45 protein-coding genes (1 of these 45 only partly in view) are annotated in these 55781 nt (G+C 37.8%); 12 read left to right on the top strand and 33 right to left on the bottom strand.

The genetic code is table 11. From position 1 onward, the window contains the following. A protein-coding gene (gene prfA, locus ACFIJ9_RS04940) for a peptide chain release factor 1 (RefSeq protein ID WP_375636002.1) crosses the window boundary here: on the top strand, positions 1 to 857 show its 3' portion. The gene continues 220 nt to the left of window position 1, outside the view; only the last 857 of its 1077 coding nucleotides appear in the window; the start codon falls outside the window, past its left edge; its stop codon occupies positions 855 to 857. Next, positions 854 to 1720, top strand: a complete 867-nt coding sequence (prmC, locus tag ACFIJ9_RS04945; RefSeq protein ID WP_375636003.1) for a peptide chain release factor N(5)-glutamine methyltransferase — start codon at positions 854 to 856, stop codon at positions 1718 to 1720. Before prfA ends, prmC begins: the two co-directional genes overlap by 4 nt. Here prmC and nrdF read toward each other — a convergent pair. From nrdF to nrdH, 4 genes are read right to left on the bottom strand one after another with little or no spacing between them, the layout of a single operon-like run. After that, the gene (gene nrdF, locus ACFIJ9_RS04950) at positions 1717 to 2691 is read right to left on the bottom strand and encodes a class 1b ribonucleoside-diphosphate reductase subunit beta (RefSeq protein WP_012754609.1); all 975 of its coding nucleotides are present in this window, start codon (positions 2689 to 2691) and stop codon (positions 1717 to 1719) included. The two genes, prmC and nrdF, sit on opposite strands and share 4 nt — an antisense overlap. 11 nt (positions 2692 to 2702) lie before the next feature. Further along, on the bottom strand, positions 2703 to 4853 hold the full coding sequence (gene nrdE, locus ACFIJ9_RS04955; RefSeq protein ID WP_375636004.1) for a class 1b ribonucleoside-diphosphate reductase subunit alpha: 2151 nt from the start codon (positions 4851 to 4853) through the stop codon (positions 2703 to 2705). After that, positions 4835 to 5233 (bottom strand): class Ib ribonucleoside-diphosphate reductase assembly flavoprotein NrdI, encoded by a 399-nt coding sequence (gene nrdI, locus ACFIJ9_RS04960; RefSeq protein ID WP_375636005.1) that lies wholly within the window; start codon positions 5231 to 5233, stop codon positions 4835 to 4837. The genes nrdE and nrdI overlap by 19 nt, the downstream gene beginning before the upstream one ends. Then, positions 5233 to 5457 carry a glutaredoxin-like protein NrdH gene (gene nrdH, locus ACFIJ9_RS04965; protein ID WP_375636006.1) on the bottom strand — a complete coding sequence of 75 codons (225 nt, stop codon included), beginning with the start codon at positions 5455 to 5457 and terminating at the stop codon, positions 5233 to 5235. The genes nrdI and nrdH overlap by 1 nt, the downstream gene beginning before the upstream one ends. A gap of 679 nt (positions 5458 to 6136) precedes the next feature. Here nrdH and ACFIJ9_RS04970 point away from each other — a divergent pair. The 3 genes from ACFIJ9_RS04970 to ACFIJ9_RS04980 are packed head-to-tail and all read left to right on the top strand — an operon-like array spanning position 6137 to position 8689. Continuing rightward, complete coding sequence (locus ACFIJ9_RS04970; RefSeq protein ID WP_375636007.1) at positions 6137 to 6889, top strand: ABC transporter ATP-binding protein; 753 nt, start codon at positions 6137 to 6139, stop codon at positions 6887 to 6889. Positions 6890 to 6892: 3 nt separating this feature from the next. After that, positions 6893 to 7762: a metal ABC transporter permease gene (locus ACFIJ9_RS04975; protein WP_375636008.1), complete on the top strand. Its 870-nt coding sequence runs from the start codon at positions 6893 to 6895 to the stop codon at positions 7760 to 7762. A gap of 9 nt (positions 7763 to 7771) precedes the next feature. Continuing rightward, positions 7772 to 8689: a metal ABC transporter solute-binding protein, Zn/Mn family gene (locus ACFIJ9_RS04980; protein ID WP_375636009.1), complete on the top strand. Its 918-nt coding sequence runs from the start codon at positions 7772 to 7774 to the stop codon at positions 8687 to 8689. A gap of 911 nt (positions 8690 to 9600) precedes the next feature. Here ACFIJ9_RS04980 and ACFIJ9_RS04985 read toward each other — a convergent pair. The 7 genes from ACFIJ9_RS04985 to ACFIJ9_RS05015 form a co-directional block, all read right to left on the bottom strand. Then, positions 9601 to 10647, bottom strand: coding sequence for a sn-glycerol-3-phosphate import ATP-binding protein UgpC (locus tag ACFIJ9_RS04985; protein WP_375636010.1), 1047 nt, complete (start codon positions 10645 to 10647; stop codon positions 9601 to 9603). Positions 10648 to 10649: 2 nt separating this feature from the next. Continuing rightward, positions 10650 to 11501 carry a sn-glycerol-3-phosphate ABC transporter permease UgpE gene (ugpE, locus tag ACFIJ9_RS04990; RefSeq protein ID WP_375636011.1) on the bottom strand — a complete coding sequence of 284 codons (852 nt, stop codon included), beginning with the start codon at positions 11499 to 11501 and terminating at the stop codon, positions 10650 to 10652. A 10-nt stretch (positions 11502 to 11511) separates the two neighbouring features. Further along, complete coding sequence (gene ugpA, locus ACFIJ9_RS04995; RefSeq protein WP_012754601.1) at positions 11512 to 12396, bottom strand: sn-glycerol-3-phosphate ABC transporter permease UgpA; 885 nt, start codon at positions 12394 to 12396, stop codon at positions 11512 to 11514. 95 nt (positions 12397 to 12491) lie between these two features. Further along, positions 12492 to 13826, bottom strand: a complete 1335-nt coding sequence (gene ugpB / locus ACFIJ9_RS05000; RefSeq protein WP_375636012.1) for a sn-glycerol-3-phosphate ABC transporter substrate-binding protein UgpB — start codon at positions 13824 to 13826, stop codon at positions 12492 to 12494. A gap of 928 nt (positions 13827 to 14754) precedes the next feature. Beyond that, positions 14755 to 15477, bottom strand: coding sequence for a glycerophosphodiester phosphodiesterase (locus ACFIJ9_RS05005; protein WP_375636013.1), 723 nt, complete (start codon positions 15475 to 15477; stop codon positions 14755 to 14757). Positions 15478 to 15553: 76 nt separating this feature from the next. Next, a complete protein-coding gene (gene guaA / locus ACFIJ9_RS05010; protein WP_208438601.1) occupies positions 15554 to 17110 on the bottom strand; it encodes a glutamine-hydrolyzing GMP synthase in 1557 nt (518 codons plus the stop codon). Between the two features lie 132 nt (positions 17111 to 17242). After that, positions 17243 to 18529 carry an RsmB/NOP family class I SAM-dependent RNA methyltransferase gene (locus ACFIJ9_RS05015; RefSeq protein WP_375636014.1) on the bottom strand — a complete coding sequence of 429 codons (1287 nt, stop codon included), beginning with the start codon at positions 18527 to 18529 and terminating at the stop codon, positions 17243 to 17245. A gap of 495 nt (positions 18530 to 19024) precedes the next feature. On the opposite strand from ACFIJ9_RS05015, the gene ACFIJ9_RS05020 reads away from it, so the two are divergent. Beyond that, positions 19025 to 19171, top strand: coding sequence for a hypothetical protein (locus ACFIJ9_RS05020; RefSeq protein WP_273722522.1), 147 nt, complete (start codon positions 19025 to 19027; stop codon positions 19169 to 19171). 189 nt (positions 19172 to 19360) lie between these two features. On the opposite strand, the gene guaB is transcribed toward ACFIJ9_RS05020, so the two are convergent. From guaB to ACFIJ9_RS05035, 3 genes are all read right to left on the bottom strand, one after another. After that, positions 19361 to 20860: an IMP dehydrogenase gene (gene guaB, locus ACFIJ9_RS05025; protein ID WP_375636015.1), complete on the bottom strand. Its 1500-nt coding sequence runs from the start codon at positions 20858 to 20860 to the stop codon at positions 19361 to 19363. Positions 20861 to 21004: 144 nt separating this feature from the next. After that, complete coding sequence (locus ACFIJ9_RS05030; protein WP_375636016.1) at positions 21005 to 22576, bottom strand: phospholipase D family protein; 1572 nt, start codon at positions 22574 to 22576, stop codon at positions 21005 to 21007. A gap of 402 nt (positions 22577 to 22978) precedes the next feature. After that, a complete protein-coding gene (locus tag ACFIJ9_RS05035) occupies positions 22979 to 24364 on the bottom strand; it encodes a sigma-54-dependent transcriptional regulator (protein WP_375636017.1) in 1386 nt (461 codons plus the stop codon). A gap of 253 nt (positions 24365 to 24617) precedes the next feature. On the opposite strand from ACFIJ9_RS05035, the gene ACFIJ9_RS05040 reads away from it, so the two are divergent. After that, a complete protein-coding gene (locus tag ACFIJ9_RS05040) occupies positions 24618 to 24977 on the top strand; it encodes a hypothetical protein (RefSeq protein WP_375636018.1) in 360 nt (119 codons plus the stop codon). A 268-nt stretch (positions 24978 to 25245) separates the two neighbouring features. Here the strand turns inward: ACFIJ9_RS05040 and ACFIJ9_RS05045 are convergent, their stop codons facing one another. Both ACFIJ9_RS05045 and ACFIJ9_RS05050 read right to left on the bottom strand, forming a co-directional pair. Next, positions 25246 to 26238 carry an SIS domain-containing protein gene (locus ACFIJ9_RS05045; RefSeq protein WP_375636019.1) on the bottom strand — a complete coding sequence of 331 codons (993 nt, stop codon included), beginning with the start codon at positions 26236 to 26238 and terminating at the stop codon, positions 25246 to 25248. Between the two features lie 39 nt (positions 26239 to 26277). Beyond that, positions 26278 to 27168, bottom strand: coding sequence for a UTP--glucose-1-phosphate uridylyltransferase (locus ACFIJ9_RS05050; protein WP_375636020.1), 891 nt, complete (start codon positions 27166 to 27168; stop codon positions 26278 to 26280). A gap of 265 nt (positions 27169 to 27433) precedes the next feature. Here ACFIJ9_RS05050 and ACFIJ9_RS05055 point away from each other — a divergent pair, with 265 nt between their 5' ends. Both ACFIJ9_RS05055 and ACFIJ9_RS05060 read left to right on the top strand, forming a co-directional pair. After that, on the top strand, positions 27434 to 28690 hold the full coding sequence (locus ACFIJ9_RS05055; protein WP_375636021.1) for a lytic murein transglycosylase: 1257 nt from the start codon (positions 27434 to 27436) through the stop codon (positions 28688 to 28690). A gap of 14 nt (positions 28691 to 28704) precedes the next feature. Beyond that, entirely contained in the window at positions 28705 to 29781 is a 1077-nt protein-coding gene (locus ACFIJ9_RS05060; protein ID WP_375636022.1) for an SGNH family hydrolase, read from the top strand. A 162-nt stretch (positions 29782 to 29943) separates the two neighbouring features. On the opposite strand, the gene ACFIJ9_RS05065 is transcribed toward ACFIJ9_RS05060, so the two are convergent. After that, complete coding sequence (locus tag ACFIJ9_RS05065) at positions 29944 to 31968, bottom strand: M3 family metallopeptidase (RefSeq protein ID WP_375636023.1); 2025 nt, start codon at positions 31966 to 31968, stop codon at positions 29944 to 29946. A 542-nt stretch (positions 31969 to 32510) separates the two neighbouring features. On the opposite strand from ACFIJ9_RS05065, the gene mgtE reads away from it, so the two are divergent. From mgtE to ppa, 3 genes are all read left to right on the top strand, one after another. Further along, entirely contained in the window at positions 32511 to 33887 is a 1377-nt protein-coding gene (mgtE, locus tag ACFIJ9_RS05070; protein ID WP_375636024.1) for a magnesium transporter, read from the top strand. 1266 nt (positions 33888 to 35153) lie between these two features. Further along, positions 35154 to 36980 carry a translational GTPase TypA gene (typA, locus tag ACFIJ9_RS05075; RefSeq protein ID WP_375636025.1) on the top strand — a complete coding sequence of 609 codons (1827 nt, stop codon included), beginning with the start codon at positions 35154 to 35156 and terminating at the stop codon, positions 36978 to 36980. A 68-nt stretch (positions 36981 to 37048) separates the two neighbouring features. Then, the gene (gene ppa / locus ACFIJ9_RS05080) at positions 37049 to 37579 is read left to right on the top strand and encodes an inorganic diphosphatase (RefSeq protein WP_012754585.1); all 531 of its coding nucleotides are present in this window, start codon (positions 37049 to 37051) and stop codon (positions 37577 to 37579) included. A gap of 70 nt (positions 37580 to 37649) precedes the next feature. Here ppa and ACFIJ9_RS05085 read toward each other — a convergent pair whose 3' ends face one another. The 16 genes from ACFIJ9_RS05085 to ACFIJ9_RS05160 all read right to left on the bottom strand — a co-directional run. Next, positions 37650 to 37964 carry a DUF167 domain-containing protein gene (locus ACFIJ9_RS05085; RefSeq protein ID WP_012754584.1) on the bottom strand — a complete coding sequence of 105 codons (315 nt, stop codon included), beginning with the start codon at positions 37962 to 37964 and terminating at the stop codon, positions 37650 to 37652. A gap of 22 nt (positions 37965 to 37986) precedes the next feature. After that, on the bottom strand, positions 37987 to 38280 hold the full coding sequence (locus ACFIJ9_RS05090) for a YggT family protein (protein WP_375636026.1): 294 nt from the start codon (positions 38278 to 38280) through the stop codon (positions 37987 to 37989). A 333-nt stretch (positions 38281 to 38613) separates the two neighbouring features. Continuing rightward, on the bottom strand, positions 38614 to 39174 hold the full coding sequence (locus ACFIJ9_RS05095; protein WP_012754582.1) for an invasion associated locus B family protein: 561 nt from the start codon (positions 39172 to 39174) through the stop codon (positions 38614 to 38616). A 99-nt stretch (positions 39175 to 39273) separates the two neighbouring features. Beyond that, entirely contained in the window at positions 39274 to 39795 is a 522-nt protein-coding gene (locus ACFIJ9_RS05100) for an RNA pyrophosphohydrolase (RefSeq protein ID WP_375636027.1), read from the bottom strand. 39 nt (positions 39796 to 39834) lie between these two features. Continuing rightward, complete coding sequence (locus ACFIJ9_RS05105) at positions 39835 to 41145, bottom strand: S41 family peptidase (protein WP_375636028.1); 1311 nt, start codon at positions 41143 to 41145, stop codon at positions 39835 to 39837. Then, positions 41135 to 42415 carry a murein hydrolase activator EnvC family protein gene (locus ACFIJ9_RS05110; protein WP_375636029.1) on the bottom strand — a complete coding sequence of 427 codons (1281 nt, stop codon included), beginning with the start codon at positions 42413 to 42415 and terminating at the stop codon, positions 41135 to 41137. Before ACFIJ9_RS05110 ends, ACFIJ9_RS05105 begins: the two co-directional genes overlap by 11 nt. Positions 42416 to 42511: 96 nt before the next feature. After that, complete coding sequence (gene rlmH / locus ACFIJ9_RS05115; RefSeq protein ID WP_375636030.1) at positions 42512 to 42994, bottom strand: 23S rRNA (pseudouridine(1915)-N(3))-methyltransferase RlmH; 483 nt, start codon at positions 42992 to 42994, stop codon at positions 42512 to 42514. A gap of 1 nt (position 42995) precedes the next feature. After that, a complete protein-coding gene (rsfS, locus tag ACFIJ9_RS05120) occupies positions 42996 to 43439 on the bottom strand; it encodes a ribosome silencing factor (protein ID WP_375636031.1) in 444 nt (147 codons plus the stop codon). A 53-nt stretch (positions 43440 to 43492) separates the two neighbouring features. Next, complete coding sequence (locus ACFIJ9_RS05125; protein ID WP_012754576.1) at positions 43493 to 44086, bottom strand: nicotinate-nucleotide adenylyltransferase; 594 nt, start codon at positions 44084 to 44086, stop codon at positions 43493 to 43495. A 29-nt stretch (positions 44087 to 44115) separates the two neighbouring features. Beyond that, positions 44116 to 45372, bottom strand: coding sequence for a glutamate-5-semialdehyde dehydrogenase (locus ACFIJ9_RS05130; protein ID WP_375636032.1), 1257 nt, complete (start codon positions 45370 to 45372; stop codon positions 44116 to 44118). Between the two features lie 45 nt (positions 45373 to 45417). Beyond that, complete coding sequence (gene proB, locus ACFIJ9_RS05135; protein WP_375636033.1) at positions 45418 to 46557, bottom strand: glutamate 5-kinase; 1140 nt, start codon at positions 46555 to 46557, stop codon at positions 45418 to 45420. A 1-nt stretch (position 46558) separates the two neighbouring features. Beyond that, the gene (gene obgE, locus ACFIJ9_RS05140; RefSeq protein ID WP_375636034.1) at positions 46559 to 47584 is read right to left on the bottom strand and encodes a GTPase ObgE; all 1026 of its coding nucleotides are present in this window, start codon (positions 47582 to 47584) and stop codon (positions 46559 to 46561) included. A gap of 172 nt (positions 47585 to 47756) precedes the next feature. Then, positions 47757 to 48485, bottom strand: a complete 729-nt coding sequence (locus ACFIJ9_RS05145) for an RlmE family RNA methyltransferase (RefSeq protein ID WP_273790641.1) — start codon at positions 48483 to 48485, stop codon at positions 47757 to 47759. 29 nt (positions 48486 to 48514) lie between these two features. Further along, complete coding sequence (locus ACFIJ9_RS05150) at positions 48515 to 49825, bottom strand: Ppx/GppA phosphatase family protein (RefSeq protein ID WP_375636035.1); 1311 nt, start codon at positions 49823 to 49825, stop codon at positions 48515 to 48517. Positions 49826 to 50772: 947 nt separating this feature from the next. Next, positions 50773 to 51375, bottom strand: coding sequence for an invasion associated locus B family protein (locus ACFIJ9_RS05155; RefSeq protein ID WP_375636036.1), 603 nt, complete (start codon positions 51373 to 51375; stop codon positions 50773 to 50775). Next, positions 51372 to 55781: YadA-like family protein (locus ACFIJ9_RS05160; RefSeq protein WP_375636037.1), on the bottom strand; the 4410-nt coding region annotated here is incomplete at its 5' end. The genes ACFIJ9_RS05160 and ACFIJ9_RS05155, both read right to left, overlap by 4 nt.

Here is a 55781-nt window from a genome sequence, read left to right on the forward strand (position 1 = left end):
AGATGCGTAATCTTGCCCAAGAAGAGCTACCATTGTTATATAAAAAAGTAGAGCAATTTGAAAAAGAACTCCAGATTCTGCTTTTGCCTAAAGATGTTGCTGATGAAAAAAACGCTATTGTTGAAATTCGAGCAGGAACGGGTGGATCAGAAGCAGCACTTTTTTCCGGTGATCTTTTCCGTATGTATGAACGTTATGCCCATGCTCACCATTGGACAGTAGAAGTTATTTCACTCAGTGAGGGAGAAGTTGGCGGATATAAAGAGATTATTGCTACTATCTCAGGAAAAGGTGTCTTTTCTAAATTGAAATATGAATCAGGGGTTCACCGTGTGCAACGCATCCCCGAAACAGAAACCGGTGGACGTATCCATACATCTGCTGCTACCGTTGCAGTCCTTCCGGAGGCTGAAGAAATTGATATTGATATTCGCCCTGAAGATATTCGTATTGACACAATGCGTGCATCTGGAGCAGGAGGACAGCATGTTAATACAACGGATTCAGCTGTTCGTATCACGCATATTCCAACAGGAATTATGGTCGTACAAGCAGAAAAATCACAACATCAAAACCGAGCACGAGCCCTTCAAATTTTACGGGCACGCTTATTCGATATCGAACGACAAAAAGCGGAAAGTGAACGTTCAGCTTCTCGTAAAAGCCAAGTTGGTTCTGGTGATCGTTCAGAACGTATTCGTACCTATAATTTTCCACAAGGACGTGTCACGGATCATCGTATTAATCTAACCTTGTATAAGCTTGATCGCATTCTAGAGGGAGATCTTGATGAGCTTCTTCATGCACTCATCTCAGATCATCAAACAACACTGCTTATGGAAATGGATAATAATTGAGCGAATATTCTTTCAAGAATGTCATCCAACGAATGCAAGAAAAATTGCGCACGAAAGGAATTGCTGAAGCCGATCTCGATGCGAAAATACTCGTTGAATGGATAACAGGAATAAATGCTGCTGAAAGAATTTCTAAACCAGATATGCATCTGTCTTCTGAGCATATTATACAAATAGAACAGGCTCTACAACGGCGTATTGCAGGAGAACCTGTCTACCGTATTATAGGAGCACGAGAATTTTATGGTATATCTTTTGCATTGTCTCAAGAGACGTTAGAACCTCGTCCTGATACAGAAACGCTAATAGATCTTGTTCTCCCTTTTCTCCAAAAACAGGTCGAAAATTCGAGAAGAACAAGATTCCTTGATATGGGAACAGGAAGTGGCGCCATTGCCATTACACTCCTTAAACAAATTCCCCAATCCTATGCGGTGGCAGTCGATATTTCTGAAGATGCCCTTAAAACAGCGAAAAAAAATGCAAAAAACGCTGAAGTAGCACACCGCTTCACACCTCTTCTTAGCGACTGGTTTGATGCGGTCGCAGATCGCTTTGATTTCATTGTTTCCAATCCACCTTATATTCCCGCACAAGATATCGAAAAACTTGCAAAAGAAGTGCGCTTACATGACCCATTACGCGCCCTGATAGGAGGGGAAGATGGACTTGATTTTTATCGAAAACTCGCCCATGAAGCAGCCAACTACTTAAAAGAAAACGGCTATGTCGCTGTTGAAATTGGTTACTCTCAAGAAAATGAAGTCTGTAATTTATTTGAAAAAAATGGTTTTCAATGTTTAGAAGTGCGTAAAGATCTAAGTGGAATACCCCGCGCACTTCTATTTGCATGCAAACATTAAAATTCCCAATCATCATCCGTGGTAGCAACCGCCTTGCCAATGACATAAGAAGAACCTGCCCCTGAAAAAAAGTCATGATTTTCATCAGAGTTTGGTGATAAAGCTGCCAAAATAGCGGGATTAACACGACAAACCTCAGGGGGAAAAAGAGCTTCAAAACCTAAATTCATTAAAGCCTTGTTAGCATTATAATGAAGAAAAATTTTAACATCTTCTGTCAATCCAAGTGCATCATAAAGATCTTCAGTATATTTGCACTCGATATTATAAAGATCAAAGAGCAGGTTAAAAGCAAAATCTTTAATTTCTTTCTTTTTGGCTTCATCAAGCTTTGCAAAGCCCAATTGGAATTTATAACCTATATAATAACCATGGACTGCTTCATCACGAATGATTAATCGAATGAGATCTGCTGTATTGGTCAACTTAGCGCGACTGGCCCAATACATGGGCAAATAAAAACCAGAATAAAATAAAAAGCTTTCCAGCAAAGTCGAAGCAATTTTTTTCTTAAGTGGATCATTTGCTTCATAACGCTCAAGTACTAATCTAGCCTTTTTCTGCAAATGAATATTTTCTTCTGACCATCTAAACGCATCATCAACTTCTACCGTCGAACAAAGGGTTGAAAAAATAGAGGAATAAGAACGTGCATGAACCGCTTCCATGAAAGCAATATTCGTCAACACTGCCTCCTCATGCTCTGTTATTGCATCAGCCAGAAGCGAAATGGCTCCAACAGTATTTTGAATTGTATCTAAAAGCGTTAGTCCTGTAAAAACACGAATTGTTAATTTACGTTCTTCATCTGTTAAGCTTGACCATGAGGGAATATCATTGGAAAGTGGAACCTTCTCAGGTAACCAAAAGTTCCCAGTTAAGCGGTTCCATACTTCAAGATCTTTCTCATCATGTAATCTATTCCAATTAACAGCGCACACAACAGGATTTTTGGTTGTAATCTTTGTCATATGATGATCTCCTATAAACTGCACGAAACACAGCCATCAACTTCTGTTCCACTTAATGCTACTTGCCGTAATCGTACATAGTAAATACTCTTTATACCCTTTTTCCAGGCATAAATTTGTGCGCGGTTAATATCACGTGTGGTAGCGGTATCAGGAAAAAATAATGTCAATGAAAGACCTTGATCAACATGCTGTGTTGCTGCAGCATAGGTATCTATAATTTTTTCAGGACCAATCTCATAAGCATCTTGGTAAAAATTCAAATTCGTATTATCCATATAAGGAGCGGGATAATAAACGCGTCCAATTTTTCCTTCTTTGCGAATTTCAATTTTTGAAGCAATTGGATGAATAGAAGAAGTGGCATGATTAATATAGGAAATAGATCCCGTAGGTGGAACTGCCTGCAAATTACGGTTATAAAGCCCATACTCAATGACTAATTTTTTGAGTTCCTGCCAATCCTTTTGATCTGGGATAACAATATTGTTCCGTGCAAAAAGCTCTTGCACAAGCGCAAATTGCGGTTTCCATTCTTTTTCAATATATTTTTCGAAAAAACGTCCATCTGCATAAGCTGATTTTTCAAACCCTGCAAACATTTCTTGACGTTCACGTGCAATCAAATTGGAAGCCCGTATGGCGTGATATGTCACAATATAAAAATAGATATTGGTAAAATCTATCGCTTCTGGAGATCCATAATAGATCTGTTCACGCGCTAGAAACCCGTGCAAATTCATTTGTCCCAAACCAATCGCATGACTTTCAGCATTGCCTTTCGCAATGGAAGGCACACAGGCAATATTGCTCATATCCGAAACCGCAGTAAGGGCACGAACAGCAGATTCCACGGTCTGTCCGAAATCAGGACTTTCCATTGCTTTGGCAATATTCATGGATCCAAGATTACAGGATATATCACTTCCAATCGTGCGATAAGTTAAATCTGTCTCCAGTTCACTTGCCTCACTCACCTGCAAAATTTCTGAACATAAATTGCTCATACTTATGCGCCCAGCTATTGGGTTCGATCGATTAGCAGTATCCTCAAATAAAATATAGGGATAACCCGACTCAAATTGAATTTCCGCTAATGTCTGGAAAAAAACGCGTGCACTTATTTTCTTTTTACGAATCTTTGCATTATCAACAAAAGAACGATAATGCTCCGTTAAAGAAATATCGCTAAAGGGCTTACCTGTCACACGCTCGATATCATAAGATGAGAAGAGATACATATCCTCATTATTCCGTGCAAGCTCAAAAGTAATATCAGGAATAACGACACCAAGCGAAAGCGTTTTGATTCTAACTTTTTCATCAGCATTTTCACGCTTTGTATCCAAAAACTTCATAATATCTAAATGGTGAGCATGCAAATAAACAGCTCCAGCCCCCTGTCTTGCCCCAAGCTGATTGGCGTAAGAAAAAGAATCTTCCAAGAGTTTCATCACCGGTAAGACTCCTGAGGACTGATTTTCTATTTGCTTAATTGGTGCCCCAGCTTCCCGCAAATTCGTTAAACAAAGCGCCACACCTCCACCACGTTTTGAAAGCTGCAAAGCCGAATTAACCGAACGACCTATCGATTCCATATTATCTTCAACACGTAGCAAAAAACACGAAACCAATTCACCACGTTGTTTTTTCCCAGCATTTAAAAATGTCGGTGTTGCCGGCTGAAAACGTCCTGTAATAATTTCATCCACAAAACTTTCAGCAAGAGCTTTATTCCCTTGTGCCAAATATAAAGCTACAAGACAAACACGATCTTCATAACGTTCAAGATAACGTTTCCCATCAAAAGTCTTTAATGTATAGCTGGTATAGTACTTAAATGCGCCTAAAAAGGTAGGAAAACGAAACTTAAATGCATAAGCACGTTTAAAAAGCTTTTTAATAAAAGAAAAATCATAAAGCCCAAATAAAGCTTTTTCATAATAACCTTCTTCTATTAAGTAGTCTATTTTTTCCTTCAGGTTATGAAAAAAAACTGTATTTTGATTAACATGCTGAAGAAAATATTGCCGTGCGGCAAGCCTATCCATATCAAATTGAATATGACCATTTTCATCATAAAGATTAAGCATTGCATTCAGCGCATGATAATCAGTAATCTGATCCGATTTCTGCGATTGCCCTATACCAATTGTTTCCAAAATCTTTCCAATCCCTTTTTTACATAAATAACGTCTTCATCAGTTCCACGCAGCTCAAAACGATAAAGGCAAGGTACACAACATTTTTCAGCAATGATTTTACTTGCTAAATTATAATAACAACCAAAATTACGATTCCCACCACCAATGACACCACGAATTAATTTTCGGTTCTCAGCTTCATTAAGAAAATGGATAACGGCTTTCGGCACTGCTCCTCTTCCTTCACCATCTGCATATGTAGGAACAACCAGTACATAAGGTTCACCAACCAATGCAGAAGGCTTTCTTTTATCAATTTTGAAGAGTCGTTGACCAAGTTGCGAGACAAAATGTTCTGTATTACCCGTTGCACTCGAATAATAAACAATAAGCCCCATTAAGCACAAAGACCTCTAATCATATCTGGTCTAAAACCAGACCAATGATTTTCACCACAAACAACGACAGGAACCTGACGATACCCCAGAGATTGAACAAAATTGTATGCTTGTTCATCACAAGAAATATCAACAACACGATAATGAATGCCTTTTGCATCAAAAGCGCGGCGTGTAGCATCACATTGGACACAAGATGGTTTGCTATAAATAGTGATCGACATTTTCTTCAACTTTCACAATTCCAAACAATCAACCCTAAAAGGTCAATCTAATAATTTTATAAGTACTCAAGAATAACAAAAAACAGAAATTGTACGCAAAACATGTGGTTACTTTCAAATAGTACACAGCTTCTTGAACATAACAGAATTCCTCATCAAATAACTTCAAAGACTATGATGAGAATAAGCGATTATTCTATAACTTAAATGGCAAAGCCCCCCAGTTATAAAACAATCTTTTGCTTGCATTACAATTCCCTCCTGCTGTCTAAAAACTAACGTTCTAAACTACCGTTTTTCAAGAGCTCTGTTTTACTCTTTTACGGCAAAAATCAATTACAAAAACGAAAGGAATCCTTCCAAAAGAGATCCTTCAGCAAAAACACTGCTATGCCCTTGGTCAATAAACTCTTTACAATAATGGAAATAACTTAGATACCAAACGAAACACACTAACACCCTCTCTTGTGCTTATTTAGAATCACCAATCATTTTGATACTATATATAGTATATACTCTCTCTCTTTCGTCAAGGTGAATTCAATTATTATTTTTAATTTTCCACGATCTTCACACTAAAATTTTCAGTCCTCAAAACTATGTAATAATATAACATTTTATTGACAAACGTTATATTATTACATAGTTTTCAAAATAATAAGCAACGATGGTAAAAAATATGGATCTGCACTTCAATAAGACAACATTAGGCTATGGAAATAGAATAGCAATAAAGAACTTTTCAGCAAAGTTAAAAGCTGGTTCATTGGTCGCAATAACAGGCGATAATGGCGCTGGAAAATCGACACTGCTAAAAGCCATCGCCGGATTGATTAAACCTCTTAAGGGAAAAATTACAAAACCAAAAAAAAGCCGTATTGCTTATCTTTCTCAGCAATGTGATGTAGATCAAACATTTCCAATTGATGTGAAAACGCTTGTAAAAACAGGACTGTGGTCTTTTTGTGGATTATGGAAAAGCCAGCGCCTTTATGATTCTAAGATTCAAAATGCGCTTGAAACGGTTGGGCTTACAGAACTAGCACCCCGTTCGCTTGAAACATTATCAGGCGGGCAATTACAACGCGCTCTTTTTGCACGTATCATTGTGCAAGATGCCAATATTATTTTGCTTGATGAACCTTTCAATGGTGTAGATCATAATACCCAAAAAGACCTTCTTACACTGATCACATACTGGCAACAGCAAGGACGCACAGTTCTCGCAGCACTCCATAACCCTCTCATCGTGCAAGAATTTTTCCCCCAAATGATTCAAATTAATCAACAAAACGCCTTTTATGGAAAAACAACACAGTTTTTTAACAACACTATTCATCACGTTATGCCACCTCTCACATCCAATTCTTTTCCTATTAGCGCACAAAAACAAAATCTTCCCATCAATGATCCTCTCTTTCTTAGGTTATAAGACGTGTATGCATTTTTTCTTGCCCCCTTTGTTGATTTCCAATTTATGCAAAACGCCCTTATCGGTTCTATTTTCCTGTCTATTAGCGCTTGTCCTGTTGGTGTATTTTTGATGCTCCGTGGAATGAGCTTGATAGGAGATGCTATCTCTCATGCCATTCTTCCTGGTGTTGCAACTGCTTTTCTGATTTGTGGCTTTTCCCTCATATCTATGACACTTGGTGGCATCTTCGCTGGTATTATTGTTGCTTTAGCAACCATTTTAATTTCACGAAATAGCTTTCAGAAAGAAGATGCATCCATGACCGTCTTTTATCTTATTGCACTCGCGGCAGGTGTCATTATTATCTCACTAAAAGACTCAACAATTGAGCTGCTTCATCTCTTATTCGGATCGGTTCTTGCACTTGATGCACAAGCCCTTTGGTTAATCACTATTATAATGCTGATTACACTATGCAGCCTTTGTATTTTTTGGCGTGCACTTGTTTTAGAAAGCTTTGACCCCCTCTTTTTTAAATCACTCTCTCCGTTGAGTAAATATATTCATATTTCATTGCTTGGACTTGTGGTGTTGAATCTGGTTGGAGGCTTTCAATCACTAGGAACATTACTTTCCGTTGGCATTATGATGATTCCAGCTATTACAGCCCGTTTTTGGTTTTCACGGCTAGGCCCTATTTGCGCGCTTTCCACTCTTTTTGGAATCATTTCTAGCGTATGTGGTCTCCTGCTTTCTTTTCATCTTTCTCTTCCCTCCGGCCCTGCTATCATCATTGCCGCAGGATTTATTTATCTTTTTTCCTGCTTGATAAGTCCACGTGGCTTTATTGTAACATGGTTTCCCCACCTCTTTTATACCTCCTCACTTTAAGGAAAAAATGTGCCTAAGTTTACTCAAAAATTTGTTCTTCTTGGAGCTTTATTGCTTTCCCTTTCTCCATTTTCTGCTTCTGCAAACAATAAAATCAAAGTTGTTGCGAGCTTTTCTATTCTCGCAGATCTCGTAAAAAATGTAGGAGACAACCATATCTCTATGACCACTTTTGTAGGTCCCAATGCGAATACCCACACTTATGAACCTACCCCCCATGATGCTCAAGCTCTTAGAAATGCTCAAATTATTTTCATCAACGGACTTCATTTAGAAGGATTCATTGATCGCCTCATTACAGCAAGCGGTACAAAAGCACTTCTTGTCAAAGTTAGCGCTAACATTCCCTCCCTCAAAATGAAAAATCAAGAACATAATGCCCATCACCACCATAGCGTTATTGATCCACACGCTTGGCAAACAATTCCCAATGTCAAAATCTATGTGAAGAATATCGCTGCTGCTTTTTGTAAAATCGATCCACAATCCTGCACCAGCTACAAAAAAAATGCCGAAACCTACATCCAAAAACTTAAAATAGCACAAGATACCCTGAAAACAAAAATTGCTACCATCCCTAAAGATAAACGTATCATTATCACATCTCATAACGCCTTTGGCTATTTTGCCAAAGAATATGGTTTTACTATCCTTGCTCCCCAAAATGCTTCAACAGAAGCTGAAGCAACCGCAGCCGATGTTGCTAAACTTATCAAACAAATTAAGGCGAATAAAGCAGCTGCACTATTCGTTGAAAATATCTCTAATCCTCGGCTCATAAAACAGATTGCAAAAGAAACAGGTTTAAAAATTGGTGGGACTCTTTATTCTGATGCATTGTCAAATAAAAATGGCCCTGCAGCAACTTATCTCGATATGATGGAACATAATGTGAATACCATCATTGATGCCATCACAAAACATTAAGATTTTCTACAAAAGAGATAAAAAAGCGTTCATAAAATCGTAAGTCTATGATTATATTACTAATGATACCCAACATCTATAATTGATAATATTGATATAAAATAAAGTTACTTTTACAGAGAAATTTATACTCAATAGATGCTAAGATAGATAAAGTAAGTGGATTTATTGCCTCATGATGCCCAGATCGTCAGCGGCATCATTCTATTTTCCAACGCTTCTTTTACAATAACTCTCGACACTTGAAACGATTCATAAGAAGCATTTGGGGTCTCTTTCTTAAAGTATTTTTATCTACCCAACTCCATTTATAACATACAAGTAGAATGAGTGTATGAATAAAAACCACTTGAAGAAAAAATGCCTCTTATAGGATCTCTGAAACCATTTAAGATCATATAGTCAGCAGTAAAATAGAATATGCCTATTCTCGTACAGACTATTTAGAACAGCGTCGTATTTTTTGGATCAAATAGACTTCTTATGTTAGGGATCAAAGCTACGATATGGGGCGCATCCCCTCTCATCTGTGAATTATTGTTTCCCTCTATTTCTCTCATTTACTTTTTATAAGTTACATAAATTATTACATCAAGAAACACATGATAATATATTGTTTTTTATGAGCAAAATATGGTTAATCAATGGTTATTTTATATTGATATTTTTTTATAGTGAAAATGATTTTATTATGTTTGAGATTTGAAAATAATATTCTTCTCACAGACCGTGAAAATGCATATTTTCTTCATATAAATGTTTTGACATTCTCAGCGCCATGGGACAATGGATCATTACCAAAACTTTTAAAATTTTGTTTTTAATCCCATCGGTTACAACCTGATTTTGTAAATGCAATCGAGAAAATCGAAACGCAACATAAAAGAAAGTCGTGTCACATCAATTAATGCTTACTTACTATTTGTACGCTTTCCAGTGTTTTTGTTAAAAGTATGAAAATTCTGATGAGCGACAGTGAAACTTAGTTTTTGCCCATAGTCGTGTGTCAAGCGTTCTTTTATTTCAATCGTAAAGATGATATTATTCCAACGCGTTAAAACATGGCAACCTGTTCCGATAGGCTTGATAAGCTCAATTTTTGTGTGAAAGACAGGTCCTTTATCTGGATGTTCGCCCAATAAGATTATTTCAGGTCTGAATGCTAAAAGATCAGTTTCTTCGCCATAAGAAAATGAATGCCCTAAATGTTGTTCTAAGACATGGCGATCAAGAAAATTCATAGGAGGAGAACCAATAAAATCAGCAACAAATGTTGTTGCTGGAGTGTCGTAAATTTCCATTGGTGTTCCAATTTGCTCGATAGCTCCTTTATTCAAAACGACTATTCTATCAGCTAATGTCATAGCTTCTAGTTGATCATGGGTAACATAGAGGCTGGTCGTTCCTAATGAACGCTGTAGTGTTTTTATTTCAATACACATTTGCGCCCGCAATTTTGCATCAAGATTTGAAAGAGGTTCATCAAAGAGAAAAACACGGGGTTGACGTACAATCACACGCCCCATTGCAACACGCTGACGTTGTCCTCCTGATAATTGTCGTGGCTTACGATCAAGAAATGATTCTATCTCCAAAAGTTTTGCAGCATGTGCGATGCGTTTTTTAATTTCTTCTTTAGGAGTTTTACGATTTTTAAGACCATATTCTAAGTTTCCACGAACTGTCATATGGGGATAAAGAGCATAATTTTGAAAAACCATAGCAATATCACGATCAGCTGGTTCACGATCATTGATACGTTCGTTATCAATACATAATTCACCTGAGGTAACTTGTTCAAGTCCTGCTATAATACGCAATAAGGTTGATTTTCCGCACCCTGAAGGACCGACAAGAACAAGAAGTTCTTTATCAGCAACAGTTAAGTTTAAATCATCAATGACCAGAATGCCGTTGTCATACCGTTTTTTTATATTTGATAACTGGATTATGGCCATAATTACTTCTCCGTTTCAATAAGGCCTTTGATAAAAAGCCGTTGCATGAAGATAACAACAAGAACAGGGGGAACCATGGCAACAACCGATACTGCCATGAGTATATTCCATTGAGGATCATGTTGAAGTGATTCGACAATAAGCTGTTTTAAAATAATAAGGATCGTTTGATGATTTTGATCCGTTGTGATGATAAGAGGCCAAAGATATTGTATCCATCCATAAATAAACATAATGATAAATAAAGCAGCGATATTGCTTTTACTAAGAGGAAGAAGAATATCCTTAAAAAATTTAACTGGACCTGCACCATCAACACGTGCCGCCTCTAAGAGTTCATCTGGAATAGTCAAAAAAAACTGGCGAAATAAAAATGTAGCGGTTGCAGATGCAATAAGTGGAATAATCATTCCACTATAGGTGTCGATCATCCCCAATTTCGCAACAACCTCATAGGTTGGAAGAATACGAACTTCGACAGGGAGCATCAATGTAACAAAAATAAGAACAAAAGCAGTTTTTCGGAAAGGAAAACGCATATAAACAATTGCATAAGCAGATAAAAGTGAAATAATAATTTTTCCAATACTAATCCCTAGAGCCATAATGAGTGAATTCATTAAGAGTGGCCAGAGGTTGGGAAGACCGAGTTGTGCAAGGCCATCACCAAAGATTGTTTTATAATTTTCCAAAGCATATTTCCCAGGTAAAAGAGGAAGTGTTCCCGAGTTGAATGCTGCTGAACTATGGGTTGATGCAATGATAGCAACGTAAACTGGAAAGCAAATAATGATAATGCCAATAATGAGAGTAATATGGGTTAGAAATTTCAAAATAGGGCGATTTTCAACCATAATTTACTTCCTAATATTGTACACGACGCTCAATCCAGCGAAACTGAATAAAGGTTAAGACAATAACCATCAACATCAATATTGTTGACTGTGCTGCTGATGCACCGATTATTTGATTTCTAAAGCCATCGTCATATACTTTATAGACGAGGATGCTCGTTGCACGCGCAGGACCTCCAGAAGTTGTATTATCAATAATACCAAAGGTATCAAACATAACATAATTGACATTGACAATAAGAAGGAAAAACGTCGTTGGTGAAATTTGCGGGAAGACTACAGTCCAAAATCGTTTAAAGGGACCAGCACCATCAATGGCGGCTGCTTCTATTTGAGAACGCGGAACAGACTGAAGACCTGTAAGAAAAAAGAGAAAATTGTAAGAAATTTGTTTCCAACTAGCCGCTATGACAATAAGAATCATTGCTTGAGTGCCATTAATACGATAATTCCATAGCACCCCTATTTTCTCGAGAAGAAAAGGGATAATTCCGATGGTGGGATGAAAGATAAACAGCCATAATATACCTGCCAATACTGGAGCAACAGCATAGGGCCAGAGCAAAAGCATTGTATAAGCCTTTTTTGCACGGATGACACGATCAACACAGACAGCTAAGAGAAGTGATATTGTCATTGAAGCGACAGTAACTGAGATGGAAAATACTGCGGTTGTAAGAAGTGATTGCAGATAAGTAGGATCAGAAAGAACGGTTAGATAATTTTCAAAACCAATAAAGGTTGTTGTAAAGCCAAAAGGGTCTTCACGCTCAAAAGATGATTTTATTGCTTGAGCAGCAGGCCAAAAGAAAAACAAAAAAGTCACAAGAAGCTGAGGGAAAAGCAGTCCGTAAGAAAGTAGACTATTTTTAAAATATGCATGTTTTTCTTGCATTCGTAGGGCTCTTTAAATGTAGAGACTTTAAAAAGATAAACAAAAAGAACTCAACTGTTTTTGTTGAGTCTTTAATGTTTAACAATAAAACGAGATTAATGATTAGATTTTTCAAATTCACGCAAGAGTTTATTTCCACGTTCAACGGTCTCATCTAAACCATCTTTCGGTGTTTTTGAACCACTAAGAACAGCTTCCAACTCTTGATCAAGAATGGCACGGATTTGTGGTAAATTACCAAATCTTATCCCTTTCGAGTTAACTGTTGGTGGATTAAGATTAATCTGTTTGATAGCTATATCCGCACCTGGCGTTTTTTCATAGAAATGTTGTTTTTTGCTCAATTCATAAGTCGCTTTTGTGGTTGGAAGATAACCTGTTTCCTGATGCCATTTTGCTTGGTTTTCTGTTTTTGAAAGAAATTTAAGAAAAGCGGCTGCCCCTGCATATTCCTTTGGGGTATGTCCCTTAAACGCCCAAATAGAAGCTCCCCCAATAACTGAATTTTGTGGTGTTCCTTCTGCATCCTTATAATACGGTAGCATACCAACTCCCACATCAAACTGAGCTTCCGAAACAATTCCAGCACGTGATCCTGAAGATTGCATAAAAATTGCACAATTTTGTGCCATAAACATTGGTGTTGAATCTAATGCACCTGCTGGACCACCATAACGGAAAATACCTTGATCAGACCACTTTTTCAGGTCAGTCCACATACGCACTTGTAAAGGTCCATTAAATGTAAGTTCTGAATCAAGTCCTTTAAAGCCATTTTCCTTCGTTCCAAAAGGAACATTATGCAACGCTGAAAAATTTTCTATACCAATCCATTGAGCAGCATAAGCCATCGTAAAACCGCAAGTTGCCGCTTTAGTCTCAAGAATTTTTTTGGAAAAGTCTTCTATATCTTGCCACGTTTTAGGAGGCTGTTCCGGATCAAGCCCTGCTTTTTTAAAGATATCTTTGTTATAATAAAGAATGGGAGTTGAAATATTAAATGGCATAGAGATGATACGTCCCTGTTCATCGGAGTAATAACCACTAATAGCAGGGAAATAATCTGTAGGATCAAATTCTTGTTTTGTATCAGCCATAAGTTGATAAAATGGATAGATTGCGCCTTTTGCAGCCATCATAGTTCCAGTACCAACGTCATAAATTTGGGCAAGCACTGGTTGTTTCTTTCCACGAAATGCTGCAATGAGTGAAATCAACCCCTCTTCATATTCGCCGCGAAATGAAGGAACAACTTTATACTCTGATTGACTTGCATTAAAATCGTTAATGAGACTTTCAGTTTGCTTTCCTAATTCACCACTCATAGAATGCCAAAAGCTGATTTTTGTCTGCGCAAAACTTGCTGTTATTCCCGCTGTAGACATTATGATAGCAACCGTGGCCGCTATGGAAAGATAAAAACGACTCATGGCTCACCCTTTCTGAAGTGATGGAATACAAACTACCCCTAAATTTATAGTATTACACATGAACATGCTATGACAGTTTTATTTCAGAAATATATTCTCTCATTTAAACAGGAACCACCAAAAGGTCAAATGAATTTGTTTAAATTTATTCGTTTTCTTTTATAAGCTTTCTTATGTATTAACGAGATACGCGTTTGTAACTATCTGAAAAAAGTGAGATGGCTTAAATAAGCAAAGTCAATTGGTAAAAAGATATAGATCGTAAATGTCATTCAATGACTATTCTAATATCTGGATTTACTTTTTTTAAAAAGAATTATTTATTCTTTTGCTATTTGTCTTATAACTTTCGGCTTATAACTTTAACACGATGTTGCTACTGAATTTAACGAAGAGACAAATAGAATTTTTCTTAAAACTACGAAAATCATTTTGAAACGCTTAATAGTTCCTTTCCTGTAGTGAGATCACGCTCCTCACGCAAAACAAAATGACATTGTATTACCAATTTCCATGCTGTTAAAAAATCTTTCAATACATCTACATTTCATGATAGCTCCTATAAAATAAGCCATAAAGCCTCTCCACTAAATTATATAAGACTTTTTGTATGCCATCATATGAGCCCCTAATGCTTCAACAAGTCTTGCATTTGAAATACGTTAAATAAATATTTTTATTCTTTTCTCAATAATTTTTTATCCACACACCAACCCTGCTTGTAATGTGTAAACGAATGATTTTGATTGATTCATTGTAAAAAGATTTGAAATAAGAAAATCTTACGTATTAAGATCTCTTATTCATATGAATAAACCATTAATTATCATTATAAATCAATGTATTATTGTTATATATTAGATAATTTTTCTTCTTTCATTACGCTAGCTTTATGAGGATATATAGTTCCCTTTGTATTGATGTATTTTTACCTTTGTGCACGCAATTGCAATGCGAGATCGGGTTGATCTGTCGTAATATAATGTACAGGCATGTCAAGCCAATGTGATAACCGAGCTTTTCCATTAATTGTCCATACCCCTACAGTAAAACCAGCCTCAAGAGCTGATTCAATAAAGTCCTGTGAAACAATGGAGCCATCTAAACTTAGATCAGAATAACCTAATTGCTTCCATACAGAAAAATGACGGTACATATCACCTTCAAGATTATCAACACATGGACCAGATGGTATTCCTGCTTCAATAAAAGGACGAAGGATCAAAGGATCAAAACTAATTGCAGAAACCCGTTCTGATAAATTTCGGCTTTTTATTAGCGCAAGCGCTTTTTGGGATAATATTGTTTCACGCTCCACTTCACCACATGTCTTGATTTCAAGATGCAATGCAATATTCGTTGGTGCTAAAAGATCAAGCACCTCTTCTAATAAGGGAGGTGCTTCTTGGCTTCCTTTTACGCAGAGTTGTTTGCGTGTTTCATTATCAATGTCGTGAATATACCCCTTTTTTCCAACCAATTGGTCTAGACGGAAGTCGTGAAAGACAACCACTTCACCGCTTTTCAGCAAATGAACGTCGCATTCAACTTCATCAACACCTAACGCTATAGCATTATTAAATGCCGAAAGAGTATTTTCAGGATAAAGATGAGCTCCGCCACGGTGTGCAACAATTTTTTTCTCAGACATGCAAAATTCCACACTTCTCAATTTTAAACGATATTAGCGTACAGATTGCCAGATAAAGGCTTATCCTTCATTTTAATTATTCCCATTCAATAGTACTAGGAGGCTTTGAGGTTACATCATATACAACACGATTAATCCCTCTAACTTCGTTAATAATACGTGCTGCCGTCTTACCTAAAAACGCCATATCATAGGGATAAAAATCAGCAGTCATTCCATCTACAGATGTGACGGCACGAAGAGCACAAACAAATTCATAAGTGCGACCATCCCCCATCACGCCAACAGTTTGAACAGGAAGAAGAACAGCAAAAGCTTGCCAAATTTCGTCATAAAGACCGGCTTTACGGATTTCCTCAAGATAAATAGCATCTGCTTCACGTAAAATTTCTAATTTTTCACGGGTCACAGTACCTGGACAGCGAATTGCAAGACCTGGACCTGGAAAAGGATGGCGACCAATAAACTGCTCTGGTAATCCTAACTCTCGCCCTAGCAAGCGAACCTCATCCTTAAAGAGCTCACGCAACGGTTCTACAAGTTGCATATTCATCTGTTCTGGCAGCCCACCCACATTATGATGGCTTTTAATGGTTACCGTTTTACCAATAGCAGACACACTCTCAATAACATCTGGATAAAGTGTTCCTTGTGCTAAGAACTCTGCACCTCCTATTTTTTTAGTTTCTTCTTCAAAAACTTCAATAAAAAGGCGACCAATCGTTTTGCGCTTTTTTTCTGGATCTGTCTCACCCTCTAAAGCATTAAGAAATATATCGGCAGCATTAACGTGAATAAGCTCTATATTATAATGATCACGAAAGAGCGTGAGAACTTCTTCAGCTTCATTCTTGCGCATCAGCCCATGGTCTACCAAAATGCATGTCAGTTGATCTCCTATGGCTTCATGAAGGAGTACCGCTACAACAGATGAATCCACCCCCCCTGAAAGACCACAAATCACACGACTTTTCCCAACTTTTTGTCGTATCGTAGCAATTGCCTGCTCACGATAAGAAGCCATTGACCAACCACCTTTAATAGCAGAGATTTTATGAATAAAGTTTTGCAAAAGTTTTGTACCATCTGGTGTATGGATAACTTCAGGATGAAACTGTACTGCATAAAAATGTCTTTTTTCATCAGCAATAGCCGCATAGGGAGCTCCGTTTGAGGTCCCTATGACACGAAAACCTTCTGGTAAAGCTGCCACACGGTCACCATGGCTCATCCATACTTGATAACGAGAACCTTTTTCCCACACTCCATCAAAAAGAGCACTCTCTTCTTGCACTTCCAAAAAAGCACGCCCAAATTCACGCTCATGTCCAGCTTCAACCTTTCCTCCAAGCTGAACACACATGACTTGTTCACCATAGCAAATACCCAGAATCGGAATACCCGCCTCAAAAATTTCCATTGGAGCACGCGGAGAGCCCTCATCAATAACGGAATAAGGACTCCCTGATAAAATAATAGCTTTAGGATTTATGCGGCGCACAGCTTCTAAAGCCAATTGAAAAGGAGCAATTTCACAATATACCCCCATTGCTCGTACCCGTCGTGCAATAAGTTGTGTAACTTGTGAACCAAAGTCAATAATAAGAACCGTGTCTGGATGTGATATGCTCATAGAAAACCAATCAACAATTGTAAAAGAAAACTCATGCGAGTTATGATTCAATCTTTCTTTTTTCACAAGCCTATTTTCTTAAGAAAAAGATTATTCTCGTAAAATTTATGATAAAAAATGCAAAAATATGGATCAATGTTTTTTTTGCAACACAGATAAAAAGAACCCATCTGTTTGTGTTGTGGCCGTCGACAAAGTAAGTCCATAATTTGAAAAAACTGGTTGCACAGGAGAAAAACTAAAATGTTTCTGCCAAAGCGCTGGCATATCTATTGGAGCAAAATGAGAATGTTGTTGAAGGAAACGGGAAATTTGTTCCTCATTTTCATCTGTAAAGAGAGAACAGGTAATATAGACTAGGCGCCCATTTGGCTTAAGATAAGCTATCGCTTCATTCAAAATAGATCTCTGTTCTGTTTGGCGTTGTTTCACCTGTTCTAATGTTAAACGCCATTTCGCATCTGGACGACGACGCCATGTTCCTGTCCCACTACATGGTGCATCTAGTAGAACTCTATCCATCTGACCTGTTAATGGTTTTAATTCTTCTCTTTGCACTCGTATTTGTACATTACGAACACCAGCGCGTCGAAGACGATCAAAAATAGGAGCCAAACGAGCTTTGTCTGAATCATAAGCATAAATTTGCCCACGATTGTTCATATCGGAAGCTAAAGCTAATGTTTTACCCCCAGCACCTGCGCAATAATCTAATACCTGCATGCTTTCTCGCGCTTCCACAAGGTGAGCAACAATTTGAGATCCTAAATCCTGTATTTCAAAGTGTCCTTTTTGAAAAGCTGGTTCCACTTGAACATTAGGATGACGGTTAAACTTTTCAATCGGTGCAATTCTCAAAGCTTGCTCAAACCATGGCAAAGATTTAAGTTTGGTTTTTGCTAATTCTTTCAACACCTTTTCTGGTGTTGCCTTTAAGTTATTTACCCGTAGGTCTAAAGAAGGACGCGTTGCTAACGCAGCCGCTTCAGTGATCCAATTATCACCAAATAAAGGACGCAGATGCGCTTGACACCATTGCGGAATATCACCACGAATATAGTCTGGAGCATCCACTAATTGCTGACCTTGCCACGATTTACGCTGTTTAGCTCCTAATAACTGCGGCGCAAACCGATCTTCTGCTAACTCACCGTCAATTTGCTCCAGCGTCATTTTTCCAGAATCTAATAAGGCACCAAAAACGATATCTCGGATATCATCACTCTCCATACGCCATTGTAAAGAATAGCGTCGTCTTAAAACATCATAAACGATTGTGCCAATAGCTGCGCGATCACCTGCTCCAGCAAAGCGATGAGAAAGCCCCCAATCCTTTAAAGCTTCTCCTACTGGGCGATGCTTCATTTCTATCTCTTTGAGAACATCTATTGCTGCTTGCAAACGCCCACCTAATCGCATTCATTTCTCCCATTAAAATAATAAAATCTTAAATCATCTAAAAAAATAATATTATCTTCTTCTTGCCAATAAAACCTTCTCAAAACCATTAAAATGATCTGATCATACTTTTTATAAGATCCAATATTAGAGTATCTAGATTTTTCCTTTCATCTTCTGCCCATTCACTTTTTATCCCTCTACCTCTTATACTAAAAGATACGCAGCCATCCATAAAGAACTTATTTCCGCCATGCATTACGAAAAAACAAACTCCTTAATTATTGCGTAAAATAAAATTTACGAGGATTATCTGAATAACAGAAAAAATCAAATATCTCCCATCTTTTTAGGGCTATCCATCTGAAAAAATAGAAAAAATCTTCTCATAAAATTAAACACGTCCATCTTACGTTCACCAAAAAATTAACTTTTTAGAAAATGCTTGGAACCACTATTTGGCATGACCGTTTTTACTCTACTGGCAACTGCCAGACAATTTAAAAGGAGAAAATAATGACTTATAATAATGGAAAAACAACTTCATCTAAAAGCCGTCATAACACAATGCCCTCAAACAACGGAAAGAAATCCGTCCAAAGTGATCAGACAAACACTCGCCAACGTGCGTCAAAGACAGGACGGAAGACTACAAAAAGTTAATTCTAATTTTATATAACTTATTTCATATAGTCTTAACAGAAAGAATTAGAGTTTTGACCTCTAATTCTTTCCTTTTTGGGATTATTACACCAAATCACAAACAGAAAAAAGCGCAGTCTCTCTTTCTTGTTCTCGGAAGATTTTATATTTATGCGATATGACATTATGCTCTTATATCTTTAAATATCTTTAAACTGGCCCACGATAGTTTGGACTCTCCCGTGTGATAGAAACATCATGCGTATGACTTTCATGGAGTCCCGCATTCGTAATACGTACAAACATTGCTTTTTCACGAAACTCTACGAGATCTTTTGCTCCAACATACCCCATTGAAGCACGAAGTCCACCAGCAAGCTGATGTAGAACTGATGCTATAGGCCCTTTATAAGCCACCTGCCCCTCCACACCTTCAGGAACCAACTTAAGTTCATCACGAACATCATCTTGAAAATAGCGATCTGCCGATCCTCGTGCCATAGCACCAACAGATCCCATACCACGATAGGCTTTAAAAGATCGACCTTGATAAAGATAAACTTCACCAGGACTTTCTTCTGTACCTGCTAAAAGAGATCCAATCATCGCTGCACAAGCCCCACCAGCTAAAGCTTTAGCAAAATCACCTGATGCTTTGATTCCACCATCTGCAATAATGGGAATGCCCGCTTTTTCAGCAACTTCTGCGGCATTCATAATGGCTGCAAGTTGAGGAACACCGACACCAGCAACTATACGCGTTGTGCAAATAGAGCCAGGACCAATACCAACTTTTACCGCATCTGCACCACTGTCAATCAATGCCTGCGTTGCTTGAGCGGTTGCTACGTTCCCAGCAATAACAGCTGGAGAGGAAGCCATCTTTTTAATTCGTTCAACAGTTTCTAGCACATGTTGAGAATGTCCATGCGCTGTATCAATGACCAACACATCAACACCCGCGTCTATGAGGCGTTCAGCACGCTCAATCCCTCCATTCCCAACACTACTGGCCGCTGCAGCACGCAAGCGCCCTTGAGAATCTTTAGCAGCATTTGGATTTAATTTTGCTTTTTCAATATCCTTAACTGTTATCAGTCCGACACAACGATTTTGTTCATCCACAACTAATAATTTTTCAATACGATGATGATGTAAAAGATATTTTGCTTCATTAAGTTGGACATTTTCACGCACTGTGATCAAATTTTCATGCGTCATTAATTCATAAATTTTTTGTTTTGGATCTGATGCGAAACGGACATCTCTATTGGTCAAAATGCCAACAAGTCGTCCCGCTGTCTCACCTTTAACACTATTTTCAACAACCGGAATACCTGAAATGCCATGAGAGCGCATCAAAGATTTCGCTTCTTCAAGTGTTGCATCTGGTCCAATTGTGACTGGATTAACAACCATACCAGATTCAAACTTTTTTACTTGGCGGACTTCTTCTGCCTGTTCTGCAGGAGACATATTACGATGAATAACCCCAAGACCTCCAGCTTGAGCCATAGCAATTGCCAAACGCGATTCTGTTACCGTATCCATTGCAGCAGAAAGCAATGGCAAATTGAGCTTAATATCCGCTGCAATGCGCGTACTGAGATCCACTTGACTAGGCATAACAAGAGAATGACCGGGCTGTAAAAGTACATCATCAAAAGTCAGTGCCAATGCACCTGTCCCCGTTTCAACAATCTTTGCCATAGCAAAATTCCTTTTATAATAAAACACCGCAAGGAGCTTTAAAATACAACTGCGGTTCTCATACATGGTAGATTGGCAAAAAATTATGCCATGCTACAAACAAAATGAAAAGAAAAATAAATATTTTTTTTGGTTTATAAAAATTTACAATTGTGATTCAATAGGTAACCAACTTATTATTTTTGCAAATGCGCGACGCCAAAAACTGCTTTCTGGCTCATGGTCAATGCTATATTTTTTTTCATTTTCAATAAAATCCCAATAAATACGATTATTATTACCAAGACGCAGATGATAGCTCATTTCCCCTGTGGTTTCTTCAGAAAACAACAAATCTAATCTTGCTGTAATGGGAGCACATTCAAAAAGAATGCCCATTTCTGTATTTAATGATGCTGATCTTGGATCAAAATTTAAAGATCCAATAAAAGCTGTTTTACGATCAATTAAAAAAGCTTTGGCATGTAAACTTGCCTTACTCGATCGAAACAACCGTAACCCATGGGTGTTGCCCTCCGCTTTTAATTCATAAAGCTTAACACCACTTTTCAACAACGCCTTACGATACGATACATAACCACCATGCACCAATGCTACATCAGTAGCTGCTAAAGAATTCGTCAGAATTTTGACATCAACACCCTTTGAAACCAAATTACTAAAATTCTGCGTTCCAACCTTACCAGGAACAAAATAAGGTGACGTAATCTGAACCGTTTTTTGGGCATTTCCAATAACCTTTGAAAGTGCCTTCATAAGCCAATTGCTTGCTTTTTTACGCAATGCTTTTTCTGGAGGGTCAGAAAGAACAACAACTTTGTCTGCTAAAAATAACCGCCTTCCTGTTTGAATAAAACAATCAAAATTAATGTGCTCTTTGACATAATCTAAATAAACCTTTGCAACCTTGGAATCCCGAAATTTTTGTAATTTATCCTTCCAATAGCTAAGATCACTTGCGCTTTTAGGAACAACCAAAGTATGAATTGGCAAAACAACAGCACTATTCCAAAAATCATCAAAAATACTTTCCACCTTTTTAACAGAAGGTCCGATTAACATCAAATCTAAATCTCGAAAATGGGATTCTTCACCAGCATCAAAATAAGAATCTGCAAGATTACGTCCTCCTACAAAAGCGATTCTACCATCAACAATAAAAGCTTTATTATGCATTCTACGTGTAACAGTAATCGCCCGTAATATAATCTCTAAACCACGACGTAATCCACCTTTACGCGATCGTCCTGGATTAAACACTCTCACCTCGATATGAGGATGTTTATCTAGCGCAATATAAGCTGGATCACGTGCTTGAGCATTAATATCATCCAAAAGAAGCCGTACCCGAACACCCCGATCCGCTGCCTTAACTATTTCACTTAATAATAGACGCCCTGTTAAATCATCATCCCAAATATAATACATCAGATCAAGGCTACGCCCAGCCTCTGCAGCTCCTATTGCACGAACACAAAACGCATCCAAATTGCTGATAATGAGGGAAAGGGCATCTTTATCAATCCCCAATCCATTTTCTTCCTCAGCTAATTGACTAATGATACGATCAAGCTTAGTTTCATCTTTCTGAATAGGTAGCGCATAAGAACATTGCCCCCTAGCATTTTTCATAAAACGCCCATAGGTGTAGATTGCCAACATAGATGCAATAAAAAAAAAGAGGACAAAACCAATAACAATATGTAAAAGAGTCAAAGAGGACAAACTTTCTATTTTAAGCTATCGCATCATCAGTAATGCAAACGATAATACTAATCACTTTATCTTAACCGTGTAGCAGATAAAATGCCACCTCTTGCTTAAGAGAGTATAAATTTAATATTAATGATACAAAAATTTTAGCGGTAGTATTTAAAAGTTTTTAAAAATGCTTCTCTGCTTTAATAAATGTAAACTCAACTAAAATTGTATAAACTGAAACAGACGATTAAAATAGTCACATAAAATTTATATTTGATTTAAATCTACAAAATCATCCTCTATAGATAAATTTTACAATAAATGATTGTTTTCTTAAGCCCCCCCACGGACTTTATCAAAATCCACTCTATTTTTTTGAAACTCATACTTGTCATGAAGAGAGATTTGTTATGAATTTTACTTTCTTTCTTGATTTCTTATTGCTCGCAATTCTTCCATTTTTCTATAAAGTGTAGAGCGACCAATATGAAGGCGGCGCGCAATCTCACTCATATGTCCTTTATAATGTTTAACCGCTTTCTCGATAATATCATGTTCCATCTCTGCAAAAGTACGCACATGCCCATCAGTATTCAAAAATTTTATAGATTCTTGTTCATTATCTTCTTGCATATTATCCTCAATGATATTGGGAACATTCATTAATGGATTTCCCATTAATTGCGGAAAATCTCGAACAGTTAATAACGGTCCTTCACTGAGTAAAATCGCACGAAATAAAAAGTTTTCAAGCTCATTTTTATTACCAGGCCAATCATACTGCATAAGCAAGGAAAGAGCAGATCCTGCTAAACCATGGACATGTGACCGCCCTGTTTCGGTGATAATACGATCAATCAAACGTTGTGTGATCTCTGGAAAATCATCCCTTAATTCTCGTAAAGCAGGGACGCTAATAGACAAGTGAGAAAATTGTTCAAACAAACTATGCAAAAAAAAGTTCTCTTTAACCAAATCCTTTAAACGCGATGTTGAAATCGCAATGATCCGAAAAGGGAAAAAATCTCCTTTTGTATCCCTTTCCCTTTCTTTAAGGTAATGAGCAAACCGTTTTTGCTGTATGGGCTCAAGTCGATCAATATCACAAAGGCAAAGTGTCCCTTTTTCAAGAGAAGAAACCAATGGTAGGAATTCTTTAAACCACTGCTGATTTTCTTCTTCTGGATCAACGATGGCTGAACATTGAAAGCGAATAAAAACACCTTCCGAGAATAATCCCTCATGATGAATAATCCGAGCTAATGTCTCACGTCCTGTTCCAACTTCCCCCTCTATCAAAAGATTCTGTAAAGAAGTTGCTGCTTGTCTCGATTGTTCTAACACTACCTGCATAGCTCTACTTTTTATGCAAAGATCAGAAAACCGTAAATGATTCTCTTTTTTTCGCCGAATATCTCGAACTTCATGCTCCAAGGCAGAAATAAGAGCAAGAATATCCAAAGTAACCCTTACGCGTAATAATGTTACTGGGTGGATCCAATAATCAATAGCTCCAGCTGTTAAAGCCTTCTGGAGTAAATTCTGATTCTCTTGTTGTGCTATAACGACAATAGGAACAGAAACACCAGCAACTCTAATCATTTTAATCAAATCGCTCACACTCAAATCACTCATAACGACATCAAGGAGTGCAAGCACAATGTTTTTACGCCTGTGTAAAAGATCAATCGTACGGAGACCATTTTCTGCTTCAATGACACGATAACCAAAACCTCGCAGCATAGCAGAAAGTTCTATACGTCTTCCATAATCTTCACTCGCAACAAGAATGGGACCAACCATAATGTCAATAATCTCCTTTGAGACTACTCAGCAGCTTAATATAAAAATTGTTGTAAACCATAAGAAATATTTCACCTCTTGTGTTTCACTTACGAACTTCATCAAGCTATTAATTAAATACAACATTAAGGCATTTTTTTCCATTTTTTTGCTTTTTCATTGATTTTCATCAAATTTTTCATATTGACTCATGGAGTAATTTAATAATGTTATAAAAACTAGAGAGCAAAATAATCTAAATAGAGTGCAATAAATGAAACATACCTATCATATTTTATGTCTTACAACTACCACCTTGCTGTTAAGTGCCTGTAGCTTTTCGCAATATTATAACTCAAATATGCCAACTGGAATTGATGGAAAATGGGTTGATGAGAATGGTATTATTTCTTCTTTCCACAATGGTGTTTTTGAAACGCGTGCAGCAGATACAGAAGAAAAACTATCAGAAGGGGCATATAATTATCTCAATGCCCAAAATATAGAAATTGAAATACGCTCTATTCTCCGTGGAACAATTTCTAGAGTCAATTGTACAATGTCATATGACGCCACACAACTTCTCTGCACCTCACATACAGGAGCACAGTTTTTCCTTAAGCGGAAATCTTAAACAACGTACAAGGGAAGCCTCTCTTAAGAACAGAGGGGGCACATACATTAAGCAGGAGGCGATCCTTTCTCCTCCTGATAGAAAATCCTCTCTAAAATACGCAAAGAGACTAATATAATCTTTATCCTGAAAATTTTCTAAACAGCGTAAAATAACCATTTTCTTCCACAGAATATCAGTAAAGTCACCTCACAATAAAACTGTGACTTTGTATCATTCAATCTATTTTAACCTAAAATAACATTTTATTTGATAGGGAAACTTTAATCTAGGCAGCGCCAATGCGCAAAAGATCATGAAAATGAACAATTCCTATCGGTTTTTTATCTTCAACCACGAAAAATGCACCAATATGATGATCATTAATGAAAGCTGTTGCTGCACCAACAAGTGTATTTGGTTTTACAACTTTAGGAGCCTTGGTCATCACCTCGTCAACATTAAATTTTGATAAATTAAAATGCATGTTACGTGCAAGATCGCCATCGGTTACAATTCCGATTAGTTCGCCTTCTTGATTCACAACACCAACACAACCAAAATGCTTTTCCACCAAAACATTCATCGCTTCAATCATAGATGTTCCCTGCATAACCAAAGGAATATTATCACCCTCGTGCATAATATCACACACGTATTTAAGGCTTGCACCAAGAGAACCACCAGGATGATATATTTTGAAATCCGTTGCGGTAAAACCACGCATTTCTAAAAGAGAAACCGCTAATGCATCTCCCATTGCCAATTGCATAATTGTTGAAGTGGTAGGAGCAAGCCCATGGGGGCAAGCCTCTTCTATCTTTGGTAACAATAAAACAATATCAGCTTGTCGTCCTAATACAGAGCACTCACTTGATGTCATCGCAAGAAGGGGGATACGAAAACGCGCCGCATAACTGATAATACCACTTAACTCTTGAGTTTCACCAGACCATGATAAAGCAAGAATAACATCATCAGATCCAATCATACCAAGATCACCATGATTGGCTTCTGCAGCGTGAACAAAAAAGGCAGGCGTTCCAGTTGAGGCTAGGGTTGCTGCAATTTTTGTCCCTATATGACCACTTTTCCCAAGACCAGTAATTACCACATGTCCACGAGCATTTCTAATAGTTTGAACAGCCGCTTCAAAAGAAGAAGAAAGACTTCCCAGAAGAGCTTTTTCAAGGACTTCAAGCCCCTGCTTTTCACTGGCAAGTGTTTTAAGCGCTGATGCAACAGCACCTTGCAAAGCCATATGAGGAGACGGTGTTATCATAATCAAATTCGATCAATAAAATTAAATGAGAGATCTATATTATTTTTCAACATTAATGGTTTCCAGTAAATTTTTCAATGAGGCAGAAACATGGCTGTGCATATCAGCGCGTGCCAAAGAAAATGCAACGTTGGCTTCAATAAAACCAGCTTTAGAACCGCAATCAAAAGTGCGCCCTTCTACTTGCAACCCCCAAAAATCTTGTTCATTTGAAAGCCGTATCATAGCATCTGTTAATTGAATTTCATTTCCTGTTCCTCGTTCTTGAGTGGAAAGAATATTAAAAATTTCTGGCTGCAAAATATAACGTCCATTGATGTACAAATTTGATGGTGCCGTTCCTAGCACTGGTTTTTCTACCATTTTTGTGATTTTAAAACCATTGGCAATCTGTTTACCTTTGCCAACTATACCGTATTTATGTGCTTCCTCAAGATCGCATTCCTGAACTGCAATAATATTTCCCCCCCCCACCTTTTCATAAAGACGAATCATCTCAGAAAGACATCCCTTTTTGGCTTGAATCAGCATATCGGGTAATAACAAAGCAAAAGGTTCCCCTGCAACTAATTCACGCGCACACCAAAGAGCATGCCCTAATCCCAAAGGTTGCTGTTGCCGAGTGAAAGAAGTTGACCCTGGTAATGGCTGTAAACGGTATAAATGTGCAAGATCTTCTTTCTTTCCACATTCAGCAAGTGTCGTGTATAATTCAACTTGCGCATCAAAATAATCCTCAATGACTGCTTTGTTACGTCCAGTCACAAAAATAAAATGCTCAATACCAGCCTCCCTCGCCTCATCCACAACATATTGAATAACAGGTTTATCAACAACTGTTAGCATTTCTTTAGGAATTGTTTTTGTCGCAGGAAGAAAACGCGTACCAAGACCTGCTACTGGAAATACAGCTTTCCGGATTTTACGCACACTCATCCTCCTCAATGAATTCATATATTTTTTGTTTTATTTAACATATGTTTTTACGAAATGGTAAAAAAGATATCTTATTGTTTTGATTATCATTATAATGGACAATCAAAAATGTAAAAGAGAATATGAGAATTTATTGCAAAGATTAAAATGAATTATTTATTTTAGTTTTCTCCTCTTCTTGATCATATTATCGATTCAACTAAATACAAGATAAAGTTATTGCACATCTAATAAATTGAATATTAATGGGGATTTCAAAATGCAAAAAACAGAATTGAAGACTTTCTCTTTTTTAGAGAAGTCAATAACTTGGAGAACTCTTCTCACTGGCTCTGCCGTTATTTTTTCTGCTTTTTTAATGTTTTTTGTATCCCTTTCATATGCTGATAGCGGATTTAAACAATGGATTAAAGAATTTAAAAAAATAGCTATTTCTCACAATATTACCCCTTCTACGTTTCATATGGCATTTAAAGGTGTTAATGCCATTGATCCAGAAGTTCTAAAAAGCGCCGCATACCAACCAGAATTTGTTGCTCCTTCATGGAACTATTTCGATAATCGTATCCATGATATTGCAATTGTAGAAGGACGGCGCCAAACTCAAAAATGGAACAAATGGCTTCTTCAAATTGAAAAACGTTTTGGTGTTGACCGCAATATTCTGCTTGCTATTTGGTCAATGGAAAGCAACTATGGGAAAGTTTTAGCCAATAAAAGTGTAATGCGTGATACCATTCGCTCTCTTGCAACTCTAGCCTATGCTGATAAAAAACGTGCAAAATATGCACATACACAGCTGATTGCTGCTATGAAAATTTTACAAAGTGGCGAAATTAAACGCTCTCAACTCACTGGATCTTGGGCCGGTGCATTGGGGCATACACAATTTATTCCAAGCAGTTATCTCGCCTATGCAGTTGATATGGACCAGGATGGACGGCGTGATATCTGGAACTCTGTTCCAGATGCTCTGGCTACTGCTGCTAACCTTCTCCACAAAAATGGCTGGCAACCTAATCTTATTTGGGGAGTAGAGGTAAAAGTGCCGCAGGGGAAAAACCTTCCTGAAGGGTGGTATTCCTTTGAGCAATGGAAAAAATTAGGTGTAAAACACGCAAATGGGCATCCTCTTCCTACATTAGCTGAACAAGCAATATTAAAATATCCAGATGGAGCAAAAGGACCTATATTTTTAGTCACAAAAAATTTCTTTGTTCTGAAACATTATAATAATGCAGATCGTTATGCGTTTGCTGTTGCTCTTCTTGCTGATCGCATCGCTGGACATCCTGGATTGGTGCATGATTGGCAAAGACCTTTTCAACCTCTTACTTTCCAAGAATGCAAAGAACTGCAATCTCGCTTAAGTGCACTGGGCTATTATAAAGGGAATGTTGATGGAAAAATCGGAACAGCTTCTCGCAAAGCAATTAAAGCCTTTCAACTACGTCACGGTCTAAAAGCAAATGGATATCCATCATCTCAAGTGCTTTTTCTCCTGCGCAAACAATAATGGAGACTAAGGTTTTGTCTTCTGTTCGCCTGATATACTTGACATTATTGCTATTTTCACTTTCTATTGTGGGGCTCATACAGCCATCCCCAAGTAAAGCAACGAACTTCTTCAAATGGTTATCACAACATAACAAACAGACGCAACAACCACCGCAAATTATAGAACAAAAAATAGACAAGCCGCAAAAAAAGATCGTAACACAAAAAAATATACAAAAGCTAAAAAATGAGAATGCAAAGCGCATTCTTGTCATAGGGGATTTTACAGCTTCTGCTGTTGCCGATGCACTTAAGAAGTTTTTTATAAATAATAGCGATATCGTTATCATGAACAACGCAATGCCAGCTTCCGGCTTAGTTCGAACGGATTATTATTCTTGGCAAAGCAATATTTCTAAACTCATTGATCAAAATAACCCCGATGTTATTATCATGATGATCGGTGCAAATGATAATCAACCAATCACAGACTCTTATAGCACAATTAACACAGATCAATCAGAATGGATGCACATCTACAAACAAAGAATTATCGAAATTGCTGAAAGTCTTCATGCCTCTGGAAAATCATGGATATGGATAAGTCAGCCTTCTTTTGGAAATGACCTTTTGACACAAAAAATGAAAATTTTTAATGCGCTCTACAAACAAGAAACAGAAACAGCAGGAGGATATTTCCTCGATATCTGGAGCGGCTTTAGTGATGAAGAAGGAAATTTTTCTTTTTCAGGCTATGATATTAATGGAAAAATAACCAAATTACGCACCAATAATGGCATGCATTTCACCTCTGAAGGAAAGAAAAAACTTGCCTCTTATTTAGAAAAACCATTGAAAAATATTTTAAATTTTTATGCCTTTTCTCATGAAAATCCTTACTCAACCGATCAAGTTATTCAAAAACTTATACAAGAATCAGAGAATAAAGAGCGGAGTAATATTATGCGTCAGCCTCCAATGAGCCTCGATGATATGGCACAACAAAACACTCACCTTTTAGGCAAAAGAAAGTCAAGTTTTATAAAAAAATCATGGTTTCCATCAAATGGGCATCAAAAAGATCGAGCTGATAATTTTTCTTTCCCATAATGTCTCTTTAAAATACAAAATCTAATTTCCTCCGTAAACAAAAAGCAAATAAGATAAAAAACTCTGTTTACAGAGCTATGGTGAAGAGAAAATTTGCATAAATCACAACTGCATTTTTCGAATAATATGAAAACGGCATGGTATTAACCATACCGTTATATCTTATAGTCCACGTTTGTTAATCATTGCCTCTGGTAAAGGCATCCGTCCCCGAAAAGCTTTATAAAGCTCCTCTGGATCACGACTTCCCCCAGCAGAGTAAATAAAACGTTTCAACTTATCAGCAAGCTCTGAATTAAAAACATCTCCCGTTTCTTCAAAAGCCTGAAAAGCATCAGCATCAAGGACTTCCGACCACATATAAGAATAGTAACCAGCGGCGTAACCATCACCTGAAAATATATGCGTAAAATGTGGAGGACGATGGCGCATAATAATTGTATCAGGCATTTGCAGCTTTTCTAATTCTTGGCGTTCAAACACTGTTGGATCAGTTACCTTTTGTCCTTTATGAAAAGCCATATCTACAAGAGCTGATGAAGTAAATTCAACTGCAGCAAAGCCAGCATTAAATGTCTGTGCTGACAAAACCTTATCCATTAATACTTGCGGCATAGGATGTCCTGTTTTTGCATGCGTAGCATAAGTTTGTAAAATCTTTGGTACAGTTAACCAATGTTCGTAAAGTTGAGAAGGCAGCTCAACAAAATCACGCGAAACCGATGTTCCCGATACAGATGGCCATGTGACATCAGAAAGCAAACCATGCAATGCATGCCCAAATTCGTGGAAAAGCGTACGCGCATCATCGAGTGATAAAAGAGCAACCTCCCCTTTAGAAGGTTTAGCAAAATTACAAACATTGTAGATAATAGGCTTTTGTCCGCCATCCAATTTATATTGTGATTGCAAACTACTCATCCACGCACCGGACCGTTTTGAAGAACGTGCAAAATAATCACCAATGAAATGCCCAAGTAGACTTCCATCAGACTTTTTTACTTCCCACAAACGTGCATCAGGATGCCAAAGTGCAACAGCGTTTTTTTCTTCAAATGTAATGCCAAAGAGTTTTTCTGCTACCCCAAAAGCCGCTTTAATCATACGATCAAGCTGAAAATAATATTTAATCTCAGCGCTATCGAAAGAAAGTTTTTCAGTGCGAAGTTTTTCAGCATAATAACGCCAATCCCAAGCCGCTAAAGATTCATTGCTGCCCTGATTGTTGGCAAAATTTTGTAATTCAATTTGCTCAGTAGAAGCCTTCGCTCTTGCGCGCTCCCATACAGGCATAAGCAAATCCATAACGGAATCAACACTTTTAGCCATGGTATTATCGAGTTTCAAATCTGCGAAAGATTTATATCCTAATAATTTAGCCTGCTCATCTCGAAGCGCAACAATCTCTACAATAATTGTTTTATTATCATTCTTGTTATTATTTTCACCACGTTTAGCCCAAGCTTGGAATGCAACCTCACGCAAATCACGACGATCAGAGAATTTTAAAAAAGGTTCAACAATCGAACGTGCTAGTGTTAATGCATACTCTTCTTCATTACCTCTTTCACACGCAATTTCCTTCATTGAATCAATGAGATCTTGCGGTAAACCAGATAAGTCGGTCTGTTTTAAAAACAGAATCCATTCAGCTTCATCATTTAAGACATTTTGTCCAAAAGTAGCATTTAAAAAAGCAAGTCTTTCATTAATTTCCAAAAGCCGTTTCTTAGCTTTTTCATCGAGTTTTGCCCCACGACAAACAAACTTTTTCCACCATAATTCAAGAACACGTGTTGTTTCACTCTCAAATATGCCCAGCTGCGACTGTTTATAAAGCGCATCTATTTTCGCAAATATCCGTGCATCCATCATCATTTTTGAAGAATACCGAGAAAGTTTTACAACGAACTCTTGCTCTAGCTGTTGAATTAATACATTCGTATGAGCACTGGTGCGCAAGAAAAATATTGAACAGACACGATCAAGCGCTTTGCCACAAAGCTCAAAAGGCTGCAAAAAATTCTCAAGCGTTGGTGGTTCTTGCACCATCGCAATCGCCTCTAGTTCTTCTTCGGCTTCTTGAAGTGCCTGTTCAAAAGCGGGTTTAAAATCTTCATCACTGATAGAAGAAAAATCAGGAAGACCTGAAAATCCCTTCCAGTCCAGCATTGCTGCTTTTGTCATAATACTTTATGTCTCCATTATAAATTTAAGCTGTAACGATTATCTTTACGACACAAATTGATAATATACTAAAACTATTTCGTGAGTTTCAAAACGACCTTTCCAAACGCTATTGAATAAAAAACTAGAAATCGTAAAATTCTTTCATTTCAAAACATATTATATTGGAGAAATAAAGATTATTCGCTCGCACACCACAATAGAATTGCATATTAATAAAAACACTTGAAGAAAGGCATAATCTCCACTCTTTACAAAATATTGCTGTAGATTCTTTTGAAAATCACAAAACTACATTAAAGAAATGATGGTAAAAATCAGAACTGATTTTTATATTATATTATCCTCAAATTAAGCTGTATTCTCGTTTTAGTGATTCAGAAACTTGTTTATAACTTATAATTCACCCTTGACTTTACTTCAAATATTAACAATTGGGAATATAGCTGGGGAGTTTTTTTTAAATCTTCCATAAACTTTTGTTTTTATCTCATCTATTATCTAGATTTACAACTCTCCAACTCTTCAGGAGGTACTTTATCATGACTGAAATTAAAACGACCTTCGACTTCAAAAATTTTTCTCCTGAAGCTCTCGCTGAAAAGTTAAAAAATCAGCATTTTGCAGACTCTATTGATATCATCAATGACCTCGATATCATGGAACGTGTAACCATTCTTAGTCTTCTGCCTCTTGATTATGTTATCGAACTTTTTGATAAACCCGAGCTTGAGCAACCTGCTTCCATCCTAGAACTTCTCCCTATAAATCGTGCTGTTGAAATTCTTGATGGCATGTCTGCCGATGCTGCTGCAGACGTCTTTCAAGAAATGGATAAAGAAACCCGCACACGACTTTATGCCTTGCTTAAACCCTTAACGCGCGCTGAACTTAAGAAACTCACCAGTTATCCTGATCATACAGCAGGGGCACTGATGACAACAGAATTTATAGCCGTTCCTTCAAACTGGACTATACAAAAAACTTTGGATCACATTCGTGAGGTCGAGCGAACACGTGAAACCGTTTATACCAGCTATGTAATTGACCCTAAAACAGGTATTCTTCTCAAAGCTGTTTCACTGCGTAACCTTATTCTTGCCTCACCTGATGAACAAATTCTTAATGTCCCTACCCATGACTCGCCCATTACAATATCGCCCTTCACACATCATGAAGACATCGCACGCCTTTTCCAGCGCCATGATCTTCTCTCTGTGCCTGTAGTTGATGAAAGTAACCATGTCATTGGCATTGTAACCGTCGATGACGTTCTTGATACTATGGTTGATGAGATGAATGAAGATGCCTATAAATTTGGGGGTATGGAAGCGCTTAATAAGCCCTATATGCAAATTAAGTTTCCTGAAATGATGAAAAAACGCGGCGGATGGCTCGCTTTACTCTTTGTCGGTGAAATGCTGACAGCAAGTGCTATGCAACATTTCGAAACAGAACTCGAAAAAGCGATTATTCTTACACTGTTCATACCTCTCATTATGAGCTCAGGAGGAAATTCCGGCTCACAGGCTACATCCCTTATTATCCGTGCATTGGCTTTACGTGAACTCACGTTGAAAGACTGGTGGAAAGTGTTCATTCGTGAAATTCCAACAGGACTATCTCTTGGTCTCTTACTCGGAATTATTGGCATTACGCGCATTGCTATTTGGCAACAATTCGGTATCTACGACTATGGGCAACATTGGATTGCTGTTTCGACAACAGTAGGTACAGCTTTAGTCGGAATCGTTACCTTTGGTTCTCTTTCTGGATCTATGCTGCCTTTTATTCTTAAAGGTTTAAAATTTGATCCAGCAAGTGCTTCTGCGCCTTTTGTGGCAACTTTAGTAGATGTCATGGGCATTATAATCTATTTTTCTGTAGCTTCCATCATTTTGTCAGGAACTCTTCTTTAAACATGTAAAGTAAAAACTCTTTCTTCTGGAAAGACTTTGTCATGTAACCTAAGATCTTTCCAGAAGAGAATAAGCTCCATTAATTTATTTTCTAGCGCATCGCTCCATAGACAATTTATTATTTTTATTGAATAACAGCTCCGAATATCGTAAATTTGCCTCATCATAAAGCTTCTCATATTAAATGAATTAAAGTTATCTTCTTGCCTGTCACAAAGGGGATTGGTGTATAGCTAAAAACTATTCAAGAAAAAATTAAATACTTCTTATATCCTCTCTCTCGCATCAAAAACTGTTGCAATATTGACAGCTGAGAAAGAATAATAATGATATGCTCAATAGGCTTTATATTTCTTCACAACGGTGTTGATAGTATACTATTCGCGTATATTATATCATTTATGAGCCCTATCATGAAATGGATGTAGTGTACGTTCAAAAATCTCTCTTAAGTACATGAATATGCAACAACAAGTCTATTCTGTTTAAAGCGTTCTGTTTGGCATGAAACGCATACTCCTATTAGAGAATGCGATTAACAAAAGTGTGAGGCAATGCACTATCTTCATGGTTTTAAAGATATTGCTTAGATGCTTTTGAAAGCATAAATTTGTCTTAACGGCAAAGATAAGAATTTTCTTTTGATGCCTTCATATTCCTTCTAAATAAGACTGTATTCCGGTTTCATAAATAAATAAAACAGATATAACTATTGACCCAATCTGGCATACAAAAGCTAGAACTTCTTATAAAATGCTTAATCGTCTCAATATTTACCTCAAATACACGGTTGCATTAGATCTGGATTTTGATTGACAAGTTATAGAATAAGAAAAAGCTTTATTAGAATAAAAATGTCGTACAATCGTCAATAAATTGGCTATGGATTGAGAGATCTTCGGGATTTTTATCAATCTCTTTGCAAAACGACAACAATAATACAGCTAGCTTTATACTTACTTATTCTTACAAGCGTTCATATAAATTCCTTACATCATATTGATAAAAATCAAATTGACAGTGATTTTTATGGACAATTCTTAGCTCGAGAATAAAACATCCGTACTATAAAAAACTTTTTACGAAGCTCCAGTAATTGAAGCTTAATAGAGCCTTAAAGACTTGGATGAATAGTTTTACCATAAAAATATTACCTCCATCTTCCAAAATTATAAAAAAACATGTAAAAGGTTTTGTAATAGTCAGGCAAAGAATGTAAAGACTCTGCCTCAAATGAAATTTCATTAAACGAAAAGAAGAAAATTTATGCAATTGCGTAACATTGCCATCATTGCCCACGTTGACCATGGGAAAACAACGCTTGTAGACGGACTACTCAAGCAATCAGGAAACTTCCGTGATAATCAGCGTACAAGTGAACGTATGATGGATTCAAACGATATTGAAAAAGAACGCGGAATTACAATCCTAGCGAAAGTGACATCTGTTGTTTGGAAAGATACTCGAATTAATATTGTTGATACACCAGGGCACGCCGACTTTGGTGGAGAAGTTGAACGCATTCTAAATATGGTTGATGGAGCCATTGTACTTGTTGATGCTGCTGAAGGACCAATGCCACAAACAAAATTTGTCGTTGGCAAAGCATTGAAAGTGGGGTTGCGCCCTATTGTTGCTATTAATAAAATTGACCGACCTGATGCACGCGTTGATGAAGTCATTAATGAGGTTTTTGACCTTTTCGCTGCTCTTGATGCAACCGACGAACAGCTTGATTTTCCTATTCTTTATGGATCTGGACGCGATGGATGGATGGCTGAAGCCCCCGAGGGACCAAAAGATCAGGGATTAAGTCCTTTATTTGATCTTGTGACGCAGCATGTCCCTTCTCCTAGTGTAGCAGAAGGACCGTTTCGCATGATTGGAACTATTCTTGAAGCGGATCCGTTTTTGGGACGAATTATTACAGGGCGGATTCATTCTGGCTCTCTAAAACCCAACCAAAATGTCAAGGTTCTTGGACAAGATGGAAAACTTTTAGAAACTGGGCGTATTTCAAAGATTTTAGCATTTCGTGGCTTAGAACGGCAACCTATTGAAGAAGGAAGTGCTGGTGATATTGTTGCGATTGCAGGTCTACAAAAAGGTACCGTTGCTGATACTTTCTGTGATCCTACTGTTAATGAACCCCTTACTGCCCAACCAATTGATCCTCCTACTGTTACTATGAGTTTTCTCGTCAACGATAGTCCCTTTGCTGGAACTGAAGGCGATAAAGTAACAAGTCGTGTCATTCGTGACAGATTGTTAAAAGAAGCAGAAGGCAACGTCGCTCTTAAAATTGAAGAATCAGCCGATAAAGATTCTTTCTATGTTTCAGGACGAGGAGAATTACAGCTTGCAGTTCTCATTGAAAATATGCGCCGTGAAGGATTTGAACTTAGTGTTTCACGCCCACGTGTTGTTATGCAAAAAGATGAAAATGGAATAACTCTTGAACCAATCGAAGAAGTTGTTATCGATGTTGATGAAGAATATTCCGGTACTGTTGTACAAAAAATGTCTGAACGTAAGGGCGAAATGGTGGAATTACGCCCTTCTGGGGGTAATCGTGTCCGACTTGTTTTTTATGCGCCAACCAGAGGACTCATTGGTTATCAATCTGAACTTTTAACGGATACACGTGGTACAGCAATTATGAATCGCCTTTTCCATGCTTATGAACCTTATAAAGGAGACATTGCTGGTCGCGTTAATGGTGTTATGATTTCAAATGACAATGGTGAATCTGTCGCTTATGCTCTTTTTAATCTTGAAGATCGTGGACCTATGATCATCGATGCGGGTGTGAAAGTCTATCAAGGTATGATTATTGGCATCCACTCACGAGATAATGACCTAGAAGTTAATGTGTTAAAAGGAAAAAAACTCACCAATATGCGCGCTTCCGGAAAAGATGAAGCCGTAAAGCTAACGCCTCCCATTAGAATGACATTAGAACGTGCCTTATCGTGGATACAAGATGATGAACTTGTGGAGGTAACCCCTAAAAATATTCGTCTCCGCAAACTCTATCTTGATCCTAATGAACGTAAACGTTTTGAAAAAACACGTGCATCAAATTTAGGCTAATTTCATAATCTCTTTGGTAAAATATTTAATTGTATTGAGCCTCACTATATCTCAGAAAGGATGTCTCTATGAATATTAAGGAAATACCTGTAGGCAAAAATCCACCAGAAGATATTAACGTTATTGTGGAAGTCTCCCTTGGTGGTCAACCAATAAAATATGAAATGGATAAAAAGTCGGGCGCATTATTTGTTGACCGTTTTCTTCATACATCAATGGTTTATCCTGGAAATTACGGTTTTGTCCCTCATACACTTTCAGATGATGGTGATCCTATTGATGTCCTTATCTGTAATACCCGTCCACTTATGCCTGGTTGTGTTATCAATGTTTGCCCCATCGGAGCTCTGATGATGGAAGATGATGGTGGTAAAGATGAAAAAATTATTGCCATTCCCACTCCAAAATTAACAAAACGCTATATTAATATTCATGACTATACCGATCTTCCCGAGATTACACTCAAACAAATTGAACATTTCTTCAAGCATTACAAAGATCTGGAACCTGGAAAATGGGCTAAAATTGAAGGATGGCGTGATAAAAACTTTGCTCATGAATTAATTAAGCAAGCTGTTGAGCGCAATAAAAAAATATAACGATTTTAATAAAATAAAGCCTGTTTTTTAAAAAGCCTGTTTTTTTAATAGGCTTTATTATTTATTTTTTCTACGAGATGCAATCTCTAAAGGATTGCCATATCTGCTTTAGCTCTTCTAAATGTGTTGAAAAGTAAAGTTGTTTGTAGCGAGATATTGCGCCGTTTTTCAGAGAAATAGAAGAAGATGGTATTTTCCACTGCTTCGCAAGAAATTTAATGAGAGCTTTATTCGCTTTTCCATCTTCAGGAACAGCACGAAGGCGTATAACCAGATATTGTTTTTCACCGTCCCTACATTCAACCCCTATTATTTTGTCAACGGATGATTTAGGAATGAGATATACAAACAAAATCAAGTTATTTTTATCAACTTGATAAAACATGTATTCGCCTCAAGTAATATTTCTATAAATACATGTTTGCGTAAATGCGCCACATGAAAGTACGAATAAAATAAATAATAATGAACACTACAATAGGTGAAATATCAATTGTTCCAAAATTTGGTAAAATTTGCCGTACACGGCTTAGAACAGGATTTGTAAGACGATTTAGAAAGCTTCCTATCAAAACAACAAAGCGATTGCGCGAATTTATGATATTAAAGACATAAAGCCAAGAAAAAATGACACTAGCGATTAAAATATCAATATAAATATCAAAAATCAAATCAATCGTTCGAAGCAATGCATAAATCATGCGTCATCCCTTTCAATCAAGGAAACAGAAGAGCGTATAGAAAACCTTCATTAAAGCAGGTTTGTGTATCAAAAAATGGTTTTATACTTCAATACTCTTTTTCTTGAATAAAAACCAGACATCTAAATTCTTCATCTCTCTATTTAATGACGATGCAGCTAGAAAACAAATATCAAAATTAAAAATAGCACATGAAAATAGAAGAAACAGCAAAAAAGTCTGAATATCCCTTATAGGATTAATCTTAAACCTCATCGTTTTAATTATTAATATATAAAAAACAAACTAACTAAAAACGGCCTTTTAAAGGCCGCTTTTATTTTATTTTTAAAATTATTTCTGCAAAGCAGTCAAACGGTTAAGAGCACTGCTAAAACCATTGAGCTGAACAAATAAATCATTCAAAGCTGGTTCACCTGCAGCAGCAATTGTCATTGCCAACTTTAACTGTTTTCCAGAACGTAAAGCTGCTACGTGATTTTTGTCAAAAACGACAGGAACCATGCAACCTGCTGGTACACAAGTCCGAATACCAGTTTCGATAACAGCTTTTCCCTCATCAACTTGTAAACGAACAGGCTTAGAAACCAAAATACCAAAAGGAACTGTTAAATTACCAGATACAACACCCTCAGCATTGAGAATAAGGCTCATAGCCACAACAACACGCCCCTGCTCATTTACTTCTTGACGGTGCATAAAACAAATTCTTTTCCCTTCTTGTATACCACAATTAATAGTCCACAAACCGTAGGTTTCAGTCAAAGAAGAAGCTCCATTTGGCAATGTCGCTGCCGCATCTTTTGATGCAGGAGTTTTTGAATTTGTCGCAAATGCAACAGATGAAATACTCAAGAGAGTAAAAACTATAAGTAAATTAAATAATTTTTTCATTTTATATTCCTGTTCTTTACATAAAAGAGAAACATGTTTATTATTTATAAATGATATAAAGCGTCTTAATAAAAAAGCTTTCTCATAATCATATAGCTTTTATAATGGTCTAAGGCTACCTCGAAATTCGCTGACAACTTTCATATAGACATGTTTTTTAAAAGAAACAGCGATCAACGGAAGGGTTTCTAGATCAATCCATTTCCATTGATCGAATTCCGCTTTATTGCCATCTGGTGGCGGATTAATCGCAATTTCAGAAAGCTTTCCCGTAAACTGGAAAGCAAACCACTTTTGTATTTGTCCACGATATTTATTGCTTAATGTACACCCAATAAGTTCTTGTGGAAAATCATAGTGGAACCAATTTTGTGCTTCTTTAATCAACTTTACAGATCGAATACCCGTTTCTTCATAAAGTTCACGATATGCTGCATCTAACGGTTTTTCATCTTCATCAATCCCTCCTTGAGGAAGCTGCCAACGATGAGATATCTCGGTCTCTGCATGAATAGGCGTCATTAAACGACGCCCAACCCAAACTTTACCCTCATGATTAAAGACAACAATCCCAACACATTTGCGATATGGAAGAATCTTCAAATTAATACCTGCATCCATTTAATATTCCTCAAAATCGCAAGCTATAGATATCATTTCTCACTTTAACACATCCTCATTGGGATCTGGTGGAAATGCTGCATTTGCCATTTCACCTCGTAACAGCTTATAGGCCTCATTCAATTGAATATCATCTTTAGGGTCTTTCGGAACAAAAGCAGCTGAACCAGATCCTTTATTACTCTCTCGTTTTCCTTTGATATGTCCTTTTAATGCAGACTCACCAACTTTTACATCATAACCCTTATATTTTTCAGGGAGTGGTTGCTCTACAATAATATCAGGCGTGATCCCTGTTCCTTGAATAGAAGTGCCAGATGGCGTGTAATAAAGTGCTGTTGTTAAGCGTAAAGCTCCATTTTCACCCAAAGGAATAATTGTTTGAACAGATCCTTTACCAAAAGACTGCGTCCCTAAAATTGTTGCACGACGATGATCTTGTAATGCACCCGCAACAATTTCAGAAGCACTTGCCGAACCACCATTAATAAGGACAATGAGCGGTTTTCCATGGATAACATCACCTGGCTTCGCATCAAACCTTATCACATCACTCTTTTTGCGCCCACGAGTCGACACAATTTCACCTTTATTGAGAAAAGCACTCGAAACATTAACAGCTTGATCTAAAAGCCCACCAGGATTAAGTCGCAAATCAAGAACGTAACCTTTTAGCTTATCTTCAGGAATTTTAGATTGGATATCTTTAATTGCCGCCAGAAGATTACCTAATGTCTGCTCAGAAAACTGGATAACTCTTAAATATCCAATATCGCCCTCAACCCGATACTTCACCGCTTTTACCTTGATAATATCACGAACAATCTTCACTTCAAATGGCTTATCAACGCCAGAACGAATAATTGTTAAGGTAATTGGTGTTCCAGGAGCACCTCGCATCTTATTAACAGCTTCATTCAATGTTTGACCATTCGTTTGTACATCATCAATTTTTGAAATAAGGTCTCCTGCTAAAATACCTGCTTTTGAAGCGGGAGTATCATCCATTGGTGAAACAACTTTAATCAAGTTTTTTTCCATAGTGACCTCAATACCAAGACCTCCGAACTCTCCTTTCGTAGAATCCCGCATATCCTTGGCTTCTTCAGCATTCAAATAAGATGAATGAGGGTCCAGTGATGTGAGCATGCCATTGATAGCATTTTCAATGAGCTTTTTATCATCTGGAACTGTAACGTACTGCATACGCACGCGCTCAAAAACATCGCCAAATATAGCTAGCCTTTTATATGCATTATCTTCATTATTCGCAGCAACAGACTGCACCATAATCATTGAACAGGCGCCGAGCAATACCCCAGCGACCAAAAGAATAACTTTACGAATCATTTTGGCTCCTTCTTATTTTTTCAGTCTGCCACCAAGGAGTTGGATTTACAGGTTTTCCCTGCTTTCTAAACTCAATGTAAAGCATTGGAGAAGTTTTTCCTATATCCAATGCAACACTGTTTGAAATAAATTGCATCTCCATTATACCCAGAGGCTCACCAGAAAGGACAAACTGCCCCTGTTTTACATTAATTCTCGACATTCCAGTAAGAATAATATGATAACCATTTCCAACATTAAGAATAATTAACTGTCCGTAAGAACGAAATGGCCCAGCAAAAGCAACAAAAGCATCTACAGGTGATATAACAACAGCTCCTGACTCTGTTTCTATCGTTTCACCAAAGCGCGTAATCTGCGAATTTTTGTTAGAGCGATGTATTCTTTTTCCTGAAACAGGAAAAAGTAAAGAACCTTTTCGGCTTTCAAAATTGGACTGTTCTAACAATTGCAAACTTTTCCGTACCTGTACTGATGCATCAGAGCTAAGTTTTGACTGACGGTCGAGCTCTAAAATCAATTCTTCCAAAGACTGCGCTTTTTTAGCAAGAGCAATATTTTTTTGTTGCTGTTCTGTAAGTTCTTTTTCTGATTTTTTTTGTAGTTTGTTTTTTTTGTCTAATAAAAGCTCTAGACGTTTTCGCTGCTCTGCTTGATTTTGCAGTTTTGTCTTTAATGCCGTATATTCCGTAGTAATGGAATTACTCAAATTGGTCAACTCCTTGAGTTTCTGTGTTAAATCTCGTGTTTTCTCTTGCATCTGAGGAATAACAGTACCTAATAAAACAGAACTACGTATAGAAGCCAACGCGTCCTCTGGCTGTATCATAAGAGCAGGAGGCGGATTCAATCCCATACGTTCCAAAATTGCAAGAACTTCCGCAAATTCAGTGCGACGATTTTTTAAACTTTGATAGACTTGTACCCGCTCTTCTATCATTTTTTTAAGCTTTTCTTCCCTTTTAGCAATATCATCTGCTACTGTACGTTCTTCTTTAGCCGCCTTTATGAGTGCATCACTCAAAACACGTTGATCTTTTTTTAAATGCTCAACCTGATGCGTAAGAAAAGCAACACGCTCACGCGAAAGTGAAATGTTTTGGCGAATTTCTCCTAATTCTTTATGTGCTTCCGTACTCCTCATTGTATCTTCCGCATGCGATACAGAAAAGCAAAAAAACATACTCAAGAGCAAAATGACAAATATCACGCACTCCCCATATAAATATAGCATCTTTCTATGAAGAAGCTTTTTCATTTGCCCAACCATGACACCTCATCGTATACATTAGAGATGCTTTAAATGGTGTCAGCTAAAACAATATTAATAAATATATAAATAAGTGCTAAAAATTGCACAAAAATATTAAAAACGATGATACGGATGATTATTTTCGATTGTCACAGCGCGGTAAAGTTGTTCTGTAAGAAGAATACGTGCGATTTGATGTGGCCACGTCATCAAACCAAAAGATAAAAGAAAATCAGCATGCTTCCTTATTTGTTCATTATGTCCATCAGGTCCTCCCAAAGCAATGACGACATCTCGAATGCCTTCATCACGATAACACCTCAATTTTTCAGAAAAAGAAATTGAAGAAATCGATTCTCCACGCTCATCTAACACAATTAATCGACATTTTTCAGGTAAAAATTCAATAAGTCTTCTCCCCTCTTCCTCCATACGTTGACACGCTGTTTGAGCACGACTTTCTGGTATCTCTTGTAATTTTTTTAAATGAAAGCCTACAACTCCAGAAATTTTAGAAAAACGATCCAAATAATGCTGAACTAATTTTTGCTCCGCCCCACTTTTCATACGACCAACCGCAAAAATAGAAATTTGCATTTTAATGATCTCCGAAGAGAAGCAAAGCTGTATCGTTTAAATCCGGAGTCATCCATATTTTTTCTAAATTATAAAAAAGGCGAATTTCTGGACGAAAAAGATGAATGATAATATCACCTGTATCAATCAATACCCAATCACCTCCAGCAAGCCCTTCTACACGCGCAAGCCCCTGCCCATTATTTTTCCAAGTATGTAATAAATGATCAGCAACAGAAGATACATGACGCTGCGAATTTGCTGAAGCTATGACCATATAATCAGCCAAAGATGACTTCCCCCGAATATCAATAGAAACAATATCTTCTGCTTTTGTATCTTCTAAGCTCTTGAGAATAACTTCAAGACTCTCTCTAACAGAAAAAACTTTTTTTTCTTTTGAAGGCATACTATCGTAAGAGTGTTTGTGTGCAATATTTTTCAGATCAATATCCTTTCTTATCATTGTGGAATCTAAAAAGAGATTTCTCTAAAGAGAAGCAGAATCTTATGAAATGTTCAAGAAAAATCATTCTTTTTCAAACGCAGGTTTGTTGAAGATTGAAAAGATAAAGGTCCATGCAAATAAGTCCAAACTGGTGGCTTGATAAAAGGTAATCGCTTACTTTCTCTCTCATCCAAACGAAAACGACGATAAATATGTGCCATAGGAGAAGAAAGTGCCGACCGATTGCCTAAAGGACGATCAATAATCGCAATAGGAAGCATAGAAACGATATCATGCCATCGATACCAATGATGTATCGTCGTAAAACTATCTGCCCCCATAATCCATACAAAATTTACGCCACTGTAATGGGTAAGAATATGAAAAATTGTATCTATTGATACTTTGCTCCCTATAGCCTGTTCAAAACCTGTTAAGCGAATTTTTGGATGGTCAATAAGTTTAAAACTTAATTGCATTCTCTCCTCTAAAGAGAGCAACTGTGTACGATCCTTTAAAGGATTTCCTGGAGTGATCATCCACCATAACTGATCAAGATGCAAACGCCGAATGGCAATTTTTGCAACAAGAAGATGCCCTGCATGCGGTGGATTAAAGGAACCACCAAAAAGACCCACAACATTGGATCTTTCAACATGTGGCATACAATTTTTCCATGGAAAAAATGGTGTTCTCAAGCTCTAACCTGACCATTTCCTTTAACATGATATTGAAATGAAGTTAGCTGTTCAACACCTATCGGGCCACGTGCATGCATTTTTCCTGTTGCAATACCAATTTCCATTCCAAAACCAAATTCACCTCCATCAGCAAATTGTGTGGACGCATTGTGCAGCAAAATAGCTGAATCTAAATGATTAAAAAAATTCTTCACCACTTCCAAATCCTCAGCAATAATCGATTCCGTATGTCCTGATGAATAACGCTTGATATGAGAAATGGCTCCCTCAACACCCTCAACCGTTTTAACAGAAAGAATAGCATCAAGATATTCATGCGACCAATCTTCTTCAGAAGCTAATTTGACATCTGGCATAAGAAAAACAATATCTTCTGTAGCACGAATTTCACACCCCTTCTCCTGTAAAGCAGTTAAAACAGGAAGAAACTTTTTTAATGCCTGACTGTCAATGAGAACTGTCTCAACAGCACCGCATATCCCTGTCCGCCGCAACTTTGCATTTAAAACAATATTGCGTGCCATATCTAAATCTGCCGATTTATCAATATAAATATGACAAAGTCCCTCCAAATGAGCAAAAATTGGAACACGTGCATCAGACTGAACGCGGGCAACAAGGCTCTTTCCACCACGTGGTACTATCACATCAATCGCTCCATCCAATCCTTTGAGCATTTCCCCAACGGCAGCGCGATCTGTCGTTCCAACCATTTGAATAGCATCTTTGGGTAAACCAGAGCGCTCTAAACCTTGTACCAAAGCTACATGAAGAGCATGAGAAGAATGAAAGCTATCCGAACCACCACGCAAAATCGCAGCATTGCCTGCTTTTAAGCACAAAGAACTCGCATCAACTGTAACATTTGGACGACTTTCATAAATAATACCAATCACACCAAGAGGTGTTCGTACACGACTTATATGAAGCCCATTTGGACGTTTCCACGCGCTCATGACCTGTCCAACAGGATCAGATAAACGAGCAACTTGGCGAACACTGTCTATCATTGCACGTAAACGCAAGTCATCTAATTTTAGCCGATCAATCATTGCAGCTTTCAAATTATTCTGAGCAGCATTCTCTAAATCTTGACAATTCGCCCGTAAAATCTCATCTGACTGAGCCTCCAGACTTAAAGCGATCATTTCCAATGCATTGTTCTTTTGCTCAGAAGAAGCAACAGCCAACGCTGCAGCGGCATAGCGCGCTTTTTGTCCCATATCTTTCATTTGTTCTTCTAAAGTCATCGTATCATCCACTCTGCCAAAACAATAAAAACAAAAGTAACTTTTTTAAACAGAATTGGTCAAGCAACGTACAATCATATCATTACGATGCACCATAGCAGAGCGCGCCTCATACCCAAGAATAGCTTCAATTTCTTCACTTTTATGTCCTATAATGCGTACAGCCTCATCTTTGTCATAGCTTACAAGTCCACGCGCAATCTCAACTCCATCTGTACCAACAATTGCAACCGTATCCCCACGCTGGAAATTTCCCTCAACGGCAATAACCCCTGCAGCTAATAACGATTTTCCTGTTTCAAGGGCCCTAATGGCTCCTTGATCAATCGTCAAAACACCAGATGGATCTAAATGACCAGAAATCCATGTTTTCCAAGCACTGACAGATTTCTTACTTGCCGCAAAAAAACTCTTACGTTCACCTTTGTCAATTGCAGCAAGGGGATTCATACGCTTGCCTGAGGTGATAATCATCGCCGTTCCAGCAGCATTAGCGATTTTTCCGGCATCAAGCTTAGTCTTCATTCCTCCCCGTGAAAACTCTGAAGCAGCAACATCTGCCATTTTTTCGATATCATGCGTAATGGATGCAACAAAAGGTATAAATTCAGCCGTAGGATCACTATGGGGAGACTTTGTATAAAGACCATCAATATCAGATAAAAGTATTAAAAGATCTGCCCTCACCATTGTTGCCACACGTGCAGCTAAACGATCATTATCACCATAACGAATTTCAGTTGTTGCAACAGTATCATTCTCATTAATAACAGGCACAGCTCCCAAATATAAAAGCATCTCAATCGTTGCACGTGCATTGAGATAACGCCTTCGCTCCTCCGTATCAAATAAAGTGAGCAAAATTTGGCCTGTTTTGAGCCCATGTTGAGCAAGCGCATCACCATAGGTTTTTGCTAACTCAATTTGCCCCAAAGCAGCACATGCCTGACTTTCTTCCAATTTCAAAACGCCCTTAGGAAGCTGTAGCAATGTCCTTCCTAAAGCAATAGCGCCTGAAGACACCAACAATATCTCTACGCCTTTTTTGTGCAATTCAACAACATCACTGATCAAGCTTTTAAGCCATTCAACCCGTAAACCTGTCTGAGGATCAACCAAAAGGGCAGATCCAATCTTGACCACAATACGTTTATAGTGTGTAAGTTTTTGCGATCCAACAGCCATCTCAATCAACCTTGCTATCCCCACTGATCTCCTCTTTGCTTGACATTTCAATAATATGTGCACCAGCCCGCAGCACATTTTCTAAACCTTCGCGGCTAACCGCAGAAAACATCATAACAGGTTGACCCGCAGCTCTTTGCAAAGCTTCTTGTTTCGTTTTACGCTCTTCAATTGTCAGAGTATCTATCTGGCTTAAAGCGACAATTTCAGTCTTATCACTTAGATTATTTCCATATGCCTCAAGTTCATGACGCACAATTTGATATGCTTTTGCTACATCTTCTTCTTGAGAAGAAATCAGATGAAGCAGTACGCGACAACGTTCTACATGTCCTAAAAAACGATCTCCAATTCCCACACCTTCATGCGCTCCTTCAATTAATCCTGGAATATCAGCCAAAACAAATTCACGACCATCAATACGTACAACACCAAGATGAGGATGTAGAGTGGTAAAAGGATAACCTGCAACTTTTGGTTTTGCAGCCGTTACAGAAGCTAAAAAAGTTGATTTTCCAGCATTAGGTAAACCAACAAGCCCAGCATCAGCAATTAATTTCAAGCGAAGCCATACTGCGCGCTCTTCTCCAGCCAAACCTGGATTTGCACGACGCGGTGCCCGATTTGTCGATGTTGTAAAATGAAGATTACCAAAACCGCCATTCCCTCCTTTTGCAAGACGATAGCGCTGCCCCACTTCCGTTAAATCACAGATTAACGTTGTATTATCTTCTTCAAAAATTTGCGTCCCAACCGGAACTTTAAGGATGACATCGTCACCCTTTTCACCCGTCATATTACGACCCTTGCCATTCCCCCCTGTTTTTGCTTTAAAATGCTGTTGGTAGCGATAATCAATCAGCGTGTTAAGCCCATCAACAACAAGAGCCCAAACATCACCACCCCGTCCTCCATTCCCTCCATCAGGTCCCCCAAATTCTATGAATTTTTCACGACGAAATGATACTGCTCCAGAACCTCCATTACCAGAACGAATATAAACCTTAGCTTGATCAAGAAATTTCATTGGAAGCACTCTCTGAGGAATCAATCTCTCTACCTCTATAGGCAATACATTAGTTTTACCAGTTTTTCATCATTGATAACAGAAAAACTGTCAATATCGCCGATAACTCTTTGAGAAAAAATCATCACATCTAAATAGGTTAAGTAAAGTTAAATCTTCTTAAAAGAAGGCGCTATTCTTGTATTTTTGTTTTTCCCTTAAATTCAAGTGCTAGAAGATAAAGCTCTACTGATTCTGATCGGCTTGCAGGCGGTTTAACATGATAGACTTTTTTAAAATGCTGTTTTAGTATTGTGAGAAGAGTGTTTTCTGCTCCTCCTTGAAAAGCCTTTGCTAAAAAATGTCCCCCAGGCTTAAGAACCGAAAGAGCAAAATCAGCCGCAACTTCACATAAATAAATCGTTCTTAAATGATCCGTCTGACGATGACCTGTTGTTGGCGCTGCCATATCAGAAAGAACCACATCCGGTTTTGTCCCTAAAGTTTCAATTAATTTCTGCGGTGCATCTGTATGCAAAAAATCCATTTCCAACATGGCAACTCTAGGCAATGGATCAACATGTAAATAATCAATACCAACAACGCTAGGATCTTCATCACTTGACCCTACTATACGCTCAGCCACCTGACACCATCCCCCAGGTGCTGCTCCTAGATCAATAACCTTTTGACCTTTTTTCAAAAACCTATAACGCTCATTAATTTCAATGAGTTTATAAGCCGCACGCGAACGATAACCATCTACTTTTGATTGATGGACATAAGGATCATTCAGATGCCTCTCTAACCATCGTCGTGATGAAGCTTTAATGGTTCCTGCTTTCTTTTTTACGCGCTGATATAATTCATGTGACCCTGAACCTCCGTAGCCACCCCTCGGTGTTTTTGTTGTTTTTTTCATCGTTATTCATTGTCTCCATATTTAATTCTCTAACGCTTGAAATCTCCGCTCTTTCTATGACGACACCATACCCTATCGCGTAACATCAGCTCTATCAAAATTCCTTCCCTTAATCCACGATCAGCAACTCTTAAACGCTGACTTGGCCAAACTTCCCGAATAACATCTAAAATTGCACAACCAGCTAAAACTAAATCTGCTCTCTCGCGCCCAATAAAAGGACTTACGACACGTTTTTCTATATCCCATGACAATAGGCGTTTTGTCATAAGAGTAATGTCTGCATCATTCATCCAAATGCCATCCACTTTTTTCCTATCATAACGCTCTAAATTAAGATACATTCCTGCTAAAGTCGTAACTGTACCGGAGGTTCCCAAAAGATGAAACTTCGAACCTTGCGCTAACTCTCCTAATTTATGACGATCTGAAAAATTATTTAATAACCCTCGCACATAGCTTTTCATTTTTTCAAAATCATCTAAGCTAATATCATTCCCTCCAAAACGTTCAGAAAGCGTAACAACACCAACAGGAAGAGAAGTCCAAGCGATAATTTGTCTAGCTAAACGAAAAGAACGCTTTTGAGAAACATCAAGTAGCACAATTTCTGATGATCCCCCTCCAATATCAAAAAGCACAATTGCGTCAGTATTTGGTTCAATAAGTGTACTACACCCTGTAACAGCAAAACGCGCTTCTGTTTGCCGATCAACAATTTCCAATTCAAGACCTGTCTCCTCCAAAACACGCTGAATAAAATGTTTACCATTTTCTGCAGAACGACAAGCTTCTGTTGCAATCAAGCGATAACGCTTAATATGCCTTTGTTTTAGCTTTAAATGACAAATCTTTAATGCTTCAATCGCACGATCCATAGCTCGTGTATTAAGAAAACCATTATTTATTAAACCTTCTCCCAATCTTACAATACGAGAAAAAGCATCAACAACACGAAAATATCCAGGCTTACTGGGAGATGCGATAAGAAGACGACAATTATTCGTTCCGAGATCAAGTGCTGCATAAAGAGGTGGAGACTTTACTGGAGGGAACCGTCGAAGAAAAGGCGCTTTGAGTTTTTTTGTTTTTTGAGCACCTATCATTATCTGACTATGAAACTCAAAAGCTGTCTCAGATTGAACAAAAGCCTGTTTCTGTTCATAATGTTTTTTTCTCTGTTGTCTCTTTATATCAACAAAAACAGAGTATGATTCTGTTCGTGACAATGCAGAACGATTATTTGTATTACTACCGCACTGATCATACAACTGATCTGCTTTGGTATCGTATATTTCTCCTCGCTTTAACTCTTTTGAACCATAGTTTAACGGGGTCATTTCTCTTATCCCTTGAGCGTTCCCCCCAATAAATAAACGCGAAAACTCTTCTTCTCATTCCTAAATAAAGCAATAATGCAGCATCAAAAATGCAGCATCAAATGATAAATACAAGAAATCATTCTTTCTTTGCCTATCATTAAAATTTTCTAAACTAGCATCATTCAGATTTTTGTATAATCTTTTGGTTGTTTCCGTGAAATCATGCTTCTCTTTATGAACTTAAAACTATAAATTAATCGTTTACGTTCGCATCAATTTTTATAAATTTTGCTCTTTTCTTTATACCATTTACACGGAGCACACTTCTATTGTAACAAACCTACATTATCATACTATTTGCTGACTCTTAAGGTCACAACAACCTATACATTAGTACGGTTTATAAAAAATTTTTTCTTTTTTCAATCTCGTTATCCACACACGAGCCTTATTTGTTGTATGCAATGAAATGGCTTTGATTATGCTGGAATAAAAGTTCCATAATACTACAAAATGCAATTACAATAGCTGTTATTTTGTGAATACCAATTAAAACTATCGTTCAAAAAATTCCCTAGGATTATAAATTTATCTGAAAAATATTAATGCTTAATCAGACCGCTCTAAAAATCCATTTAAAGCTTTAAAAAAGAATTTAGCCTACTTATTATTGTAAGGAATCTATCTTTTTAATTATTTTAAATCGAGTATTTCTAATCTTTTTTACTTCTAATAACTCACGAAACCACTCTTTAAGCTTTATGGAAAATACTAACTTTATTTTCTATTACATATAAAGAACTTATTGTGACTTTATATTCATAAAACTCTCACTCTTTCCAATAAATCAGCTCGATGTCATATTATATAAAAATTCTTACTTATTTGACCTTATAATTTACACTCAAAAATATAATACAACGATTTATGAAAAAATGACTCTTGTTAAAAATACTCGATGGATTCTAAGGACGTAAAGAATTAAGTGCTGCATTTAACCCTTTAAATGGTACAGTAAAAGAAAATACCTTTCCTTCTTTAAGTTTATAGGAAATACGTACTTTATTGTCCTGCTCTATTTGTTTAGTCAAAACCGGCCCTACAGGCGATTGTGCCAAACAAACGGTTTCATTGCATTGCGTATAATGAATAAGAACAGGTTTTTTAACACCTTTTACAAACATTTGAATCGGAACATTTATATCAGAATTTGGCAATGTTCGAAAAAGCATCACTGCTTGACCACTTGTCGTAGACACAAGAGACCAACTAAAAATGGTATTTCCTTCTTGATCATGAACAGTCTGTGTCACATTACATATACCTTGCTTATGTTTAAGCTTTTGTTTTTCGTCACAAATCAAAGTCCAGTCATAAAACTGCATAATAATTCGACGTGTTTCACCAGGTTCTCCCTTAGGTATCGATAAGTGCGGTGGATGCACTGTATAAATATTATTGTTCTCGTTAGCAAAGCTTTTGCTCTTGCCTATTAAGGCAAGAGCAAACAGAACCTTTACTAAAATACTTCTCTTTTTTACAATAACAGCCATTTTTTCTATTATCATCTCAACCTCAGAGTAATTCCAGCACCTATCCCCCAGTGACCTCCAGCACTCGTAATAGATACATTCGAGCGAATATTTCCATCTTCAGATGTATAACCAGCCCCAATAGCAAATGCGGATTGACTGCGCCACAAACCACTACCAAATGAAACACTTAAAGATCCTGGTATATCATAGTAACGTAAGTTGGACACCGCTAAACCAATCGCTGCTGCTTGTCTTGCTTCCTTGCGAACATCCTCAATAGCATAATTTAACGTCTCAAACTTCATATCCGTATAGGATTTCGCCTCGTTAACGCCATTATTAACTATAGTATTGACTTTCTCATCCGTATACTTATTGGCATCTTCAAGAACCGTCTTCATCTGCTGTTCTGTGTAATCATGTAACTGACCTCCATTAACAGCTTCTTTCGAATCCTTTTCAATCTTTCCATCCGCTACATTGTCTATTAACACTGGAGAACTGTCATCTCCACCAACTAATGTAACTGTATTGGTCTTTTTACCTGTTTCATCTTTATCATATTGTACAGATCCATCCGTAACTTTAGTTTCAATATCCTTGACCTGATCTGTAATCATCTGCTGGGTTTCCCAAAGCTGACCTCCATTAACTGCTTCTTTGGAATCTTTGTCTACCTTACCGTCCTCTACATTGATAATCTTACTAGGACTCTTAACGCCCTGATCATCAACGTGAGAAGCATCATAGCTTCCTTTTTCTTCATTCCAATTCAGACCATTAGACGCAACATCCTTTTCAACTTCTTTTATACGATCGTTGATAGTGCTCATGCTGTCATTAACAACATCAAATGCTTCAGAGACATTATTACGCTCCTCTTTATCACCTTTCGTACCATCCTCATTGAAAACCTGAACGTAGAATTTGGGTCCTTGCCAGTTTCCTTCCTTATCATAACCAGCTCCTCCACCAAAATATGAGGCAAAGCTCTGTTGAAGAGTATAAATCTGACCTCCATTAATCGCATCCGTCGAATCTTCTGATATCTTTCCTTCCGCAAGGAACGTGATCTTGCTGTTGTCCTTTTTACCTTCCTTCTCATGCTGTGCTACAAACGCACCCGCATCATCACTCCACAACAACGCATTTTGCTCAATATTTTCTGAAATCTCATTATGAAGATTCTTGAAGACCTTATTGATACCGGCAAACGCGGCTGCAATGCTATCATAATCCTCCTCTTCAAAGCTGCCATCTTCTTGGAAAGTCATTAGCTTGAAACCTGGAAGAACCCAGCCATCACCATCATACTTAGCATCACCACCAAAATACTTTGCTAGCGACTGATTCAGATCATAAATCTGTCCACCATTAACCGCATCACTCGAGCCTGATGCTATAGAACCAGCTGCAAGCGATGTGATCTTGCTGTTTGTCTTCTCACCGTCTTTTTCTCCATGCTTGGCTACAAAGGCTTTTGCACTTTCATTCCACAACAGCGCATCGCCTTGCATAGATTCTGTGATGTTCGTGACTTGTTCTTTAAAATCATTGACGACATTTGTGAAATTCTTATCAATTCCTGCAAAGGCTTCCGTTACATTATGATGCTCCTGTGGATCACCTTCCGTACCATCTGCATTGTAGGTTTTAAGCGTGAAAGTTGGTTCGCTCCATTCGTCATCTTCATACTTAGCATCACCACCAAAATACTTTGCTAGAGTCTGATTCAATGAATAAATCTGACCACCATTAACCGCATCACTCGAGCCTGATGCTATAGAGCCAGCTGCAAGCGATGTGATCTTACTTGCTTTTCTGTTATCACCTTCCCCATGCAGGGCAACAAAAGCACCTTCAGTCTTGCTCCATGATAAAGAATCTTGTGCAACTCCCTCTGAAACTTCCTTAATGCGAGCGTTCACAGTCTTGATATTATCATCAAGTCCTTTAAAGGCAGAACCAACATCGGTATGTGATTTATCTGTTACCTTACCATCTTTATCAATACTAGATAAGTTATAGTTTGGAGCTTGCCATTCGCCTTTCTCATTATAACCAGCACCACCACCAAAATAGCCAGCAAACTGTTTTTGCAGTTCATAAATCTGTCCACCATTAACCGCATCACTCGAGCCTGATGCTATAGAACCAGCCGCAAGTGATGTGATCTTGCTGTTTTCTTGCGTCACTACAACTTTGCCGTCGTCTCCTTCTTCCCTCTTTTCATGCTGCGCTACAAAGGCATGGGCTTTATCACTCCATAACAAGGAATCATGCGCAACTCCTTCTGAGACTTCCTTAATGCGAGCGTTCACAGTCTTGATATTATCATCAAGACCTGCAAAAGCGGTGCCAACACCTTGGAACGAACTCTCTGTCACAACTCCATCTGTGGCAATGTGCGATAATTTATAGGTTGGCTGTGTAAGAGCTCCATTTGTAAATGCAGCATCTCCACCTAAGAACTTGGCAACATCCTCACCGATTGTGTTAACCTGACCACCCGTGATTGCATCATGTGAATCCTTGGCAATCTTACCATCAGCAACATTATGGAGACCTACAGCTGTCTTATCTGTAGCTTTTCCTAAAGTCACATTCGCATAATCAATTTTATCATCCTTTTTATCGTAATGAACAACTGCTGATTCATCAGACTGAAGACTGTTGGAAAGATCCGTTAAACCTTTCTCAAGCTGACCTTTGTTAACGGCTTCATTATCCTTGGTCGCTGCCTTCACACCAGAAAGAGTCCGATCCGCACCTGCCTTATTGGCAATATTGATTTCACTGCCTTCTACTTCTTTACCAATATTGATAACCTTTGTCTTTTCATCCTGCTTAACAAGGCTATCGCCTACGACTTTGCTAATCTCCTTGTTAATCTCATTATGAATGTTCGTGAAAGAACTGCCAACGCCTGCAAACGCTTCCGCTACACTATTATAGCTCTGCTCTTCAACAGCACTCCCATCTTCCTTGATTGTTTTAACCTTGAAACTAGGAGCAGTCCATTTCCCATCCTTATAGACAGCACCACCACCTAAAGACGTAGCAACCACAGTGCCCAAGGTATGAAGCTGTGAGCCATTAACGGCGTCTGTTGAAGTTTCACTGACAGCTCCAGCTGCAAGAGACGTTATCTTGCTGTTTTCTTGTGTCACTACAACTGTGCTGTCTTCTTTTTCTTCCTTCTTTTCATGCTGCGCTACAAAGGCATGGACTTTATCACTCCACAACAAGGCATCACCTTTAACCTCTTTCGAAATATCATCGATCTTTTGGGTAAACTTATTTTCTACATTCGTTAGATGCGTATTCACATTCTTGACACTCGTATCAAGACCAGCAAAAGCTGAACCAACATCGTTGTAGGGCTTTTCTGTTGCCGTACCATCTTCAGCAACATTTGAGATCTTATAAGTCGGAGCTGTAAAAGCACCATCTGCAAATGTTGCACCACCACCAAAATAGGTAGCAACGTTATTGCCTAGTGAATGAAGCTGATCACCATTTACAGCATCATGTGAATCCTTGGCAATCTTACCAGCCGCAACATTATGCAACGCAACAGTGCCTGTTTTGGGATCACCAAAAGTCACACTATTCTTATTAATTTTAGGTGCTGTTCTGGTAAGTGTACTGACCTCTTCTGAAGCTTCTTCCTCATCATAAAGAACTGCCACAGAACGCACTTCTTCAATGTCATCAGAAAGTTTTGTCACATTCTCATCAAGCTGTCCCTTGTTAACTGCTTCGTCGTTCTTTTCTGCATCCTTCACACCAGAAAGTGTCCGCGCCGTATTTTTATTATCGGCAAGAGTAATCACACCACCCTCTTTTTCGCCACCAATCTTGATTATTTTCTGCTCTTCATTCCACTTAACAAGACTATTACTTACCACATTAGTAATATCGTTTTTAACATTCGTGAAAGATGTACCAACATCAGCCAAAGCTTCTGCAACAGTATTATACTTCTTCTCTTCTTCAGTACCATCATCCTTAACAGTCTTAATCGTGAAAGTAGGAGCAATCCATTTGCCTTCTTTATCATATCCAGCACCACCGCCAAAATAACTACCAACCATTTCACTCATAGAATAAATCTGAGAGCCATTAATGGCGTCCGTTGAATCTGCTGCAATCTTGCCAGCCGCAAGCGATGTGATCTTGCTGTTTTCTTGCGTCACTACAACTTTGCCGTCGTCTTTTTCTTCCTTCTTTTCATGCTGCGCTACAAAGGCATGGACTTTATCATTCCACAACAAGGAATCTTGTGCAACACCTTCAGAGACTTCCTTAATGCGAGCGTTCACAGTTTTGATATTTGTATCAAGACCAGCAAAAGCGGTTCCAACATCGTTGTATGACTTTTCTGTTGCCGTACCATCTGTAGTAATACTGGATAAATTATAGATCGGTCCTTTAAA

The organism is Bartonella sp. MR90HLJMH, assembly GCF_042194115.1.
GTDB lineage: Bacteria > Pseudomonadota > Alphaproteobacteria > Rhizobiales > Rhizobiaceae > Bartonella > Bartonella grahamii.

Coding starts and splice junctions, on each gene's coding strand:
- nrdF (WP_012754609.1), bottom strand. CDS start 2,691: ATGACAAAGATTACAACCAAAAATCCTGTTGTGTGCGCTGTTAATTGG.
- nrdI (WP_375636005.1), bottom strand. CDS start 5,233: ATGGGGCTTATTGTTTATTATTCGAGTGCAACGGGTAATACAGAACAT.
- nrdH (WP_375636006.1), bottom strand. CDS start 5,457: ATGTCGATCACTATTTATAGCAAACCATCTTGTGTCCAATGTGATGCT.
- ACFIJ9_RS04970 (WP_375636007.1), top strand. CDS start 6,137: ATGGATCTGCACTTCAATAAGACAACATTAGGCTATGGAAATAGAATA.
- ACFIJ9_RS04985 (WP_375636010.1), bottom strand. CDS start 10,647: ATGGCCATAATCCAGTTATCAAATATAAAAAAACGGTATGACAACGGC.
- ugpE (WP_375636011.1), bottom strand. CDS start 11,501: ATGGTTGAAAATCGCCCTATTTTGAAATTTCTAACCCATATTACTCTC.
- ugpA (WP_012754601.1), bottom strand. CDS start 12,396: ATGCAAGAAAAACATGCATATTTTAAAAATAGTCTACTTTCTTACGGA.
- ugpB (WP_375636012.1), bottom strand. CDS start 13,826: ATGAGTCGTTTTTATCTTTCCATAGCGGCCACGGTTGCTATCATAATG.
- ACFIJ9_RS05005 (WP_375636013.1), bottom strand. CDS start 15,477: ATGTCTGAGAAAAAAATTGTTGCACACCGTGGCGGAGCTCATCTTTAT.
- guaA (WP_208438601.1), bottom strand. CDS start 17,110: ATGAGCATATCACATCCAGACACGGTTCTTATTATTGACTTTGGTTCA.
- ACFIJ9_RS05015 (WP_375636014.1), bottom strand. CDS start 18,529: ATGCGATTAGGTGGGCGTTTGCAAGCAGCAATAGATGTTCTCAAAGAG.
- ACFIJ9_RS05020 (WP_273722522.1), top strand. CDS start 19,025: ATGACTTATAATAATGGAAAAACAACTTCATCTAAAAGCCGTCATAAC.
- guaB (WP_375636015.1), bottom strand. CDS start 20,860: ATGGCAAAGATTGTTGAAACGGGGACAGGTGCATTGGCACTGACTTTT.
- ACFIJ9_RS05035 (WP_375636017.1), bottom strand. CDS start 24,364: ATGGTTGGTCCCATTCTTGTTGCGAGTGAAGATTATGGAAGACGTATA.
- ACFIJ9_RS05040 (WP_375636018.1), top strand. CDS start 24,618: ATGAAACATACCTATCATATTTTATGTCTTACAACTACCACCTTGCTG.
- ACFIJ9_RS05045 (WP_375636019.1), bottom strand. CDS start 26,238: ATGATAACACCGTCTCCTCATATGGCTTTGCAAGGTGCTGTTGCATCA.
- ACFIJ9_RS05055 (WP_375636021.1), top strand. CDS start 27,434: ATGCAAAAAACAGAATTGAAGACTTTCTCTTTTTTAGAGAAGTCAATA.
- ACFIJ9_RS05065 (WP_375636023.1), bottom strand. CDS start 31,968: ATGACAAAAGCAGCAATGCTGGACTGGAAGGGATTTTCAGGTCTTCCT.
- mgtE (WP_375636024.1), top strand. CDS start 32,511: ATGACTGAAATTAAAACGACCTTCGACTTCAAAAATTTTTCTCCTGAA.
- typA (WP_375636025.1), top strand. CDS start 35,154: ATGCAATTGCGTAACATTGCCATCATTGCCCACGTTGACCATGGGAAA.
- ppa (WP_012754585.1), top strand. CDS start 37,049: ATGAATATTAAGGAAATACCTGTAGGCAAAAATCCACCAGAAGATATT.
- ACFIJ9_RS05085 (WP_012754584.1), bottom strand. CDS start 37,964: ATGTTTTATCAAGTTGATAAAAATAACTTGATTTTGTTTGTATATCTC.
- ACFIJ9_RS05090 (WP_375636026.1), bottom strand. CDS start 38,280: ATGATTTATGCATTGCTTCGAACGATTGATTTGATTTTTGATATTTAT.
- ACFIJ9_RS05095 (WP_012754582.1), bottom strand. CDS start 39,174: ATGAAAAAATTATTTAATTTACTTATAGTTTTTACTCTCTTGAGTATT.
- ACFIJ9_RS05100 (WP_375636027.1), bottom strand. CDS start 39,795: ATGGATGCAGGTATTAATTTGAAGATTCTTCCATATCGCAAATGTGTT.
- ACFIJ9_RS05105 (WP_375636028.1), bottom strand. CDS start 41,145: ATGATTCGTAAAGTTATTCTTTTGGTCGCTGGGGTATTGCTCGGCGCC.
- ACFIJ9_RS05110 (WP_375636029.1), bottom strand. CDS start 42,415: ATGGTTGGGCAAATGAAAAAGCTTCTTCATAGAAAGATGCTATATTTA.
- rlmH (WP_375636030.1), bottom strand. CDS start 42,994: ATGCAAATTTCTATTTTTGCGGTTGGTCGTATGAAAAGTGGGGCGGAG.
- rsfS (WP_375636031.1), bottom strand. CDS start 43,439: ATGATAAGAAAGGATATTGATCTGAAAAATATTGCACACAAACACTCT.
- ACFIJ9_RS05125 (WP_012754576.1), bottom strand. CDS start 44,086: ATGCCACATGTTGAAAGATCCAATGTTGTGGGTCTTTTTGGTGGTTCC.
- ACFIJ9_RS05130 (WP_375636032.1), bottom strand. CDS start 45,372: ATGACTTTAGAAGAACAAATGAAAGATATGGGACAAAAAGCGCGCTAT.
- proB (WP_375636033.1), bottom strand. CDS start 46,557: ATGGCTGTTGGATCGCAAAAACTTACACACTATAAACGTATTGTGGTC.
- obgE (WP_375636034.1), bottom strand. CDS start 47,584: ATGAAATTTCTTGATCAAGCTAAGGTTTATATTCGTTCTGGTAATGGA.
- ACFIJ9_RS05145 (WP_273790641.1), bottom strand. CDS start 48,485: ATGAAAAAAACAACAAAAACACCGAGGGGTGGCTACGGAGGTTCAGGG.
- ACFIJ9_RS05150 (WP_375636035.1), bottom strand. CDS start 49,825: ATGACCCCGTTAAACTATGGTTCAAAAGAGTTAAAGCGAGGAGAAATA.
- ACFIJ9_RS05155 (WP_375636036.1), bottom strand. CDS start 51,375: ATGATAATAGAAAAAATGGCTGTTATTGTAAAAAAGAGAAGTATTTTA.